The organism is Paraglaciecola hydrolytica, from assembly GCF_001565895.1.
Classification (GTDB): domain Bacteria; phylum Pseudomonadota; class Gammaproteobacteria; order Enterobacterales; family Alteromonadaceae; genus Paraglaciecola; species Paraglaciecola hydrolytica.
On the sequence record NZ_LSNE01000015.1, the window covers coordinates 27,642 to 85,312 of the forward strand.

Below are 57,671 nucleotides of genomic sequence, written 5' to 3' on the forward strand. Positions count from 1 at the left end.
GATCGGGCTAGCACTGGAAAAATGCTGCTCACTTACCCTACGGCTAGTTTGCATATACAGGGTATCAATGTCGCTAGCGCGCATAAATTTAGCGCTAAAACCGGGATAAACCGGATCGATATGTAAACGTGCAGTATTAATAAAGTGAGCGATTAACTCTTTAACGTTGTCTGTACCCATGGCCACTCGCATAGTAGTGAGATAAATACCACCTTGCTCTTGAGCTGTTTTGTCTAACTCACTGTGTGAAGTTAAAGCCGGACACAAAATAATCGTATTACTTTGACCTATGCTGACCTGATGACTAAATGCTGGCTCTAGGGCATCAAAAAACCGTACAAAGGTTTCGCGCGCTACACCTGCTCTTTGCATATCCACAGTAAACAAAGCACAGGGCCAACCGTGGCGCATTTGACTCTTACGCAGTTCAGCATTTTTATGCCCCTCTATCGCGTGACAGTTAACATTTAAGTCAGGGTGTGAGGCTAAAAACTGGCTAAATACCGTGGTATTAATAACTTTTTGCATGATGCGCATTTCGAGGGTTTTCATGCCGTTGAGTACATCAAAGGCTTTTTCAGAGTCCAAAAATGCCCCTTTAATGTAATACACATCCCAGAACATCGTTTTTGACCAATGGTAGCCGTTAACACTATCGCCTTTGCCTTGGAACATACGATAGCTTTCACCGATCACCACACCAGCGGTGGTTGCGCCGCTGCCACAAATATCTTTGGTATAACTATGCACCACATAATCTGGGCGCTCGGTTTTATCCTTTCTTTGCAAAGGTTGATGTAAAATCGGCGTAGCTAACGTGGCATCTAACATGACTAAGTGGCCATGTGCGTGAGCTAATTTACTGATACCGGCCACATCGAGCACATAACCGTGGGGATTACAGGGCGACTCAAGATACACATGTAAGGCCTTACCTTGTGACCGCTCTTGCTGGTATTTATCACGAGTGACCTCAAGAAACACAGAAAATTCATCAGCGCTGTAACCATCAAACCATTCGATTTTTACATCAAGGCGATTTTCCCGAGCAAAATAGTCGTGTAATAACTGATACACACCACCATAAACATTACGCGAGACAATGATGATATCGCCGTGGCTTAATACGTTAGATAACAGCGCGTCAATGGCTGCCATGCCTGAGTTGAAATTCCACGCTAAATAATCCGCCGCATAGGGCCCAGCTTCGAGATCTACTATGGCATTAGCCAGTGAAATATTAGTGGGATTGAGCAAACGTGAATAAATCTGATGGGTTGACTCTTTACCCTGAAAAGCATCATCCACCCATTCGGTACAGGCATAGACATAAGTCGCGGTGCGCACTACCACTGGTGTAGCCGAAAACAGCGCGGTAATATTATCGAATAAGGGGTAATGACTTTTGCTGACCTGCGAACCACTTTGTTTAGTCATGCTTTGGTAGGTCGCTCTAAAGGGGTTTTGTAAAGTATCTAGTACTTTAGCCAGCTGAAAAGACAAAAACTTTTTGGCATTAAAATAGGCTACTTTGTCTTGTTTACTCAAACCCGCCAGAGTATCCGTGGTGACCTTCCACAGTTGCTGCACGTCGGTTTGTGCATGATACAAATGCTGAGTCAGGCTACCTAAGGCTTGACCATAGTCACTTTTTGGATCGATGCCAAAGTGCTGTAACTGCTCATTTGATAGTTCTTCTATGGAACTAGCCATAGTGGTATTGCGTTTAGGGGATAACATTTTTGCATGATTAAACTTGGCGATCTCAGACATGGAATACACTTAAGTTGATTGAGTACCACCTCAGCATATACAAATTATATTTTTTGTTAACACGGCAATTACAAATTTAATTCGCAATAAACAACACAATAGGAAATATACGTTTACACATCTTCGATTGAATACCGATTTCAACAGAATTTACTATCCACGTTCACTTGCACTAAATAAAGTTAATAGCCAAGCCGTTTTGTTATTGTCAGAATAGGGCGATAGGCTACTAGGAAGCTCGCACCGCATGTACAAACTTGGAATACTCACCCGTAATGCCACTCATTACGCGACCTTGCTCGAGCAGGCTCAGCTACCCGATTTACACATCGAATTTTGTCAAGATCATGTTGATACAATGCCGGATTTAAGCCAGATTGATATTTTGTTAGCCGAGCCCAAGCTCGCTGCACAAGTGGTATTAAACTGCCCTAAACTTAAGTGGCTGCAATCCACCTGGGCGGGCAATAAACCCTTGTTTGACTTAGCCAAAAAAGACTATTTGTTAAGCGGTGTAAAAGATGTCTTTCAAGATGCCATGGCGGAATATGTGTTTGCCTATATGCTGTATTTTTCACGCAATATCGAGGGCTTTAAACAACGGCAGCAAAAGGCGCTTTGGCAAGCACCTGTCCATACAACCCTCAAAGGTAAAAACCTCGGCATTCTTGGTGTAGGCAATATTGGCAAAGGCGTGGCGCAAAAAGCCCAAGCCTTTGGCATGCAAGTCAGAGGTTTAAGTCATAGTTCACGCGACTGCATGCATGTTGATCAATATTTTACTTGGTCAGAGATTACAACATTCTGTGCCGGACTCGACTATTTGCTGTGTTTGTTACCCCACAGCCAACAAACCGAAGGAGTGATAGACGCCAAACTACTAGCCTTGTTGCCAACACATTGTGTATTAATCAACGCCGGCCGAGGTCAAACGATTAATGAACAAGATCTGCTAACAGCCCTGCAACAAAACACCCTCAAAGCCGCGGTATTGGATGTTTTTTCCCTAGAGCCTTTAATCAGTTCACACCCATTTTGGAGCATGGAAAACGTGTATATTACTCAACACACTGCAGCTGAATCGCAGCCAGAGGACATTAACAAAATATTCGTCAAAAATTATGTTTTGTTTATGCAAAATTTACCACTGCAAGGCCTGCTAGATTTTCATAGAGGCTACTGAGATAAATGGTAAACTAATCACACAGTGTACAGATTGCCCAAGCTCCATAGGGCTGCTTAGAAGAAAAATAGGCTCCTAAATACTCAGGTGTAACATGCAGGAAAAAAAACGTAGTCCCGAAGAAATAGTCATTTTAGCTATAAGTAGCGCAGCTGTTTTTTGCCTATTACCATTTTTGATTTGGCGTAGCATAGAGCAAGACTGGCTTATCGCCGGACTTGACCTGTTTGCCATCACAGTGGCCATTGTTATATTTATCCATGTTTATGTTACCCATAAAGTTTTGTATGCCCGCTGGATCTTAGGTATTTTATGCGCAATTGAATTACCCCTAACTATCGCCATGAAAGGTTCCGACCAAATTGGTTGGATTTACCCTGCAATTATCGCCATATACATGTTACTTAATCCCACTGTTGCTTTGATGATTAGCCTAACCATGATCAGCATTGTTGCCGGTGTACTTTGGTCGCAATTAAGCCCCTTAATGTATTTCCAGATGTTGTTTTCTATTCTCGCGACCGCACTTTTTATCTATGCATTTGCTGCTCACATGCTTAACCAACAACAAATTTTGCAGCAGTTATCAACCAAAGATCCTTTAACCGGTGCAGGTAATAGGCGTGCACTGGAAGACAAATTGCTCGAATTAATGAGCTATAAAAGAGCACATCGCGACAACACCTCAACCCTGATACTCATTGATTTGGATCAGTTTAAAGAGATCAATGACAATTATGGACATAACGTGGGTGACCAAATATTGGTCACCTTTGCTTCGCTGGTAAAACAAAAACTGCGTAACAATGAATCTTTATATCGTTTAGGCGGTGAAGAGTTTGTTATCACTGTTGCCGATAAAACCAGTGACAAAGCCTCTATTTTGGCCGAAGAAATCCGTGAGCTTGTTGATATGTTTTTGTTTACCAACAGTATTCATCTAACCATTTCTATTGGTATTGCCGAAAGTCAGGCTAACGAAACCAGTCTAGAATGGTTGGGCAGAGCCGATGCCGCCATGTACAAAGCCAAAGGCGCTGGGCGCAATTTATGTTGTGTTGCTGCTTAAATAATCAAGCTTAAGCTAAATACACAGATTTTTTAATCCAACAAGCTATTAGAAAAAGACTCAGCCACCATGTTGCTTTATGCTATTACTTGAAACATCCGCAGTTAAATTTCAGTAGGAAATCTTATGGCCGAAGCAATTGATTCAACTTTATTAGCCACCATCGCCCAATATACCCCCGAAGAACGTCTCAATTACCTCGTTAAAGAAGTGGTTAAACATCAGCAGGTGTGGATACTTACCGACAATGACGGTTGTGTGATGCTCAATACCGACGATGAAGACTGCGCCCCAGTATGGCCAAGCGAAGCGTTTGCCCAAGCATGGGCCACCGGCGAATGGGCTGATTGTAAAGCTATCGCCATTGAATTAAAAACCTGGCGCACCCGCTGGACCTATGGCCTAGAAGGCGACAATGTAGCTATCGCAGCCTTCCCCAGCGATGACGAAGAAGGTTTAGTAATTTCAGCTCAAGAATTTGATTATGAGTTGCAACAGTTGATTAATAAAAAGAAGGTGAATTAAACGGCAGTAGCGAGATGCTAGCATCGAGCGGCGAGCTAAAGATAAGATTATCGCTGCGCGACAGCGCATGCACTTTGTGCACAATGCATGCGCTGCGCTTATCTAACATGGCCTGCGGCCACTAAAATTATGCGCTGCGCGCACTAAAGGCGTCGCTTCGCGACACAACATGCGCTGACGCTTACGTCATCCATGACGATTTTTCAAACCACGTCCCGTGGCGCGCCTTGACTTTAAAAGGCCGTGAGCAGATGTTCCCGACATCATTCTCACTCAAAGTGCATCCTTGCACTTTGTCCTTTTAAAACCCGCTGTGCTCGGGGAGCAATGAGTCGAGAATAAAATCAAAAGCATCGGCTGCGCCGACAAAAAACAACGTGGTTGGATAAACTACTTTGGTTGATTAACTTTGCTACGACCCCAGTTATTCCAATGGAATTTATATTTTTTACCAACGGGTAATTTTTAAGCCTGAAATTGAAATCTGTCTGACTGTGCATTTTTACTTTTTTTGATATCGGCATTTTATCGACGAGCTAAGAATTTGACGTGATAAATCCCGACCTACATGAGAGAAAATAGTTCCATTCGTTGTAGGTTGGCCTTTAGGCCATGTTTATTATCGGCGAAGCCGATGCTTTTGATTTTCCTCTCGACTCCAACTTACCCGATTTAAGGCACAACTTGTCAAATGACCAGACAGGATGTCTGGGCAAGGCGTGGTGAGCGCAGGGATGCGCTCTCCACGCCGGTTTGAATAGCAAGTTGGGGCTTAAATTGGAATAGTAAGTTGGTTGGAGAGCGGCCCTTTTTGCCTACTTTTTGCGGCTGTTGGGAAAAAGTATGGTCGGGCGGTAGGCGACCACCATGGATGGTGGAAGGTAGAATAACGCAGGAGCAGTTATCGAGACGCCGTCTGAAAAACGCAATGGATTGCGGTGTGCGAAGCACATGCTTTTAAAAGTAAGCACAGCGCATGCTGTGTCGCGAAGCGATAAGTACGTTCAGCGCATGCATTAGTCTTTAACAAAAGTCTCAAACTGATTGGGTAGATATTCAATTAACTGCCCAGAGGTTGCCACATAAATCCGCAGCACTTCTGGTATAGAGCGATAAATAAGTGGCAAGGCGGTGGTGAGTTGCGCCTTATCTTTGGCTTGTTGTAAGGCAAAAGGAATATCCGCAAAGGTGCTGAATACGGATAAACAATGTTTTAGATCTTTTTGTAGTTTACCTACCTCTGCGTGTTTACTTTCCAACATGGATTGCCATGCTTTTTGCCACACTTTATCTAGTTGAGTATGGGCCAACAACACACCCTGCATCCACTGTGCTATAGGGCTGTTGTTCTGCTCGGAATAGTTTAATCCCTCTAACAGAGCTATTTTTTCATCACGCATTTGTTGCAACTGCCACTGCAAACAGGCCATAACAACGTCATGGATGCAGGGTAAATCCTTGATGTCTTGGGGTTGGGTAGAAGATTTAAATATCCACGGCAACCATACGTCGGGCAGCGGGATATCTGGCGCGGCGGCTACAGCAAAGATGGTTCCTAGAATATTATAGGGCGTTTGTAAGTGAGAACTATCTGGACCAGTCTTCACGAGCTTATATAGGTTCTGATGACAGGCCTGCGATAAATTGCTCATCTGGATTGGTTCATCTTATTTAACTCCCCAAAAAACATGGCGCTACTTTTTAAGCAGTGCCATTGCATCTTTTAACTGAGATAAAGGGCAACCAAAGTTGATCCGCACAAAACGGCTATCACCAAAGTCACTGCCTGGTGAGGGGCCTATTCCCTTGTTTTCAAAATACTTTTGCACTGAATCCACACCCAGGCCGCTGCCGTCAATCCATGCTAAAAACGTGGCTTGTGGGGCTAACAGTCGTAAGCCGTCAATTTGCGCAATTTCACTAATGAGGTAATCACGATTAATACGTAAATAACTGAGTAATTGTTGGTGCCAGTCATCACATAAAGTAAAGGCCGCTTCGGTGGCACTTAAACCCAATACATTGGCCCAAGGCACTATGCCTTGTGCAGCACCAGTGAATTGTTGCCTAAGCTTGGCATCTTCAATGATCGCAAAAGACGCGCCTAAACCCGCGATATTAAAGGTTTTACTGGCCGCCATTAAGGTAATCACTTGGCCTTTAAACTGTTCTAATTTTCCGGCCGGAATGTGTTTGGCATCTTCATCTAAAATAAGATCACAATGAATTTCGTCCGAACACAACAGTACGTGGTGTTGTAAACAAATATCAGCAACACGTTCTAATTCAGCAGCCGTTAGTACAGTGCCAACTGGGTTCATTGGATTACATAAAATGAGTAATTTACACAAAGGATCGGCGGCTTGCTTTTCTAGCTCAGTAAAATCCAACGTCCAGCGGCCATCAACTTCCACAGTATTAATATCAACTCTAGTGAGTTGATTGAGCTTAGGTGCAGCCAATAAAGGCGGATAATTGGGCGATTGAATGAGTACCTTATCACCAGGCTGACAAACGGCTTTGCAAGCCACGTTAAAAGCGGGCACCACGCCTGGCGTCCACACTATCCATTCGGGCTTAATCTGCCAGTTGTATTGTTTAGCTAACCAGTTTACTACCGCCTGATTGGCTGATTTATGGTGAGCAGGTAAGGTGTAACCCAATAAGCCGTGATCGACTCGCTGATGCAAGCTATCTAGAATAGCTTGTGGACATTTAAACTCGGTATCGGCCACCCACATGGGTAAGATATTCTGGCCTTCGTATTTATTCCATTTATAAGAATAAGTCGAACTTCTATCAATAATTTGATCAAACAACATGTTTACAGTCACTTTAATTTTGTATCGAACTAATCGATGTTAATTTCGTGGATTAACCTTTCAACTTTGTTAGTCAAGTCAGCGGTATGAAATGGCTTCAAGATAAAATCAGAAGCGCCTAAACGCATTGACTCAAGCACAAGCTCTTTGGTGGCATTGGCGGTTAACATCAAAAATGGGCATTCAGGTTTATTTTGGCGTAAGGCCGCCAGTATGTCTAAACCACTCACTTGTGGCATCATCCAGTCACAAATAACCAGTGAAATTCTGTCCATTGCATTACTTTTGACATAGGCCAACGCGGCTGTACTGTCAGAAAAACTGACTATTTCGCCAGCTATAACATCTTCTAAAATAATCCCAAGTAGTTCTAAAATAATGAGGTCATCATCTATAACCACCACGTTGCAATCGTACACTAGCCTGTCCTTATAGCGAATATAACTTACGTATCAACATGTACGTGATAAAAACCCCTAAATCGCTAGCCAGAATACTGAAAACTTTTTATAAAGCAAAAGCAAAAATAGAGTTTTAGCAATTCTTTACAATTAATGCTTAAAACTTAAGCAAGGCTGAATTTTACTAAAACAAGTCGAGCTGCCGGCTGCTGATATTGCTAAATGACAAACCGATAAAAGGCAAGATACCTTCTGCGATAGGTTTAATTTGTTTGTCGATATAATGTGCATAATCAATTGTCGAGCGCAAAAACTCCACAGGCTCTGGCCCATTAACGGTAATGATGTAAGAGATCCAACCTTTGTTTTGATAACGTGCAGACTTGCCCAGCGCCACATATTGCTCATCAGCAAGGCGCGCAGCCCGTACATGCGGGGGCACATTTTTGATATACAGATTCAATCGTCGTCTGATACGTTTGCGGTAAATCAGGTCTTTGTCTACTCGCCCTGTTAGGGTGTCGTTAATGGTGTTTTGAATAAACTGACTAACATCCTGTTTAGCAAACACCATCTGATACAAAGTGAGTTGAAAGTTTTTGGCCAAAGCAGTCCAGTCTGAGCGCACGGTTTCTAAACCTTTAAAGACTAATTCGTCACCTTTGGCGCTGCGTTTTAATCCTGCGTAACGCTTTTTACTACCCAGCTCAGAGCCACGAATTGTGGGCATTAAAAACTGCACAAAGTGAGATTCGAACTCAATCTCTAAATAATTTTCTAAGTGATATTGCTGCTCAATTAATTCCGTCCATTGTTGATTGATACTTTGCACCAACTGTTTACCAATAACCTGAGCCGCCGCGTCATCATCAATGCCATGTAAGGCCACAAAGGTCGAATCGGTATCACCGTAGATCACCTCATAACCCGCTTCTCGTATCCACTTTGCGGTAGTTTGCATGATGTCATGGCCGCGTAAGGTAATCGAACTGGCAAGGCGAGTATCATAAAAAGGACAGCCGCCTGAACCTAGTACCCCATAAAACGAATTCATCAGTATTTTAATCGCCTGACTTCGCACACTGTCTTTATCTTTTTTAGCCTGATCACGTTGCTGCCACAAGGATGTAATAATGTCGGGCAAAAAGTGTTTTTCCCGATCAAACATCGCGCCACGATAGCCTTGAATAGCAGTTTCGGGAGAGAGTAAACCTTCAACTAATCCCAAGGGGTCTATTTTGAAAGTACGAATAATGGAGGGATACAAACTCTTAAAATCCAGCAACAGTACGTGTTGATATAAACCCGGTTTAGATTCCATGACATAACCACCTGGGCTGGCCAAACCGCCATCTTCAGGGCGTTTGGGCGCAATATAACCAGCACGATGTAACTTGGGCAGATACAGATTAACAAAGGCCGCCACCGAACCGCCCATACGGTCTAACTCCAATCCGGTTAACTGGCTGCGCAAACGCAAAAAATCCAGCACTTTGGTATGGGCGAATATCTCCAGTACTAAGGCACAGTCTTGAATGTTGTACTCGGCTAATTTAACTTTATTGTGCTGAAAATCATATTCAATTTGCGCGAGGCGATTGTCTACATCTTCGGTAGCTTTACCTTTGCCCAATAAGTTTTGTGCGACGGCTTCTAAACTAAAACTATCAAACTGATAAGTGGCGGTTTTAAGTGCGTCGATACCATCCACGACCACTCGCCCTGCCATAGACACATAACCCTGATTTACTTCGTTACGAGCATCACGCCACTCTAGTGGCTGCTGATTACGCCCCAAATTAAGTTTTACCTTATGTAAGGCGGCACGTTTTAGCAGTAAGCGAAAATCAAAATTCACCACATTCCAACCGACAATAATATCCGGATCGAATGTTTGAATTTGCCTGACTAAAGACTGCAATAGTGTCTTTTCGTCAGCCTGCCAGCAAATCCAATCCTCGCTGCTTTGTGAAGAGCAAAGGTGCGGCTCACTTCTTTGTGAGGAGTAAATGTTCGGCTCACCTCTTTGTGAAGAGCAAAGGTTCGGCTCACCGATCATCAATACTTGTTTAAAATCGTCGCCCAATAAACCTATCGAAAACAGGTCGCCTTGCTCACTGCATTCAATATCCAGCGACAGTAATTTGAATGTAGGACTAAATACTCCGGGTTTGAGCCTTGCCTGCTCTATGCTTAAAAATGGCAGACTAACATCTGCATTCTCAATAACTTGCCCCACCACAGTGGCACTGCCATAGACAAATCGCTCCATTAAATAACGTTCACCTAGACGAATATCGTCTTCATAACAAACTATCTGCCCTTGTTTTAATATATCTCTGGCAACAAAAGCCTGACGTGGAGTAGTAAAATACAAAGCACCTACGGCCTGATGTTCAAAGGTAGTCAGTTTTAGTGTTTGATATTGATAAGGAATACGCGCCGCATCTAATAATGTCTGAGCGTAAGCTGCGTTATCTTGCAAGATGAAAAAAGGCACTTTTTGTGCCTCTGTAATAACTTTTAGTGGCCCTTGAGCGGTATGCAGCCACAGCTCCAGAAAACCCTTGTCTCCTCTATCCAATGGCTGGACGGTTAGAATAAAACCTGAAATTTCAGTCAACATAGAACTTAAGGTAAGGAGTCGGTGGGTACTGTGATATTTCTGTTAGCTACCACCACCTGATCACGACCATTATTTTTTGCTCTATATAAAGCGGTATCTGCTAACAACATAAAATCTTCTAAACTGTCATCTTGCTGATATTCAGCGATACCAATAGAAATAGTCACTTCAGCCTGAGGGATCTCAGCCAGTTGACTGAGCCCTACCATTTTCAACCGTAAATTATCCAGTACTTTATAGGCATCGTCGCTAGCGGTATGACTGAGGATCAACAAAAATTCTTCACCACCAATACGTCCTACCACATCAGATTCACGCAGACTCTTATTGCATAACACGGCAAACTCACGCAGTACTTTATCGCCTGCCACATGGCCATAAGAATCATTGATTTGCTTGAACCAATCGAGATCTAACATGGCTATGCACAGCCTTTTATCGTGACGCGCCGCCAGTGACATTTGCTGCTCTAACAAGGCCAATGTATGCCTGCGATTATATAAATCAGTCAATTCATCACGAGTAGCTAACTTTTCCAATCTATTTTTATGTACCTTATTGCGCATAACGATAATACCCAGCAAACCACACACCACAGTGGCGAATACAGTCAGTAAAATAAGCTGTAAATTCAGTGTTTTTTTATTGCTTAACTGCAACTGTTGTAGTGCATTTTGCTGGGATAACACTTTGTTTTCTTGCTGAGCTAATTGCAGCTCAAAACGTGAACTCAGCTCATGTAATTGCTCGGAACTTTGTGCACTTTGATATTTTTTATGATTGAGAAAGGCTTGTTTAAGCACTTCATAAGCACGTTGATAATGGCCTTGTCTGAACAACAAACCAGCATAAATTTCATCAAAACCTATGCTGTGCACTGGCATATTCTGGCGATCGAGTAAAATGTCAGCACTGTGCAAATAGGTTTCAGCCTGCGTTAAATTATCCGTTTCAAGAGCTAGCATGCCCAATGAAACCATCATATTAAAATTCATCTGCGGATTGCCTGCCTGGGCAAAAATATCCGCCGCTTTAACCAGTTTTTGTTCAGCTGCAGCATAGTCTTTTTGTAGCATGTTGATCGCGGCTAATTCTTTTAGGGCATAGGCAACACCTTGTAAATCATCGATTTTTTCAGCCAGTAGGGCAGATTCCTCTAATTGGGAAATGGCTAATTCAATATTACCAGTATTACGGTGTGCTTTTCCCAAACCAAATAAGGCGATACTTAGATCTAAATCTGCACCATGGGTTCGGTGAGCTGCCACTGCTTCTTCATAATAGGGTATGGCCACGCTATCTTCACTGCGGTATTCATAAACCTGAGCCAACATGGCAGCAACATGGGCTTTACTCAGTTCATTGGGGTTATCACTCGCTAGGGCATAGGCCTGCTGAAAGTCATCTAAAGCTGCAAGGTAATCCGCTAAACTTGTTTGAACAATGCCTCTAGAAAACAAAGCTTGTAAGTAGAGTTTTGCATCGTTTTGTTGCTTGCTCCAAGCTATTGCAGCATTTAAGCCTGCTAGGCCTTGCATCGGAGTTCCAATCAATTCAAATGCCACAGCCTCCATCACTTTAACTTGATGATAAAGCCAGGTCTGACTTTTTTCCGAGACAAAACCTAAGGCTAATTGTGCATGTTTAAGGGCTTTTTGTGGGTAAGTTAGATTGTAATAAGCCTTGGCCAACATAAGTTGATACTGAGCATGTATGATATCTGCCGCACTCGCATCAGGAGCGCTGTTTATTAAGGTATCAAGCACCTCGTGGGGGGAGTTAAGCACAGTGAGTGCATAGCCTGCGTAGGGTTCAGACAACTGTTTTAACTGTGTTGTTTGCGCATTTGCCATCACGCTACATAACAGCCAACTGCATAAAACTAAACTTCTGAGCAAACAAACTCCCTTGCTATCGAGTGACAACAGCTCAAATTAATCCAAGTTTGATGTTATCACAAGTCACAAAAAAGGCTGCATATTGCTATGCAGCCTATTTTAATGCTTTTTAATACGCAGTTTTACAAAGAGCAGCTCGCCGCACCTTCATTTGAAACCAGTTTAATTTCTTTAAACTGTAACTTTGAACCTTTGTCTGAATTGATACCAAAAGGTGTAATAATGCTGGTCAATTGCTCATTAGACAAACCAAAACAGCTCAGTTTTATCTGGCTTTGTTGCCAACCTTGCCCTGCTTTAGTTTGCAGAGACTGGCTAATATCCAACTCGCCATTACAGGTTTCACATTCTATGAACAGATTGGATTGACCTGTGGTTGCACTCAATACCTGATAATCAATCTGAATGGCCATATCACCCGTCGCCTGACGGCTCAAATCAACAGCATTGCCGCGAATATATAAACGTGCGCTATCTTGCCAGTTTGCCTCTACGGTATCTTCCTGTGCTTGATAATCCGTGGCTTTAACACTAATCGCAGCCGACGCACTCACTTGTGCATTGCCTGTCACCTGAGTATTTCCAGCTTTATCGTTTAATGCTAAGCGCCAAGGCTGTACCGCATCACCCGCAAACATATAACGACTATCATTTTGGCTAGACAAACTTGGGTCAAGTGTTTCGTCTAAGGGCGCCATATCTTGTGCATCTTGGACCGACAGACCATAACCATAAGCAAACAGAGGTTGATAGTCAGCATTACCTACATTCAGCTCAACATCAGTTGGTGTGGCAGGCCACGAGAACGACAAACGCCCAGTAAAGTCATAAGCCACTTCGCCATCAGCACTGCGGAACAAGACATCAGCCACCCCTGTACCTTCAGAGCCAGGTAACCACGCGGCGACAAAAGCATCTGAAGCGTTAAGCTCAGGATTAACCCACATAGGACGACCTGATAAAAACACACTAACCGTTGGAATACCTTGAGCTTGTAAGTCTTTTAATATTTTTAAACTGTCTTCAGGTTTAAAATCAACATCTGTCACATCACCTTGAAACTCAGCATAAGGCTGTTCGCCAAATACCACGATAGCTACATCTGGGCGGGTAGTGAATTGGCCTTGTTCATTTAACTCAACCTTACCCCCAGCAGCCGTCACCGTTGCAGCAATACCTTGGTAAATAGAAGCACCATTGGGGAAATCAGTGTTTTTATTGCCCGTACCCTGCCAAGTCAAAGTCCAACCACCAGATTGCTGACCGATATTATTTGCTGCACTACCTGCTACCAAAACCTTTGACTTGGCAGAAAGAGGCAATAACTGCTCATTATTTTTTAATAATACCAATGATTTACGTACGGCTTCGCGAGCAACTTCACGATGTGGAGCAGAGCCCAGTAATTCAAATTTTCCCGCATAGGTGCGGCTTGAAGGTAGACCCGCATCAAACAAACCAGCGCGCAATTTAACGCGCAAGATACGTGATACAGCTTGGTCTAAACGCTCCATCGTAATCTCACCCGACTTAACCTGAGCCAGAGTATTGTGATACAAGCCTTTCCAACTATCAGGTGCCATAAACATATCTAAACCCGCATTAAAAGCTTGCGCACAAGATACGTTAGTACAACCTTTCACTTGGCCATGACCATTCCAGTCACCCACTACAAAGCCATCAAAGCCCATGCGCTCAACCAAAACATCGGTCAACATAGGTTTAAAGCCATGCATTTTATTACCATGCCAGCTATTAAAAGACGCCATTACCACTAAAGCACCGCTTTGAATTGCCGGTGGATATCCTGCACCATGAATGTCGCGTAGTTCTTCTTCTGAGGATAGGGTTTCACCTTGGTCGATACCGTCTTTCGTACCACCATCACCCACAAAATGTTTAACGTTGGCTAACAAGTGGCCGTTAGTCAGAAATTCATCGGTATTAACTGTGCCCTGAACGCCTTCAACTATCTTGCCTGCATAACTGGCAACGATTTCAGGCTTTTCTGAAAAACTTTCAAAAGTACGACCCCAACGATCGTTCTGCACTACCGCAATTGTCGGTGCAAAAGTCCAATCGATACCGGTAACTAATACTTCTTTAGCGGTCACAGCACCAATTTTACGCATTAATTCAGGATCGTTTGCTGCTCCTAAACCAATGTTATGGGGGAATATCGTTGCACCGACCACGTTATTGTTGCCATGCACGGCATCTATGCCCCACAGCGCAGGAATACCCACTCCACCGTCTGACTTATCTGTCGATGCTATCCAGAATTTATCCGCAAGACTTAACCAATCTTTGGCTGGGGAGTGATTGTTATTATTAGGCGCAGAGTTACCGCCGTTTAATACCGAACCCAAATGGAATTCTTTAACCTCTTCAGGGGTAACCGAAGCGATATCTGCCTGGATCACCTGACCGACCTTTTCTTCCAAGGTCATTTTTGCCAATAAATCCGCTATCTGCTGTTCTTGCTGAGGGTCACGGGCAATGGGTGAACTTTGTTTGGGCCAGATTTCAGGATGAATAGTCGCTGGCGCTGCAGCCGCAGATTTATCGATATCGGCGGATTTAACCGCCTGCTTGTCTACAGAGCTACCATTGCAGCCTGTTAGCGCTGCAACAATAGATAAAACTAATAATTTATTTGTCATGTTGTTCCTACAAATTACCACAATGTCTCGCCAAGTTAGCTTAGCTATGTATATAAGAAACGCTCTTGCGAAGCGCCTAAACAGAAAACGTTTTCACACCTAATATAACACGGCTGACAGGGCATTCCATAGCATTGCTTTACACAACATGGAGAAATGAAAAGAATCTGCCAAGATCAATATAAATTAAATGGTATCCATGGGGACAACGAACAAGACGCCCGCTCTTTAATTGAACATAGTGCTAAACAAAGTGGCGCTAATGAGGAGTAGTTAAATACGAGACAGTGGCCAATTCAAATTGCTCATTATGTAAGTGGCACTAGCTTGCAGGTGAAAAAAAAGAGGAACGACTATGTGAGTTCCTCTTTGTGGTTAATTAAAATACTGGTGTAGCATCGCCACCGACTTGCTTAGAATTTTCAACTGTTGGTCTGGTGAGTTTTTCGACCTCACGACGCTCTCTCTCTTCTATGTGTATATCTACGCCTTTGGCGTAACCTTCACCAAATTCCTTAAATTCTTTACAAGCTTTGTAATACTGGCTGCCTTTTTTACCCCGTTCGACACCATTTTCAAAAGTGCAATATGCAATTAAGCCATCCTGAAAACCAGAATAATATTGTTCTTTGTTGGGCGTGACCCCACCTTTTTTACAGGTTTCTACATATTGATTAAATTGCAAGACATCCGTTGCAGAATTAGCATCGGCTGCACCACGCTCTTGCCAATTGGTGGTTTTGCACTCTTCAGCAGTCATAGAGGTAGAACCACAAGCAACTAAGCCCAAAATAGATATAAAAATAACGACTAATTTTTTCATGTAAATAACCCTTAGTTAAGCCCAAGTACCTTTCTTATCAGTAATACTTAGGTAAATTTTTGTTAAATTAATATGTTCAAACTGTCTATTGAAAAAGCATATTTTTCAAGTTTTGCTATTCAATAAAGTAAAAATTGTCATAGTAAAAATAAAAAACACGACGTATACCGATCTATCTTAATAAATGTCAATTACCTCACGTTAAAACAGACTACCCGGCAGGCACGTTTTTTACATGCCGGAAATAAATGAAGTGAGCGTAAAGCGCCCAGTTCGTGGATCCGTATCAAATGCATAGTCATGGCCGATATTGCCGGAATGTAAACTGGAACATCGATAAAAGACTATGCGATTAAATTTGGCATCAACGGACATGATGCGCTCATAACAAGGGGAGTCAGCATTCATATACCCCCTTGGTTGACCTTCTAACTGAAACTCTTGTTGCTGTGTTTGCAGATAACCAGACAACCTCTGTTTATTAATATATTCAAAACCGGTTTTTTTGTGACGATACAAGGAGGTTCCTCCGTGTTTTTCATCACATAAGTACAATATCGCAGCGATATCTGTCACTGCGGGTCGATCAAAATGCGGCACTGATTGAAACACAGATAGTTGCTGTACTGGTGTAGTTACCATGGAAAAATAACTTTCACAGCTTTTTAATGAGTCTGCCGACTGGCTAAAATACGGCGCGATATGAGCCCCAACAAAATCGAGTAAGATCTCATTATAACGTTGCGGCGCGGCAGAACGGATCCCCGGATAGAAGCCACGAGCCGGAGCAACTCCACCCGATTGCAAGGCATAATCGATAAGTGAATCCGCATTCTGCAAAAAATCATCCACCACTACCACAGGCTGTTTTTCATTGCCCACCAAGTGATGTAGTACTTGATTATCAGGATTAATCATCGCTAATACGTCCTGTCAAAATTCACTAGGGCTGCCCTTCAAAATAGGACTTGGCTTTGGCAAAAGCCGCATTACCTATTTTAATCCCCATTAAACGGCCTGGAATATCATCGGCCGGTGGATGAATACCGCCCCAGATCCGAGATAAACTACATTGGTCTGAAGCATCTTGGTAGGTAGCCCATTGCAGCGTCATATCAACACTGGGGCCTTTTTCAAAAACCAGAAAGTCATTCGCTTTTATTTCAAAACCACTCATACCTCCGGGGAAATAATTACTGCCGGTTAACGCTGTGAGAACTTCAGCCGCCGCCCGAGAATAAGTGGAGTGACCAGAGACATAACCAGCAAAAGGCGGTGTAACAAAAGTGGGGCGTTGGTATGGCCACCAGTTCTCTGCCAATATCCAACCTACTCCAGCATCGTATTGCACAGGATCAACAACATAATCTGGGCCACGCCATGAGAATAATTTAATTTTACCTACATGCTCATTGTTTGTTCCAGCTAGTGGGTCACCTACTGCGACCAATTCAATAAAACCTGGCTCCAAAGGAAGACCATTAACGTGATATGAAGCTGCATCAGGATCACTACTTTGACCAAAGTCTGCCATCGAACGTATCGCCGACACAGGACGTATATAGTCATACCATCCTTTGATTCCCCACGCTGTAATTGCCGCATCATGCATAGCGCCACCTAGAGTAAAATAGGCCTTAACATCCCATTCCATCGAGCCTAATTCATTCCCTTTCCCCTCATATTTGCGCTCAAATAAGGCATGATCAACAATGGAATTAAGTAATACAAACCAATGTCCTGGTGGTGTTTCAGAATTAGGGCCGTCAGCCCAAAATTCTGCCAATACACGAGTATAATCGCCACGGGGAACAATCTGCGGAGTGTAAGCCTGATTAGTCACTGGATTAATACTATAGCCAATACTGTTATCACCACCTTGTAAGCTGTCGTAAAAATCCTGATATTCGCTAAAAGACTCAGGATAGTGTTGGATATTTCCAAGACTAGCCGGTGAAATATCTATCATCACCTTGTCATCAGGACTCAGATGCGATGACCATTTTGCGACAAGTGAAAAGCCCCATTTGTAATATTCGGCGCTGTCTGTTTCTGCCAAAGGGGGGAGTCCAGGATCGTGATAAATTTGGTAATCATGGCCATCACGCTGAACTACTTTTTTATCTTCAGGCAGCAAAGCAAAGGGCTCAACATTACCCCATTCAGGACTTAAAAATTCTGAGGCGCCACCGATAACGGCATTACCCGCTTGATCGATAAACTCATTCAAAGCTAATGGCTGCCAACGATTCAGATCAATAATATCCGGATTGCCTGGCTGAGACATAATCAAGTCAGGATTCACGTGCTGATAATATACATTGGCGTAGTTTACTCTTTCGTTCGCACCGTCCTGCATGCCATATTGAACAATACAATCGGCTATATGATTACCTAAACCAATGGCAGAACCATTGGTATATAAGCGACTGGTATAGCTGGTATCTAAGCCTAAGTCTGTCATTAGTTTATCGGCTAAACTAAAAATATGATCCACACCGGGAGAGTTTTTAAAACGATGTCTGATAATACGATATACCGCAAAACTCAGGGCTTGTTCACGAGCAATTTGTGGATCGCCAACTAGGACGGAAGCATCAAAATCACACCTAAAATCACCGTGAGTTTGGCCCAATATAAAGGGCTTTGCAGTTTGAGAATAAGCCGCCCATGCGTCATACATCGCAATACTGACATGATAGAGGTTTCTTGCATGAATAGTGGGGCGGGCAAAATCATGACGGATCCCTTCTAATAGTACTTCGTTCCACATCCTTGCTACTGATACAGGTCTATCGTCGGCGACAACAGTCTGAGGGCGTTGTGGTGTTGGAGTGTTATTGCCACTCTCAGTAGAACCTGAGCCACATCCGCTTAAACTCAATATACAAAAAAAGATAAGAGCAAGGGACTGCATCATTATTTTATTCATTTCATTGCTCTCCTAAGGTTTACTGATAGTTAAACTTTGACCCGAACTCACGTTAGTGCGTAAGGTTTCTGTACCGTCTGGCCATACCACTCGAATAGAGTCCACAATATCAATGGTACCCAAACCAAAAAACTGTGTACTCGGATTTTGTGCCGTAAAATTACTGCCCAGCGTTATTTCGCGCATTTGGGTAATACCACCAGCCTTTAAATAAATCCGCGCACCTATGGCAAAACTATTTTTGTGACCTGGCATAGTTAACTTTATGCTTAGGGCATTGTTTTGCTGAATATCATTGCGAAATAAGCTTGCTGCATTGATTTCATCACGATGCAATTGCAATACATCAATATCACCGTCGTTATCAAAATCAGCGCAAACGACGGTTCGGCTACTATGGGTATCATTCAAACCTAAATCTGCAGATTTTTCTTCAAAGGTGGCATCCCCTAAGCCCATAAAAACCCGGGTTGTATCAAGGTTAAAATCGAAAGAAATATTGTTGTCAGAAAAAGAGTAAGGAAATCCATTGGTCATGTAGATATCTAAATTACCATCACTGTCAAAATCAGCGGCGCACGAACCCCATCCCCAACTCGATTTTTGTTGCGAGGTGCCAGTATTAATGTTGATAGCAGCTAAGACACTCCCATTGGAAAACTGGCCATCCGTATTAAGGTAAAAACGATTGCCGATGGGCCATAATGGCCCTGTAATAGCGGACACAAACCAATCTAAATCACCATCGTTATCAAAATCGGCGACGGCTGCCCCCATTCCACTGTCATCTATAATGACTTTTTCATCAGTGGCATTACTAAAAGATCCATTGCGATTATTTGTCAGCACTCTACTGGTGCTAAAGTCGCCAGTTACTAATAGGTCAAGCCAGCCATCGTTATTAATGTCGGCAAAATTTGGCGTAAAACTATAGTCATGGTTATCACCTAAAGCGCTACCTGCTTTTGGCTGAATTAAAAGGGCAGCAGTGACACCAGTGATTTTACTGACATCGGTAAATTTAATATTTCCATCAACTGAATCATTGCGCCATAAATGTCCTGTATCGCCGGGAGCTTCAATATCAACGGGATTACCCCAATGAGTTAAAAACATATCGAGATCACCGTCGCCGTCATAATCACCAAAGGCGGATGATAAGGTAAACTGGGTCGATAGAAGATCAATGCCTGAACCTGAGGTGACATTAGTAAAAGTACCGTCACCGTTGTTGCTATAAATAAAAGCAGGGTCAAATTCGATTCCACCAATAAATAAATCTAAGTCGCCATCGCCATCCATATCGGCGAAAGTAGGCCCAGAGTGGCGGTAATTTTGACTTGCACTTTTTGTATAGGCTAAGCCCGCTTGCAAGGCCACATCAACAAAGTGACCTGTGCCGTCATTTTGATAGAGTAAGTTAGGCCCTATATCGCCACGCACAATGAATACGTCGATATCCCCATCGTTATCATAATCACCTGCTGCAGCTCCTCCCGCAAAGTCCTCAGGGTGTTGCTGGGATGAATTACCCTCAGCGACTGACTTTGGAAATAAATAACCCTGTTTATAATTAATACCGCTGCTACTGATTTCAGTGAAGCCATCGCCATAACCAACAACAACTTTAGGTTCTGGTGGGGGTGGGGGTGGAGTGACAGGAGGAAGCGGTGTGGTAACGACAGGAGGAGATGCAGGCGCAGTGTCACTGCCTCCACATGCCCACAACATAAAACTTAATGCACAACATACGGCGATTTTACTATAGGATTTTTTTATGATTATCTTCATCTTTTTGCCAATTAAAAACGTGAGGGCTTACATGTTCAGAGGTTTAGGCGCTAAACAATAGTGTTGAATAAATTCCTGTTGCGACGGCATCGCTTCCACGGATTTATCAATCACATTTTTAATAAATGCCATGCGTCGCTTTAACTCATCGTCTGCGACTAAATCCACCAACGGGTGATAACTTTTTGGATGCATACCTTGGCCATGAAATACTTCTAACCAACTCGTATCGTTAAATAATTCCATATTAGTGCGATGGATCTGACCGTTTTCCATAAACTGATCGATCTTTTGTTTCAATGAATCCGGAATAGACATAGTGCGGCAATAATTCCAAAACTCAGAATCACTGCGTTCAGTGGCCTTGTAGTGCAAAATAATAAAGTCTCGAATGCGCTCATATTCAAAATCAGTTTGCTGATTAAATAAATCGATGTCGTGCTGATTAAAATCCCTATTCGGGAATAAGCTCATTAGTCTTGCAATACCACTTTGTACGAGATGAATACTGGTTGATTCTAAGGGTTCAATAAAACCGCCAGACAAGCCAAAAGCGACACAATTTTTATTCCATGCTTTGAGGCGTTTTCCGGTGCTAAATTTCAATAATCTGGGTTCAGCTAAGGCTTTACCCGAAAGGTTTGCCATGAGTATCTCTCGTGCTTCGTCCTCGCCCATAAATTTGCTAGAAAACACATGACCATTGCCAGTACGATGCTGCAAGGGAATTCGCCACTGCCAGCCCGCACTGTGGGCTGTTGAACGAGTGTAAGGTAACAAGGGTTCAGTTCTCTCACAGGGCACAGCCCAAGCCCTGTCACAAGGCAACCAATGACTCCAATCTTCGAAGCCAGTATTAAGGGCCTTTTCAATCAATAAACCCTGAAACCCGGAGCAATCAATGAACAGATCGCCTTGCACGATTTCACCGTTATCTAACACCACAGATTCAATAAAGCCATCACTCGCACGCAAACGTGTTTCTACGATCTTAGCGAGGGTTCTGCTTACCCCACGAGCTCCGGCATACTCGCGTAGGAATTGTGCGTATAGTCCTGCATCAAATTGGTATGCATAGACAATCTTTGATAAGGGAGAGTTGCCTGCATCCACTGAACGCATAAATTTACCTAAGGGCGCAGCCACCGCATTTAACGAATAAGCTCCGATATCGTCCGCATGTCCCTGTTGGCGCATTTTCCACCAATAGTGATAAAACTGTAATGAATCCATGTCATTACCGACATCACCAAAGGCATGAATATAGCTATCTCCTACCTTGCCCCAATTGACAAACTCAATGCCAAGTTTAAAGGTGCCTTGGGTGCGTTTAATAAACTCGTTTTCATCTATCCCCAGAGTGCGGTTAAACACTTGAATTTGTGGGATGGTTGCCTCACCCACTCCCACCGTAGGAATGTCTTCAGCTTCAATTAATCTAACTTTACAAAAGCTATCTTTTAAAAAACGCCCTAAAGTTGCAGCGGCCATCCAGCCAGCCGTACCACCGCCAACAATAACGATATTTCTTAGATTTTTATCAGACACTCTTTTTCCTCACTGAGAACAAAAGGCTTTCAAGTAAGCAGCATGGTGTGGCGCCGTTTGGGCGGCATGCTGAATAGCTTGTTCAATCTTTTGCTGAATATTTTGTAATTGGCCTATGGGGACTTGTTGCACCATAAGATCTAATTGTTTTGGTGTATGCGCCAAGCCCATGAGTAGTGACATTTGCTCGTTTACAGAGATGACTTCTTCATCAAACAAAGCCAGTTTGCCACGACTTTGGTACAACTTAATTTTATGCACAAGATCAGCAGACAGCTCAGATTGGCCAACTTGTTGCCACAACAGCCCTTGATGACCATCAGCAAGATGCAAATGTAAACACGTGACATCTTTAAGTCGTTGATAACGTTGCTGAACTAAACGATTGTATTCTCGTATTAATTGCTTAGCTAAGGGAAACCTCGGGCATTGATCAATAAGTTGACGAATTCCCAGCCAACTTACATCGACTTCACTGACACAAAAGCCAGGTAATGTTAACGCGGCATTTCCGATTGCGATGCAATTGGCGACCCAGGGTTCAAGCATGCATCCATAATGTTGTTGACGAATGACTATATTTTTACTGTCTTGAGTAATGGTTGGGTCGATCGCAGTTGCTCCCGCAAAATAATACTGGCGACAACGCTTTTGTTGAGTAGTAATGTCTATCAACCAGCCATCTTGCTTAGCACTAATGGTAGTCAACGGAGCATCTGGCCCAGTAAATGGCAACTCCATAGTTGCAACATTACAACTGGGGATTTGTTGTTGCCAACTATGAGGCTTTTGCTCTAAGGCTTGCATTAACAAGCCCTTTTCAGTGCAATCAATATAGAGGTCGGCGGTAAGTATTTGCTTACTTTTCAGTGCTACATTTTTTATCGATAGCTCGCTTGTTGTTAGTTCAAGCTCCTCTAAAGCGTCTTCAATCACCTCAAGACCACGACTTATACAAAAGTGTTTAAGCGAATCACGATAAGCATCGGCATCAATATTCCAACCATAAGACAGGCTAGATAATACTGATGTGGGATCAGGCTTTGGATGGCAAAACTTTGCTGATTTTGCCATTTGCGCACCTAAGCTGTAGGTATCTACGGCCTGTGAAACGCCTATTTGTTGTAAGCGAGCATGTGCCTGTGAAAATTGCACATTAGCCATGCCTGTGCCGAACTCGCCAAACGCATGGTAAAACTCGTCAGTTTCGCTATTCCAATGTCGAAAATAATTAGCCAGTTTGAATGTAGCCTGACTAGAGCGCATAAACTCAGGTTCTGGCATGCCAATCAAGCGCAAAAAGTCCATAAACTCTGGCCGAACTGACATATTGCCTAAAGCGGTGGCGGGCTCATCCAAAACACAATGACTCACCTTTACACCATATTTGCCAACGCTGGCCAGCAGTGCCGCTGAAGAAATCCAAGCGCTTATGGAATTTCCCATTACCACAATATTGTTTGGCAGGTGGCTCATTCTTAACGCCTCCCGTATAAATTGAGACTGGCGGAATGAGAATGGGCTTGTCCTTTAAGTAAGGCATTTAGGGCATTTTTATGCGTAGGTATTGCATCAACACTTTGTTGCAAGTAGTGGCGCATGTTTTGTAATTGCTTGCTGACAGCATCAAAATTTAAGGTTTCAACACGGGGATCGATATTATCAGGAAAATATCCCTGCCCAATAAACACTGACAACCAACTGGGTGTTAAAAATAAACCCGCAGAATATTCCGAAAAATAGCCAGTTTCTTTAAATAAAGCCATACGTTGCTCAAGTGAGTCCGGTATTGGCATGTCATGACAATAACGCCAAAACGGACTTTTATTAGGGTCACTTAACTTATAGTGAAGGATCAAAAAGTCTCTGACTTTCAGATATTCATCTTTAACCACTCGATTAAACTCATCTTCATCAACCGAACTAAAATGCATATCCGGTAACAGCTCCATTAACTTGTAGATACCAAGCTGAATGAGATAAATACTGGTCGATTCTAAAGGCTCTAAAAAACCACTGGATAATCCAATAGCGACACAGTTTTTGCTCCAACTTTTTTCATGCATGCCAGTTTTAAAATGTAACTGTTTGGGCTCAGCCATAGGTGCAGCAGGTAAGTTGTTTAATAAAATATCTTGGGCCTGTTCTTTAGTCATAAATTCAGAACAAAATACATGACCATTACCAATGCGATGTTGCAAAGGAATTTGCCACTGCCAACCGGCATCATGGGCGATAGATTGGGTATATGCCAATGGCTCACCTTCCGTTTCGCAGGGTACTGCGATAGCACTGTTGCAAGGTAGCCAATGACTCCAATCTTCAAAGCTAACATTAAGGGCTTTATTGATCAGTAATGAACGAAAACCTGAACAATCTATAAACAGATCACCCTTTATCTGCTGCCCATCGTTTAAAATGACAGAAGTAACAAATCCATCAGTGGCATTTTTAGCCACTTCTGCAATTAAGCCAGTGACACGCTTAACTCCTCTTTGCTCACTGTAAGTTCGCAAATATTGTGCATATAAATTGGCATCTAAGTGATAGGCATAAGAAAAACTGGAATAAATCGAGTTAGAACTTTCATCGGGAAAACAAAACTTATTATTTTTTGCCGCTGTGATAGAAAACGAATAATCATCTAAGGCACTGGTGTCACCCTGATTACGCGCATGTAACCAGTACTGGTGAAAAGGTAGTTTATCAATTTCAAAGCCGTGAGCACCAAAGGGATGAAAATAATCTTGGCCTTGGTCACCCCAACCACAAAATTTAATACCAAGTTTAAAGGTCGCTTGAGTCTGGGTTAAAAAATCTTTTTCATCTATTCCAAGCATTTGATTAAATACTCGAATATGCGGAATTGTGGCTTCACCAACACCTACAGTACCGATTTGCTCTGACTCTACTAAGGTAATTTGACAATGTTTAGGGTCAATAAAATTTGATAAGGCCGCTGCTGTCATCCATCCAGCAGTACCTCCACCTACGATCACAATCTGTCGAATTGATTTTTGTTGCATCACCAATACACCTTCAAACTACACATATGTAAAATGGTTTTTCCGTCGAGAATACTTAAAAATCAGGCTATTGAATAGGAGCAACTACTCTTAGAAATTTAGCTTATTTTTGCCACATTTTGATTTGACCAATTCATGTGGTCGATTGACTATATAATTTATTACCTAAAAAAACTAAAAAGCGCACCACAAGTGGGTGCGCTTGAATAGCTATAACATTTAAACGCTTAGAAGTTAGCTCTAACTGCTAGCGAGTAACGTCTGTCACTTACGTTCCAAGAACGTGGTAACTGATTTGTACCATCCACTAACTGATAGGTTTCAACTTGCGTATTGAGTAAGTTAACACCTTGCAATACTAATTGAACATTGTCAGTAAGGTTATAACTCACAGAGGCATCCATATACCCTGCTGCTTTATTGAAAATGGGCAAATAAGTGATTACGTCACGAGTAGTAACCAAAAACTCTGAACGCCAGTTGTAGGCTATACGTCCAGACCAATCGCCTTTTTCATACATAGCAACAAAGTTAGCTGTGTGATCCGATTGGCGCTCTAAAGGTAGTCCATCACCAAATAAAAACTCTTGTGTGCCACCTTCATTGGCAACATCGCCAGCATCAAGGTTAGATGAAGGTACTCCACGTGCTTTTATGTAGGAATAGTTGGCTTGTATACCAAAACCATCAAACGGGGCTGGCAACATATCAAAGAATTGTTGATAGCTAATCTCAACGCCTTTCATGGTTCCGTCACCACCATTTAATGGGCCTGCTACATTCACGGTTTGTGTCACACCAGATGTAGGATTAGTGAATTCTCTCTCATAAGCTCCGTTAATAAAGAAATTTTTCAAATCTTTATAAAAAACCGAAACTACAAATGAGCCTACATCAGCAAAATACCATTCTAATGACGCATCATATTGAATAGATTCCATTGGTTTCAAGTAGGGGTTACCTGCACTCGCCTTCCAACCATAAAGCTGTATGGATGAAGCATCAATTTGTCTGTTTTCTTTTAAAGGCTCGCCATTGGCATCAAGTCTTGGCTGGCCATTTTCATCCAGTGGAACATAATCTTGCGGAAAATGAGGTGCAAGGAAATCACGTTCAATGGAATCAGACACGGTACTAATTGAAGTATAGTTACGCATATTACCTAAGTCAGGCAATGCTATGGCTTTAGATACGGCGAAACGTGCCAATAACTCATCAGTCACATTCACTTTAACATTAAAGCTGGGCAGTACTTTTGTATATGACTGCTCAGCAAAGTTTTCTGTACTTGCATCATTTGCAAACGCAACAACTTCGGCAGGTAAATAGTTATTTACATCTGATAAGAATTTAGTGCTCGGACCAAACAGATCATAGTCATCTGGATTCCAGTTATTGGGATCGAATCCAGCAGGGAATGGATCAGCTGGACGTAAATCTGGATACACTGTATTACCGGTGGTCTCAGTACTTATGTTAACTACACGTATACCAAAGTTACCGGCAATACGATGATCAGCAAAACCATCATAATCAAAATCTAATCTGATATAAGCTGATTTATTTTCTTCAGTCGTATTACTTATTTCATTTGGTCTAAAATAACCGTCTAACTCGTATGGCTCACACGTCACATCATCTATGCGTTTGTCTGCTGGTAACCAATCGCCACAGCTATCCACAAAACCAGCAAAGGTCGTACCCCAGTTTGCATAATCATCTAATACCGCTGATGAAGGATGCAGCATTTGATTGCCACCTTGAACATCAACAGCACCGCCACGGAAAAGGTTACTCCAATCCACAACATCATATTGACCTTCTAATCCGGCATTAGTCACCATAGGGCTAGTTAGCCACGCAGCTTCATTATATAAAGGAGCTAGAGCTCCCCAGTTGTACTGTGAGTTTTTAATGTTTTGTTTGCGTTTTGCATAACGAGCACCAAACATAACTTGAGAAATCACATCATGCTCAGTGTAGTAAGTTGCATCAATTCTTACAGCGTCTGACTCACCTTTACTGCGCTCATAGTGATCCATCGCATGGTTATACAAATAATTTTGTGGCTGGGTAAAATAATCAGGGGTCGCAAAATCTGAACCATCTTCAGCATATATTGCTCGAACATCTTCAGGCACAAATTCCCATGGGCTGATAAAGGATATTTTGGCATGTTCACCTGAGGTATCGTAATACTGATTAGCCCATGTATTTAAACCCAAGGTTAAATCATCACTCGTAGTTTTAGCGCTGATGTGTTGTACGTCAGCAACAATTTTTAACGAGTCAGTGGCTTTCCACTCTAAATTTAAAGTTAAGTCATCAACTAACGAGCTACTCACACTTTTACGTGTTTCTGAGCCCATTTGCTGACCAAAGTTTACCACTTGCGCTCCACCCCAACCATTTGAAGCATGCAGGTTATGTGGGACATGATTACCATCACCGCGCCAACCATCGGGCACATCTGTTAAATAACCACTGGTAAATACGCCATTGGAATCGAATTCATATTCTTCACCGGGTATACCCCAAACGCGGTTTTCGTTATTTACACCAACACCGCCAACACCGGTAGAATACTCTTTCCAAGAAAGCTTTGAATCAGAGCGTAAAAATTGCAGAGTTGCTGTAAAGGTTTCTTCTGGATTTTCCCATTGTAACGCAGCTGCATAGCCTTTACGTTTGCGGTCATCCGTTTTCATGGTGATAGCAGCGCCTTGAGGTGTAAGTACACCTTGGTCACCAACTTCCGTGCCTGCTGGGGGATAAGCTAGCGACCCATCATATACATAAGGGTTTTCTGCATATTCAAATCCTGGCCAACTATAGTTATTAGTCGTGCGGGGGGCTAATGCACGAAATGCATAAGTCGAAGAACGCATTTGGTGATTGCTTGCTTTAAGTGTTGAATCAGCGATATTGAACAATACGCCAAATTTACCCGCATCCGTTTTCCAATTATTGCTATACAAGGCAGAAACAGTAGGAGTGGCTTCTTTAACTAAATCCCCCCAAGTCATATCTGCAGAAACAGAAAACTTCTGACCCTCACTATCAAAAGGCTTACGAGTACGTAAACTCACTGTACCTGCAATACCACCTTCAATCATATCGGCTGTTTGGTTTTTATAAACGTCTACCCCCGCCATTAACTCTGGCGATACGTCTTGGAACGATAAACCACGACTAGAGTTAGCGGTAAAAGAATCACGGCCGTTAAATTCAGAACGTGTTTGGGTCATCCCCCGCACAACCGCTCCTGAACCTTCCACACCAAAATGGTCTGGGTCATTTTTAGCAGCATAACGGTCAATAGATACACCGGGCAAGCGTTGCATTGCTTCCAAAACGCTTCTATCCGGCAATGCACCAATATCTTCGGAGGTAATCGCATCAACAAAAGTATTTGCATCTCGTTTTAAGGCTTGGGCACTGAATAAACTTGCGCGCATACCTTTTACTTCAATTGTTTCAACGTCTGCTTCTTCTGTCGCACTTTGCTCTGCTTCTTGGCTGTATGCAGTTACGCATACACCCATCATAGCCAGCGCTAATAATGATTTTCTAAAAATAGGCACTTGTGATCTCATTTTTTTTGTAGCCATTACGACTTACCTCTTTTTGTGTGATTTAAACCGCTTGCACCCCCTGATATTGGTACAAGTGACTTTTCCAGCCAACAATCTCAAAAACTACAAATGATGAGAGAGTTGAAAACGTTTTCAACGATTATGCCTTCAGCAATTACCTCAGTCAATTATTCAACATTTTATTAACAAATAATTTTTGTTTGGCATAATCAAATTACAGTTATGAATTTTATTTACTTTTTATTACACTTTATTAAGTCGACTATGGTTTTTTACCCCAAAACAGTCAATGGAACTGGCAGATATCTGAAGAATGAAACGATATTTCGCAACATTAACTTAACAAAAAACGTTAGATAGTTGAAAACACCTGTTTTAAAAGGAAATTTTTTACTCCGAATGGTGTTTTAGCGGTTTTACTCCCGCTAATTACGTGTGATTGGAAAAACGTAAACTGCAGCATAAAAACGAAATGTTAGTCATGCTTTTACTGGCACATCCAAATGATTTTAAGGTAATTTTCTACTTGGTGGCGGCGCTAAGTAACTGGATTTTAGTTCACTTGTAGCAATTACAAGTTTCTGCACAGTTAAACCTGATTCTAATAGGTAAAGTCTTAACTTCTTTGCGCCAGCTTGAGTTAAATCATGGTGACTGATCACCGCTCTTACCCCATCCTTGACTGATTCTTCCCAACTCACTGCGTTATTTTCAGCTAATACATCAATAATCTGCGGTTTTTCATCGTCAAAACCGATAGCAAAACGGATACCTCTGCCTGGTACAAAATTAAGACTGGGCGCTACTATGGTGTGTATTTCAAACTTACCTTCAGTAAAAAAGTGCAGAGGATATTCTAAATAAGGGGCTTGAGAAGGCTTATCAACAAAGCTCAACTCAGGCTTGATTAAACCCGTCATAGACGACAAAGTACGGCCATGATTAGGAATTTCCTGCCAGTAGGCATCCTTAGCTTGCTGCTGAACAGTTCCACTGCCTGCGTCTAATGAAATATAACCATCAGCTTCAACAAAGCCATGAATATTGTTATCTGCAGGTTTAAAGGCATTTATCTTGACCTTGGCAGAGCCCCAACCTGTACCTTTAATATCAATGGTGCCTGCGGCATGCTCGGTTGACAATTGAGACCAATCTATACTGACCCACAAACGTTGCTCAGTGGCGATCTGCGCAGGTCTTGTTGCCAGTTTTATCCAAGGCTCTGATACCCTAATGTTTACATCAAAGGGTACATTACCTTTATTAAATACATCAATGTAACGCTGTTGTTGGCCGTAGAAATCAAACTTGAGTGGTAAGTTGCCATTCACTGGCCAAGCCGCAGCACTGCCTTCTACCGCCACGCCCATATCAGCGGCATTAATCGGCTCGTTTAACACAATGTTTGGCATTATATTGGCAGGCGGATTATTCCAAGTGGTGTAACCAATATGCGGCTGACTCATAAAGTGGTTCCAGCGACCTTTACCTAGTTGATGATATTGCTGTTCAAGTGCTTTATCCGCAGCAAACCAGTATTTAACTTGTGCTGCATAGTCGTTGCTACTTGCTCTGCCCTGCTCGGCATATAAACGGTTAAGCGCAGCATTATGATTGAGTTCAAAGATAATTCGGGTGGCTTTTACTGGATGTAAAACCAATTGGAAAAAGGCATCTTTATATTGCTCTGGCATTTTCTCATGGAGGGTTTCTGCTTGTTCAACGTAGCTTTGCAATTCTGTTGAGATCCGCGACGCCTCATTGTAATTCAGCACACTGTAAGTATCAGGTTCCATTAATTCAGGTTTACGTCGCCCATTGTGGCGAGTATAGCCCGTCATTAATTTTTCGATTTGCACTGCATGCTCTGCACCAAACTGCTGGGTGGCCCATTGTTGGCCATATGTTACGAGATTGTCGGCAGAATAATTTTCTGGGTTCCACGCCATGCGTAGGAAAAAGTCGATGGGGTATTCCATGGGTTTTAAGTCACCCACATTGGTAAGCCAAATTCGGTTAGCTTGATAGTCATAGGCCAGGTTCATTTGTTCCCAAATTTTGGTAATAGGAACAGTATTGATCCAACGATAAGAACGCGGCCCACCTACATAATCAAAATGATAGTACACACCAGCCCCACCGCTACGTTTGCGCTCATCAGGTGTAGGTAAACGGCGTAAATTACCCCAGTTATCATCTGACCATAATAAGGTCACGTCATCAGGCACCCGCATACCATTTTCATAATAACTCTGTACTTCTTTATACAAGGCCCAAACTTGAGGGACTTGGCTTAATTTGTCTTTACCAAAAGTATCACTAAGAATTTGCCGTTGAGCAGCGACGATTTTTTCTAATAATGCAATGTTCTCATTTTCGCCCATGGGTTCGTCCGCTTGGCCACGCATACCAAGGGTGTAAACGCTTTCATAATCACGATGTCGCTGCGCACCTTCTTGCCAGAATTTATAAAGCTTTTTTGGGTTAACCGCATAATCCCATTTGCCATCACGTTCAGCATGCCATTCTTTATCCGCCCGCATCATGGGTTCGTGGTGAGAGGTGCTCATCACTATGCCCATGGTATTGGCTAATTGTGGGTTAGCGATATCATCAACATTAAACGAATTATTCCACATGGCTGGCCACAAAAAGTTAGCTTTTAAACGCAGTAGTAGCTCAAACACATGTTGATAAAACGCACTGTTGTAATTGCCATATTTTTCATGCACCCAACTGGATAAAGCTGGCGCTTCGTCATTCAGAAAGATGCCGCGATAACGAACTTTGGGTTGTTGCTGAACTAGGGTATTGGCTTTTACAAACAAGGATTTAGCTTGTTTTACAGGTACGTCAGCCCACCAATACCAAGGTGATACACCGATTTTTTCACTTAGGTCATACACACCAAAAATAGCACCACGCATATCACTACCCGCGACAACCAAGGCTTGTTCAACACCCGCCATAGGCTGATTGATAAGCTGTATTAACATGCCTTCCCATTGGCCATCAATGGCAGAGACATCCAATTTACCTGCGGCGACCAGTTGTTGTAATACTACACTGTGTTGCAAGGTACCCACTATAACTATGGATTTTTGTTTGGTTATGGCGGATACCAGCTCACTAGTTGCACCGCTGACTTTTTGCATATCATTTTGCAAGTTTGTTACTGCTAATTTAAGCCCTTGCGGTTCAGCTTTATCGAGGTAGATAGCTACTGCGTTACCATTGTGAACTAAGGGAAAGTCACCTTTTTTACCGGCTAGGCTTACATAATCAGACGCTTGTGCACTAAGCAAAAAACAGCTCACCAACAACACACACCACGTTTTAACGTACATCACTCGTAACAACAAATTTGCATAGACGCTTATTTCTCTCACCTAGTCCACCTGCTTATTGTTGCTAGAGGGTTCATTTCGAACATGTAAACCAAGCATGGCGCCAACAAATCCTCCAGCACGTTCAGTACTCAGCAGGGTGGCGTCAGCATTTGACACGACCTCAACTTGCTCACCATCAGCCAATTTATAAGAGAAACTGATGTGCCCCTTGTCGCCATTGACCAGCAAGGTAAGCTCTTGACCGGCCTGAGCTTTGATTACAGTTTCAGCCAATAAGGACAGCTGACCATTATTTACCTGTTGCACAAACAATCGATAGTTATCTTGTTGTTTTTGCACAGCAAAATAATAGTAAAAAGCTGAATTTTGCAAGGCAGTTAAACCGCCAGAAATGCCTTGCTGAGCCGGTAAGTTTAACGAGGTACTTAGGCTAAAACGGCCATGTTGCTGCCTATGCCCCATAAAGCTAGTTTGTTGTAGTGAACTCAAATCAAACTCGCTGGCTTGCATATCAAGCTTATCGTTTGCTACCTGCAACCAACTACGTTCAAAACCCCGTAAAAAATTCCAACGAGGATCTATGTTTTGCTGGTTAAATTCGTCACGCCATATAAAGTTTCCTGTTAAAGCATCAGTAGCACTTAACTGAGTCAACTCAACATTAATCTCAGGTTTAATCTGGCGATAAGGCACTTCTTGCCCCTTAGGTAAAATCACTGGCCATTCGTCTTGCCAAGTAATAGGCAATAAGTAGGTTTCACGGCCGGTATTGTAAAAATTATCGCCATAAGGACGAGTGGCTAGAAATACCGACCACCAATCTCCCTCGGCAGTTTGAATAAAATCAGCATGACCAGTACTGGTTACAGGGTTAAGACGTGTTGGATCTAAGTCTCGTTGGCTTAAAATAGGATTATTAGCATAAGGCACAAAAGGCTCGCTTAAATTCTTCGTGCGAAATACCACTTGCGAGTGATTGACACTGGTACCACCTTCGGCGCAGGTTAAATAATACCAGCTATTGATTTTGTAGATATGGGGCCCTTCTATCCACACGGGTTTATCCGCAATATTTACCCCGCCGTTTACAATAACACGGCCACTGCCTTCACTGGTCACTACGGTGTTAGTGGCCAAATCAAATTCCCACAATCGGATAACACGGTGCCCTTCATACAATGGTTCCCCGTCTGGCGCGTCATTATGGGCAATATAGACTTTTCCATCATCATCAAAAAAAATATCGGGATCGATACCGCCAATTTCAGGCAGCCATAGTGGTTCAGACCAAGGGCCAGCGGGATCAGTGGCAGTGACTAAAAAATTTCCGCCCGAATCTACCGCTGTGGTGATCATATAAAATAACCCGTCGTGATAACGCAGAGTCGGGGCAAATATGCCTCGAGATACGCCTAGGCCATCTAACTTAAGTTGTGTTGGTTGGGTCAGAATATGGCCGACTAACTGCCAATTGACTAAATCTCGACTATGCAAAATAGGCACACCAGGCGCATAAGAAAAGGAAGAATGCACCATGTAATAATCTTCACCTTTACGCGTGATACTGGGATCAGGATAAAAACCCGCCACGATGGGATTTTGATATTGTCCCTGAGCTAAAGGCTGAGCAAAAATCTCATCATTACCTTGATACTCAAACCAATTAAAACTCACACTAGCGGGTGTTTTTGGGTTCTTATCGAGCTCAGCTGAATTTGGCTGACAAGCTAGTAGTAAGGGAAAACTAGCGGCTAGCAAACAGGTGCGAAAAAACAAAGATGTCATATTTTACTACTCATAAAAAAAGGAATATAAAACCTGCAAACTAGTAAGCTTGCAGGCCTGCTAATACATAAACCAATGGCGCATTCCAATTAATGGCGATTTCGTTGGTTGAATAACTACAATAGTCATCCACATAAGACGCGGCTGGATATTTTGATGGGTATACACACTTGTCCTGCCAACCATTTTGCGCGCCACCAGCCACAAAACCCGGTACCGGCTCTACCACACCATCAGCTTCAGAAGGCCGATGATGGATATGCTGGGGCGATTTGCTACCAAAACCAGTTACATAGGCATAACCCGTGGGGTTTCGCCCTAATACATAGTCTGTTAAGGCCACAGCGGCATCACGAAATTCTTGTTGTGGTTTAAGTTGGTTAGCAATTAACAGCAACATGGCTTTGTTCATTGCCACTGCATTACTGCCCCAAACAAAATCACTTTCTATTAACGGTAATAGATAGGCCGATTGGACTTGTTGCTCAAGCATTAACAGAGCTTGCTCTACCAATTGTTGACTGTACTTTTCATACAAAGTGGGCGCTAATTGCGATTTACCCAAGCTAAGTAAGCTGTAATATCCCAGCGCCGCAGTACTGGCCCAATTAGGTACAGTTAAAGGCTGAGCCAAAGTATTAAATTCGTCCAAATAGCTTTGGTCTTTTGTTAACAGAAATAATTGCGCGGCCGCAAAGGCAAACTCATCGGCTAGGTGTTTATCGCCATATGCACCAGTCTTAACATCTTGTGGTTGTTGATAAATTTGTTCTGGATTGGCTTTGGCCCATCGCCATGCGCTCAGAGCGGCTTGTTGATATTCTGCACTTTTGCCTGGATAGACAGTTTCAAAATCAGCGTATATTTGACTAGCAAAAGCCATGACGGCAGCAAAATTTAGCGCCGCTGCTGTGCTTTTTTGTACCACATAACGTTGCTCGTGGGTTTTATCAGGCATCACATTGCCAGTAAACTTGAGGGTAGTAAGCTTGTGATAAACCCCACCATCATTAGGATCCTGCATGGCTTGTAACCAATCTAAATTCCACATAATTTCGTTAAGAATATCGGGGACTTGATCATTTGACTCTGGAATGTGACCTGAACGAGCTTGGTAAAAATCCTTATGCTGACGGTAAGCCAACAACAGGGTGTAGGTAGAAATGCCTGAATTCACCACGTACTTGCCATAGTCACCGGCGTCATACCAACCTTTAGGCGCAGAAATTACTGTCCCCTCTGGACGATCCTTGGATGCGGCTGAACTGTGCACCATGACTTGCTCGTCGGGATGCCCTGCAGCTCGAGCCCACTGTCCAGCATATTGTTCAGGCAAGTCGGTGCTGGCGCGATTAAAATAATAGGCTTTCAGGCTCGCATCATGTATTTGACTATATACGTTCTGATTAATGGCAAATGGTACAGATTGGCTACCATCCTCTAATTCGAGTCGATACTTGCCTGTTTGTTTGTGCGAGCTAAAGTCCGCCAAACTGACATTTTCACCAGACAATGGCCAATCGCCTTTGGCACTCAGTGAGCCTTTGAATACAACTTGCTGAGTGTCTTCAGATAGCAAATTAAAACTACCTTGCTGGCGGTTAGCCACCACTGCAATTTTATGGTCCTGAGGTAAAAATCCCAATTGGTTGATATGTATTTCAGGACTAATTTTCGAGGTAGTGACAAGCGGAAGCTCAGTACTTGCAACATCCTTGCTGCCACCACCACAGGAAATAAGCATAGTACTTGTGGCACAAGCAACCAGTATCAATAAGTAAACTTGCTGTTGCATATTGCGACTCAATCTCGATTTATGCGGCACAAGTCGGTGCCCCTTCAGGTAATAATTCCAATCTTATATTGGCAACTTCTATTTCTAAAATCCCATCAGAGGCCAAAATAATAGGGCTATTAATTTTACTGAGATCAGCGCCATTTATGGAAAAACAATTAATGGGAATGGGAAATAAAACCCATTCATCGGTTTCCATACCTCTTAACATTTTATGAATACTTAATTCTCCACGACAGGGATATCCACAATCCATACCTATGGTCACACCCGTTTTGGGCTTTTTAAGAATTTTGATTTCCATGGTCAGTGCAGCCCTATTTTCTAATTTACTTAAATCCACTGGTGCACCATAAATAGCAAACTGCCCTTTACCTTTGTTACGTGACCATTTAAGACGCAAAGCATCACCCTTTTGTTTATGGTCTGAACGAGAAACTTCTATTTGTTTATTAGCCGATTTTGCTTCATCAGTTGTTATGGGCATCACCCAGTTACCTTCATCACCCAACGTCAACCCCCAACCACCAACGGGCTTACCATCAAAAAAATAAAAGTAATTGGCATTAAGTGCTTTTTCTTGTGCGACTACCCCACCAGTTAACAATAACAAACTGGCGAAAATGCCTATTAATCCGCGACTTAAAACAGATTTAATCCCTACACTAGTATTAAAGTATTGGTTTTTATGGCATTGACTTGAATTTTGCATTTTTTCCATCCTTATTTGTACTGATAAGCTATTTTGGGGGACATTTTTCAAATTAACTTAAGATGAGATATACCATCTGTAACATATTCATTGTAAATGTAATGTTACAAAAATGCGGGCTTCTCAGGGCATTACATTATGTAGTTATGTAATTACGTTAATAAATTTAACAGTATGGCAACAGACACTTTTAGGCAAAAATAAGGCACGCTGTCTATTAACACCCCAATGTGATGCTCAAATTATTTAAAGCCACTTATCTTTACTGGAGTTATATATGAAAATCCGTGCTGTTCGAGTAATAGTAACTTGCCCGAGTCGCAATTTTGTCACCCTTAAAATTGAAACTGAATGCGGACTTTATGGTGTGGGTGATGCCACCCTAAATGGTCGTGAATTGGCCGTTGCGTCTTACTTACAAGACCATCTCATTCCCTGTTTGATTGGCCGCGATGCTTCACAGATTGAAGATATTTGGCAGTATTTTTACAAAGGTGCCTATTGGCGCCGTGGCCCGGTCACCATGACAGCCATTGCCGCTATCGATGTGGCTTTGTGGGACATCAAAGCCAAAGCGGCCAATATGCCTTTATATCAATTACTCGGTGGTAAAAGTCGCCACGGCGTATTGGTGTATAGTCATGCTAATGGTCGTGACTTGGAAGAAACCGTCGATGAAGTGGGTCGCCATATCGATATGGGTTATAAAGCCATACGTGCTCAATCAGGGATACCCGGACTTGATGGCACTTATGGGGTATCAAAAATAAAGGGGTTTTATGAACCAGCCGATGCAGACTTACCCTCAGAAAGTGTTTGGTCTACCAGCAAGTACCTGAATTTTTTACCCTCTTTGTTTGAAAAACTTCGTGCTACTTACGGTTACGAACATCACTTATTACACGATGTGCACCACAGGCTGACGCCCATTGAAGCAGCTCGATTGGGAAAAGACTTAGAGCCTTATCGGCTGTTTTGGATGGAAGATGCCGTGCCCGCTGAATTGCAAGAAGGATTCAGGTTGATTAGACAACATACCACCACCCCCATTGCGGTGGGTGAGGTGTTTTCGTCTATTTACGATTGCCAACAATTGATTACCGAACAACTGATTGACTATATTCGCACCACCATAGTCCATGCTGGCGGAGTTACTCATTTGAAAAAAATCGCCGCCTTAGCTGATCTTTATCATGTCAAAACCGGCTTCCATGGTGCTACCGATTTATCGCCCATCACTATGGGTTGTGCCTTACATTTTGATAGCTGGGTACCTAATTTTGGCATTCAAGAACATATGCACCATAGCGAATTGACTAACGAAGTATTTCCCCATGATTACCATTTTGAGCAAGGTTATATGTACCTTGGCGATAAAGTAGGTCATGGTTCTGACATCGACGAAAAACTCGCTGCCAAATATCCCTATCAACGTGCCTATTTACCAGTTAACCGACTGGAAGATGGCTCTATGTTTAACTGGTAAAATAAAAAGGAAAAACAATGAAACTATCGAAAAAACTAAGCTGCCTGGGACTATTATTAGTCTCCCTATGTCAAACGGCCATTGCTGAACAATTTAATGTATTGGTATTCAGTAAAACCGCTGGCTGGCATCATAAATCCATCAATGCTGGTGTCACCGCCTTAGAAAAAATGGCGCAAAACCACCATTTCAGTATGGATTGGCAAGAAGATGCTAATCTGATTAACAGTAAAAATCTGGCGAAATTTGATGTGGTACTGTTTTTACAAACCACTGGGGATGCACTTAACGACGAGCAACAAAAAGCCTTAGAAGCATTTATCCAATCAGGTAAAGGATTTGTAGGCGTACACAGTGCCAGTGATACCGAATATGACTGGCCTTGGTATGGTAAATTAGTGGGTCGCCAATTTAAAATTCATCCGCAAATTCAAACCGCACGTTTAACCGTATTAGACAGAAAGTTTCCGGGTTTAGAATACCTACCTGACTCTAGTTTATGGACCGAAGAATGGTATGAATTTGGTGCGGAGTTAAGCCCTAACTTGAATTATATCTTGAGTGTCGATGAAAGTACTTATGATCCCAAAGTCAGCTGGGGCGACAACCATGGTAAAGGCATGGGTAAATTTCACCCAATTGCTTGGTATCAAAATTATGATGGTGGCCGTTCATTTTATACTGGCTTAGGCCACATGGGTGTTTCGTACGAAAACAAAGCCTTTATCGAACATTTATACGGCGGTATTTATTGGGCTGCGACTGGTAAAGGTATGACAAAATAAACAAAAAAAATGGCCTCAAGTGAGGCCATTTTTCTTTGTCAGCTTTTTTTGAATGCTTCTATTTCAGCGACCTTCTGACTAAATTCCGCCAATTCAACTTCTAGGTATTCATCACCTTGCCAATCAACACCGATCATCACATTGTCTTCGGCTAAATCTTCAACCCAAAACTCTAACCAATCTGCCACGCTGATCTTGACCGGCGCATAGCCTTGCCATTCATCCGTACAATGGCTTTTAGCCAGTTCTTCACTCGACCATAGCGGCATGACATCGGTATCTTCAAAATTAATTGAATCTAAAATCACCCACCCATCACTGGCTTTGTCATGCAACGCCCAAAGTTGTTGAGTTAATTTTACCGTCGCGATAAAAGTGTCGAAGTGTGTCGTATTGTTGTCCATGATTAACCCAAAATAGTCTGTAATAATGCCACCTATCATACGGAGTTAGATAAGGCGGAACAATGCTAAATTTGTTTCAGCAAAAAGCTGCTCAAACTACTATCCCTGCCCACGTAAGTTATCCATGCCCTACTGGATCCTGTATGCTGTTACTCAACTATTGATGATTAACTTGAAGCCTAAGTGAAAGAGTGTACTCAATGTGGAAAATGCTGTACTAAGTACAGCGACGGTGGGTTGTCCGTTACAGACAGTGAAATTGATATGTGGCAATTATTTCGCCCTGACATTGCCGACTATGTCAAAAATGGTTTGATATGGTTCAACCCTCAAAATGGTCAAGCCCTGTCCTTGTGTCCCTTTTTACGTAAAGTGCCAGAGCAAGAAATTTACACCTGCGATATTTATTATGACAGGCCAGATGATTGCAAATCTTATCCGGTGACCATTCAGCAAATGCTGCAAGACGAGTGTGAAATGCTCGAAGACGCTGATCTTAAACATCCCGACCAAGCGCAACAAAACTTAGACAGCCTCATGGCCGATAGTCGCCCGCCCTTTAGCAGCAAATATCATGGCTAAACCCAAAATCATTGGAATTGCACAGCGGTGGCAAATGAATGACAAATTGGTATGGAACCAATTTGAACAGCCGGAGGCTGGCCTTTAGGTGAAAACCATGGAGGGTTTTCCTAATCCCCATGAGCTTAGTGTACTAAGTGCTAATACCAACTCACGGCGAATGAGCACAGCCAACAAACGTGCAGTTTCAAAGATGAAGGATAAACAATCAATTAGTAAACTGTTCTGCCCGCGTAAATACCAACTGTTGAGCCTTACTGCGTGCTGCATCAAAGCGGTAGCCCGCCACATCAAAATCTTCTAATTGTTTAAGCTCGCTTAAACGATTTTGTATGATGTAACGAGCCATCAAACCACGGGCTCTTTTTGCATAAAAGCTAATGACTTTATATTGACCGTTTTTACAATCCAGAAAAGTCGGCGTGATGATCTGAGCTTTCAAAACTTTAGGTTTAACTGCTTTAAAGTATTCGTTAGAAGCAAGGTTAATCAATACATTATCACCCTGCTCGACCAATACCTCATTAAGTTTAGTGGTGATACGTTCACCCCAAAATTGATAGAGATCCTTACCTCGTTTGGTATCCAATTTGGTTCCCATTTCGAGGCGATAAGCCTGCATCAAATCCAAGGGTTTTAATAAGCCATACAAACCAGACAATATGCGTAAATGCTGCTGAGCATATTCGCTGTCAGCCGAACTAAAACTCGTAGCATCCAATCCGCTATACACGTCGCCGTTAAAGGCTAACATGGCTTGTTTGGCGTTGTCGGCAGAAAAAGGAGTTTGCCAAGCGGCATAACGATCAGCGTTTAAACCCGCCAGTTTGTCAGAGATTTTCATCAAGGATGAGATATTGGCCGGACTGAGTTTGCGACACCGATTAATCAACTGCTCTGAATGTTCCAACATATCAGGCTGAGTAAACTGAGAAAACCTAGCGGGAGTCTCAAAATCCAGGTTTTTAGCGGGGGAAATAACAACTAACATACAATAACTAACCATTTAAAATTTGTGTTGATATGTGGCACAAGTTGCTAATTGCAAGGGTAGTTTCTGTTCTTTTGTTACTGTTTCCGATAACAGTTCAAGACCAAGCCTACTATTATGACTCCTCACAATAGCGTTATTTTAGTTGTGCTTTATTAGAGTAAAAGTAGCAACATTGGGATATCAACGATACTCTGTATCAATCAATTAATTTTATTTGTATGACAAATACGTTTATACTTTATTTGAATCGGCTAATATTACATATAGTATTCATCTTAATTCTTTGAAAGCCTTATATTTATTGCCAAAATAGACACTAGCAAGAGCGAACACCAACGAGGATACCATGTCTAATCAGTTACAAGCATTACGTGCCATTACTACCGTTGTAGCCGACACCGGCGACATCGAAGCAATTAAAAAATACCAGCCTGTCGATGCGACGACTAACCCTTCTTTATTACTGAAAGCGGCAGAAATGCCCCAGTATAAGTCCCATATTGAACAGTCGGTTGCTTGGGCTAAACAACAATCTAATGATCCTGAACAACAAATCATTGATGCTGGCGATAAACTTTCTGTTTTGATTGGTACCGATATTGTGAATATTGTGCCCGGTCGTATATCCACAGAAGTGGATGCACGATTATCTTTTGATACCGCGGCCAGTGTCGAAAAAGCCCATAAGCTGATTGCTTTGTATCAAGAAGCAGGCATCGGCAAAGAGCGCATTTTGATCAAATTGGCTTCTACTTGGGAAGGCATCTGTGCAGCGGAACAATTAGAAAAAGAAGGTATCAACTGTAACCTGACATTATTGTTCGGTTTTGCTCAAGCTCAAGCCTGTGCCGAAGCTGGTGCCTATCTAATTTCTCCTTTTGTTGGCCGTATACTGGATTGGTACAAAGCCAAAACCGGCAAAGCCAGTTACGAACCATCTGAAGATCCAGGTGTGAGATCAGTCACTAAAATCTATAACTTCTATAAAGAGCACGGTTATAAAACGGTCGTAATGGGCGCGAGCTTCAGAAATACCGACGAAATTACCGAATTAGCCGGCTGTGATCGTTTAACAATTGGCCCTGGTTTGTTAGAAGAATTGTCCCAGACTGATGCACCTTTACCGCTTAAACTAAAAGATACTGGTGCAACTTCAACGCCGGGTCCGCGTTTAACTGAAGCGCAATTCCGTTGGGAAATGAACCAAGATGCCATGGCCACAGAAAAATTATCTGAAGGCATCCGTAATTTTGCAATCGACCAAGTTAAACTTGAAACCTTGCTAAGAAGCTACTTCTAAACATACAGTGACATAAAACAAAGCGTCTGAATTAGGCGCTTTTTTATTTTTTACCGTTCAAACTGACAATACACGAGGCCTTTAACATGACAGCACTCACTTCCTCCACTTCTTGGCAACAATTAACTGCCCTTGCTGAACAGGTTAAAACTCAGCATATGCGTGATTGGTTTGCGGCAGACCCAAAACGTGCTCAAAAATACACAGTCGCGGCCTGTGGAATTGAACTGGATTATTCCAAAAACTTAATTACTGACGAGGTGCTAGCTGCCTTACAAAGTTTGGCCAATGAGTCCCAAGTGGCTGAGAAACGTGATGGCATGTTCGCTGGCGACATCATCAACCACACCGAAAAACGTGCGGTATTGCACACTGCTTTGCGTAACTACTCAGGCAAACCTGTATTAGTCGATGGTCAAGACGTGATGCCTGAAGTGCAAGCCTGTCAGCAAAAGATCAAAGACTTTGTAGCCAGTGTGCATAAAGGCGAACGTAAAGGACTAAGTGGCAAACCTTTAACTCAAATCGTAGCCATTGGCATAGGCGGCTCCTTCCTTGGTCCCAAAATCATGTCTGAAACCCTTAAACCTTATTGGTTTAAAGGCGTGAAAGTACACTATGTGGCCAACGTTGATGGTTGCCATATTCAGGATGTGTTAGCTGGTTTAGACCATGAAGAAACCTTAGTAGTCATGTCTTCCAAGTCATTTACTACCCAAGAAACCTTGCAAAATACTTTAACGGCTAAAGCTTGGTTCTTAAAAGCCGGTGGTACTCAGCAAGATATCGCTAAACACTTCATCGCCGTGTCTTCTAACATTAAAGCCGCCACTGACTTTGGTATGGCTGAAGATAATATCTTCCCCATGTGGGATTGGGTGGGAGGTCGTTATTCGTTGTGGTCAGCTATAGGTTTACCTATCGCACTGACGATTGGCTATGAGCACTATGAGGCCCTATTAAAAGGCGCTTATGCCATGGATGAGCATTTCCAAACGGCTCCCGCTGAGCAAAACTTACCCATGATTTTGGCTTTATTAGGTGTGTGGTATATCAACTTTTTTGGCGCCCAAAGCCATGTATTGTTGCCTTATTATCATTATATGCGTGGCTTTCCAGCTTATGTACAACAGTTGGATATGGAAAGTAACGGCAAACGTATTGCAGGTGACAGTACGGTTACTGACTACGCTACTGGCCCCATTATTTGGGGTAGCGAAGGTACTAACGGTCAACATTCATTCCACCAGCTTATCCACCAAGGTACGGTATTAGTGCCAGCTGATTTTATGTTGCCCTTGAATGTCCCTAATCAGGATAAAACCCATCATGCCATGTTGGCCTCTAACTGTTTTGGTCAAACTCAGGCTTTGATGCAAGGTAAAACCTTAGCAGAGTGTAAAGCCGATTTAGCCGCTAAAGGATTGGATGCAGCTACGTTAGAATCACTAGCTACCCATAAAACCATGCCGGGTAATAAACCCAGCAATACCTTGTTATTCGATCAGGTTGATCCTGCTACTTTAGGCGCCTTAGTGGCACTGTATGAACATAAAGTATTTGTCCAAGGTGCCATTTGGGGAGTAAATTCCTTTGATCAATGGGGTGTTGAATTAGGCAAAGAGCTGGGTAATCAAGTATTAGACAAACTTGTGAATACTCAAGCTGAGCTAAGTTTTGACAGTTCAACCAATCAGTTGATTAACAAGTTTAGACAAGCTAACGCTTAATCAATCTGTTTATTAATACTGCCAACATCAAGGTGTTGGCAGCGATTTTTTTAAACATCGTGTTTGAATCGTACTATTTTTCTCCACTATCCTAACACCCTGTCATCAAGCTAGTTCCCACAGCATAATCAGTGGACTTGAGCCGCTACAATGCTTATTCTACTTATACTTTAAAATCTCAGAACAGAGAAATTAAGCACATTTTTGTTATAAGATTGTAAATATTTTCACCTAGGGCACTGTTATGGATTCTATTCTGCCGATCATTTTTATCTCACTGGCTATTGCCAGTGTACTTAACATCATTCTTAAAAAATTCTCTGTTTCGCACATTATTGGTTACATCATAACCGGCACTATTATCAGCAACTTGTTTGATTTTAATGGCAGTGAAAATTTAGCCTCGCTGGACTTAATTGGTGAGTTTGGCATTGTGTTTTTGATGTTCACCATTGGCCTCGAAATATCCTTTGCCAAGTTAAAAAAGATGCGCGACATCGTATTTATCAACGGTATTAGCCAAGTCCTCATTAGTGCTTTGATTATCTATCCAGTGGCCCATTATATTTTTGAACTTGATGCAACGTCGTCGATTATTATTGCGCTAGCCTTTAGTTTGTCATCCACCGCCATCGTGCTGACTTACTTGAAAAAATCTAAAGATATTATTACGCCTTATGGTGAAAAAACCGTGGCCATCCTGATCTTTCAAGACTTAGCGGTGATCCCCATTTTGTTACTCATCAGCTTTTTAGCCAACAATGAATTATCGATGCAAGAGGTGTTAGTTAAAACCTTGCTGTCGGCCTTTGCGGTTATTCTTTTTATGTTTACCTTGGGTAAAAAACTGATTGAATGGCTGTTACATTTTTCTACTAATGCCAAGCTCGAAGAACTGTTTTTAGGCTCGGTATTAACCATAGTGATAGGTGCGTCCCTACTCGCCCATCAAATGGGTTTTACATACTCTTTAGGGGCTTTTATTGCCGGCATGATCATTGCCGAAACCACTTATCACGTAAAAGTAGAGTCAGATATTGCCTCTTATAAAGATATCTTATTAGGTGCCTTCTTTTTCTCCATCGGCACTAAAATCGACGTAAACTATTTTTATCACGAGTTTTGGTTAGTTTGTGCGGTTTTACTGCTGACCATGTTAGTCAAAGCCTTGATTATCTTTGGCCTACTCAAACGTAAGGCCAACAAAAGTGATGCGATTAAATCCGCTATCGCCTTGTGTCAAATTGGTGAGTTTTCCTTTGCGATATTTTCCTTAGCGACTAGCCAACATGTTATTTCTGATGAACTGGGTGGATTTTTGATCTTGGTTACTGTGCTCTCCATGATAGTCACACCTTTCATGGTCAATAATATCTACAAACTCGCCTCCTATTTTGTCGTCGAGTTTTTTGAATCAGATAAGATTACCCCTATCACTGCCACCAACCACACCATCATCTGTGGTTTTGCCATAGTCGGGCGTATTGTCGCCACTGAATTGACCAAAAAAAGCATGCGTTTTGTGATTATTTCCGACAACTTACAGCACGTCCTACTTGCTCGTGAAAGGGGCTACATGGCTTATTTTGGTCACTTAGAAAAACGCCCCGTACTCGAATCACTCAAAGTGGAAGAAGCCGCCAGTATCATCATGACCATGGACAACTTACTGACTAAAAAGATTATTTGTCAGGCCATACTCGACTATCACCCTGCGGCCAATATCGTGGTTAAAATCAACAGCAAAGAAGAGCAAAGCGCATTAAGCGGCATTGCTATCCATTCTTTTGTGCATGCGCGCCACGAAGCCGCCTTATTGCTGGTTAAAAAGAGCATGACCATCGCATCCGACCATAACAACTTGCCAGAATAAACTGGCTTTGCTTATGGCTTTTTAGCTAACTCAAGTAAAACTGCGTCAAGTATTTTGGGGCTCGTTAGCGAGCCACCTCCAAAAGTCCAGGTGTTGGCGTTTTCGGCAAGTTCACGATAATTACCTTCGCCACTTTTGTCCCAGGTTGTCACATAAATACTTACACCAGCCCAATCTTCAATACCTAGTTCTGCGCCGTCATAAGTAAATTCTATGCTGTTGTTTTGGTAGTCTATTGCCATAGGCGGGGCAATTCCGGCCTTTTCACCTTCATGCAAAGCCGTCGCTTGAGTCGGCCAATAGACATAGTTTGCCCAACCATAGGCTACGTGGGCCAAATCCCAAGCGGCCCCATCAGGAAACTGTCCACCAATCACAGGTAACTCAGACATGCCCGTTCTGGTTGGTAAATCAAAAAACAGCGTAAAGGCCACATGGTCAAAACCATTAGGCGGCGCCCAGATGTGACTAAGTTCACACATCTTTAAACTCAGCTTTAATATCTTGCCGCCCGTCTGGGCAGTTGCACCAATAATATCCATTTGGCAAGCTACAGTAGGATCTAAAGGTTTAGTGTAATTCCTCTCTAATCCATGGTCGTCATTCAGAGGATCACTGACTTGTACTTGAGCACTCACTTGGTCGGATTGAGTCTGATAATAGTAAACAGCAGAGGCCACTTTGGCCGTGGGCGAATAGATTTCGAGTTGATGCTGGTGAGTACCAAGATCATTCACTGCCAACTCAGTTTGCCACTGTCCTGTAGCATTAGTGTGAATGGTTTTAGCATCAGTCAGTTTGCCATCGATCACCACCAATAAGTCACTGTGTGGATAATCACTTGTCCCTTTTATACTGGCGTAAACTTGGTTTTGGTAAAGGCTTTGTAAGTTTTTAGGCTCAATGCTTCTAGCTATGTCAAGTTGTGGCTGATTACCCTCACGTTCATCCCCAAGCAATACCACCACAGCTTGCGCGGGTAATACTGTGGTCAACAAACCTTGAACATCAAAACGCAAGGTTTCTTGCAGGTTTTCGTTAATGAGGACCAGAGGTTTATTGTTTTCGACAAAGTCGGTTTGTAAGGCATTTAACAGCACCTCATGTTTGGCCGTATTAAATATCACATAAGCCACTTTACCCTGATAATTACGTTTATACGCCAAGATGCCCGCACCCGCTGCGTTGTCTTGCAGTATCTCAATACTGCCCCGACTAAAAATCAGATTTTTTTTGCGTAACTCGGTCAATTGCTGAATAAAAAGATACATGGGAGAGTGCTGATTAAATTGATCAAACTGACTTAAATAACCCCCAGCAAACATAGCTCGTCTGCTGCTTTTAAAGGCTTGTTCATCACCTTGATAAATGGTGGGAATACCCGGCACTGTCATCATCAGGGTATAGGCCTGTTTAAAACCCGCGATATTGCCAGCAGCTAAAAAGCGCTCAACATCATGATTATCAATAAAATTAACTACTTTAAAAGGCTCATTAAACAAGCGCATTTGGGCTTCTAAACGATAACTAAGATATTGGGTGGGCATGCCACCGGCAAAGACCCGGCTGATCTCTTTGTATAAAGGAAACCCGATAGGCGCATCAATACGCTGATGTTGCGAGTCTGACACATATTGTTTGAGTTTTTGCTCACCGTTATCCGCCATGGGTAAAGAGGTTTCATAGATTTCGCCAAAACTGAAAAAATCGTCCCGTCCGGTGCTTTGAGCAGCGGCTTTTAGGCCGTCTGGGGCATGTAAAAAATCACTGAAAAAGTCACTTTCCACATACTTTGCGGTATCAATTCTGATGGCATCTACCCCAGCCTGCTCAATCCAATATGCAAAGGAATCTTTTAAGGCACTACGCACCACAGGATTTGAAGTATTTAAGTCATCTAAATCAGCGGTTTGATAGGTGGTTTCTTGTTTTGGGTCGGCAAAATTGACTATGCTGGGGGTCCAGTTATAAATAGCTGCTTTACGGTGCTCGGCATTATTGGCGTCGTTTAAGGTAAAGGGATACTGACTTGGAGCACTGCCCGGTGTAGCGGAGTGGTTAAGTACAAAATTATCTGTCACTTTGTGCTCATCATAGTCGCCCTGATAAGTAAAAAAATTGCCGGTATGGTTGACTACTACATCTTGAATTAAATACATACCACGCTGATGTAAACCACTCGACAATGCCTGATAGTCGGCCAGTGTGCCAAAATGCTCATCCACCGCTTTAAAGTCTCGTGCCCAGTAACCGTGATAACCCCCATAGTTGGATAGAGGATCCCACCACAAATTGGCCACTTGAGGAGTAGTCCATAAGGCTGTTGCGCCTAGCTTTCGGATATAATCTAGATGCTGAACTAAGCCTACTAAGTCGCCCCCACTGTAATGGCTCTCCTTAGTTGGATCATATTCATTTTGGGCTTGGCTATTGTTAGTAGGGTCGCCGTCAGCAAAACGATCAATCATCGCTAGGTAAATAATCTGATCTTGCCATTGGGGAGAAGGTACATGTAACAGTAGCTCAGCAGTGTTGCCAACTGTTGACTCTAACTCGGGCGGTTCACTAGGCGCATTAACAGGGCTACAAGCCACACTCAGGATAGTGACCAGCGCCAAACCACTTATTTTTTTACACAATTGCATACTAACTATTACCCAGCATTAACAAGTGGTAAGCACGTTAGCGATATTTAATTTTTAAAACAATGTACTACATACGTATTCATCCCCTGACTATATTTTGTCCAGACTTTTTATACGTGCGTCATTAAACTTTCATCAATTGTTAATAAAAAGTACAAGAATCTATTCTATTTTAGGGTGCAGTATGGTAAAAGAGCGTTGAACTTGTTGCACTAGCTTGTGTAAAAAGTTTATCGATTTCAATATAAAGCAGTGACTATTGCGCTAAAAATAATAATGGGGATCCCAAATGGATAAGTCCGATTTATTTTCAATGATAGATACAGAAAGCCGCTCCGCTAAAACTAAATCCGTTAAACGAAAATGGCGAGAAATCGAAGCCATTCATGACCGTCAACGCCTACGACAAGAATTGAGTGAATTAGGCCTAACCGCCGAAGATGAATTAGAATTTTTATAACCTTACTTACAAAACTTCGCTCCGGCGAAGTTTTTTTTAGCCTAAAAACGTTCACTGCAATTGCACCTTATGGCCAATTTCAGACCGTGCATCAGCCAAGCTGATGATCAGCTTCTATCAAAATCTGCAATCAGGCCAAACCCTTAGCAATGCACTGAGAAAAAGCCAACTATTCATGTTTAACAATCCTCGTTTTATCCCCCTATTATTGGGCTGCGTATAATTTGTATTCAGCCAATACTAACCAAGTTGTTTTCAACAAAATATTTTTATAATTCATATAGATAAATACAATATTCAAATTTTATTGATTTTCTAACTTGAACTACGAAAGTATTCGTATATATTTAATACGAATTGAATCGTAGAAGGAATTGAATATGATTGCCCCGACCCCCTCGGAACTTGAAATCCTCAATATACTATGGAAATCTGGCGAAGCCACCACACAAATCGTCAATGATCAGCTCAACTTAACCCGTCCTGTCGGTTATACCACTACGCTAAAAACCATGCAGTTGATGACCGAAAAAGGCTTGTTGGATAGACGCAAAGAAGGCAAGAGTCACGTCTATTTTGCTTTAAGTGATGAATCAAAGACCAAATCACACTTGCTCGACAAAATAATTCAAACCACCTTTGGAGGCTCAACTAGCGGTTTGTTGATGCAACTGTTTGGCAATAAAGCAGTTAGCCAAGACGAAATTGTACAAATCAGAGCCTTTTTAGACGGCATGGAGGATAAAAATCATGGATAATTTAAGCAGCATTTTGGATCCACATTTAATTTATGCCTTGGGTTGGACATTAGTGCATTCACTCTGGCAGTCCTTACTGGTATTTGTACTACTGAGTAGTGGCCTTAAAATGACTAATTCACTTAGGCCTGCTTTACGTTATCGATTATGTATAAGTGCCTTATGTTGCTGTGTGATACTCAGTGGGCTCACTTTTTATCAAAACTACACTCAATCGGTGCAAACCAGTCTGTATCTAGGCGACATCCAAACTCATATTGCATTGGTTTATGAAGGCAGTTTTTGGTCATCAATTTACCAAAATATCAACCCTTGGCTGAGCTCGGTAGTACTTGTTTGGTTTGTTGGTTTTGGCTTGCAATTTGTACGCTACTTATATGATGTGCTCCAAGGTCTGCAACTAAAAACCCAGAACACTTTTACTGTGAGCCCTGAATGGCAAAAGCGTCTGGCTCGTTTGCTTAATGTGTTACAGATTAAGCACTCAGTTGAATTTAAATTATCCAGCAAAATTAGCGTTCCTTGCATAGTTGGGCACTTTAAACCTGTGGTACTACTGCCTCTGGGGCTGTTTACGCAACTGCCTATGGAGCAAGTTGAAGCCATTGTATTACATGAACTTGCACACATTAAACGTAACGATTATCTGCTCAATTTAGTGCAATACCTCGTCAAAATTGTGTTTTTCTTCAACCCTTTTGTATTGCTCATTTGCCATAAAATAGATTTTGAACGCGAAGCGGCCTGTGACGATATTGCGGCTAAGGCCTGTGGTAATGCGCTAATATTCGCTAAGAGTTTGAGTCGTTTTGCAGAATTCAGCCAGCAGCGTCAATCTGTATTGGCTGCACATAAACAATCGTTTTTCTTACTTGATAGAGTAAAGCGCATTTTTACACGGACTTTACCTCTTTCTGCTGCGGCTGAACGTTTGGTATTACTCATGGGGATTGCCGTTTTTGGCTTAACCCTCAATGTGAATGCGAGTGACCAGATAACAGGATTAGTGGCAAATTCACCCACTATAAATCTAGCGACAATGACATCTCAAAACGATCAAAATACATCCGTTGATATTGATGTTTTAGGTGCTGCAACTACAAGCCAAACAAACGTTCAACAGTCCATTGATGAACAACTAGCACCACAACCTATTGAACTCATTGAAAATATCGATACCAAACTGGAAAATGTGGCTCTTTCTACTCAGAGTACTCAGCCCAATAATATTAAGCCATTTGAAAATAACACTATCTTGTTAGCTAGCGCAGCACGTGATTTTGCCCTTGGAAATAATCCAACAGACACTATTCTTCCTGTAACACCGACCTCATTTACCGAGCCAAACCAACAGCAGCAAGCTGTAAGTAATACCCAAAGTGAAACAACAAGCTTAGTTAAATTTGAAAAGCCACTGGCTGACTTATCGTTAGTTAAAATCAATAACAGTGGCTTTGATCTGGCATTGTTTGAACCTCAATTTGTAGATAAGCAATATAGAGGCATCAAACTATTACCGATTAACGTTGATAAAACCATTGTCGAGTCCAATTTTAAACGCTGGGAAGTCATTACTTATCAAGGATTAAAAGATTCGCTCAACGGTATTAATCAACTCATCACGCAACATAATGCCAGCTTAGGTGCTATTCCTGACAAAGACTTACTGGTTGCTCGTATTGAGATTAAAAAAGTGGTGCATATGAAATTGTGGGCTGGCTTGGTAAATGACGGTAATCGCCGTTCTACTCATAGTAACAGTGTTGAATACCTAGCCGGGGCACAACTACAGATTGTTCTTAATGAGGCGCTTAGTAAGGATAAAATAGGCATTATCTGGGCGGGATTTGATGTTGATGGTGAATCGCTATCAGGCAAAAACTTCAAGTTTTGGAACAGCGAAACACAACAAAACTACTGGCATGAAATTATGCATTCCACTTTAGCCAAATTAGATAATACATTGGAGCAAATTCAAGGGCGCAACTTTGTTGAATTTAATCCCAAACTGAATAACCAATACTAATCTGGCAAAAAAAAGCCCTGTTTAACTTCTGTTAAACAGGGCTTTTTTTATTAATCAAAATTAAGCTGTTGCTGGTTCTTTTGCTGTTTCTTCCAATTTCAATTGTAAAGACTGAATTGGTGTAGCAGTAGCAGCAGATAATTGCACTAGGCGGTTTAATTGACCTAAAGACATCATCACAGCGTAGATAGCGCCTAAGAAGCCGGCTTTATGCAATTCTAGGATTTTAGCATCGTCTAGAGCATGTAAACGTTTTTCGCTGATACATTTCATACCATTGATATTACGTTGTTGACCATTCGCATATTGCACACGTAAGGTAATCGCGTCGAGAAGGTCCAATTCAATTAACTTAGCCACAAAACGCTGAGTGGCCATTTCACTGTTAGCCAGATCAGACAATAATTGCTGACGATTTTGCAAATAAGGGCTAGGCTCACCGGCTTCAGTAAATAACAACTCACCTTCTTTAGTACCAACTAACTCGCTATTTTCATCAATAAAGACCCCTAATTTGTCGCCATCAGGACGAACATCAAAAGGATAACGCTGAATATTTAAAGGTACAGTATGGGCGTTCCATTTGCCGTCAGTCATAAACATATTGACACCTTGTTCGGTACCTAACATGGCAATACTGTGGGTCGCGTTAGTTTTTGGATCTTGTACAAAAACAATCGGCATGGTGCTAGCTAACTGTGCATATTCACGTAGTGATGCGGCGGCCAAATGTGCGTCTTTAGTGTGGCTAAAATCGTGTTTTAAGTTAACACGTAGGTCTTTATGTTTATCTTTGTCTAGCGGGATGTAGTTAGTTGTCATTGGATACTTCTCTTTTTAATTTTTAAACAAATTGGGATTTAACTTAGATGCTGACGAAATAATTTATTTCAAGTGCTACTAACGGAAAACGAAGATGTTAGATCGGATCACTGTGGCGTATCGTGCTGCTTTGAATAAACTTAGCAGCACCAATATTTCAATCTGCAGGTGGCTAAACCTAGCAAAAACGGCCAAAAGTATCTTATATTTGCCATACTTTGTCACCCCATCGTTACAGCTTATTTACATCTTTCTGCCTGCTAAAATGTTCTAATCTAGATTAAGCAATAAAAACAAAAAGATAGCCTTCCCTATTATGGCTTTTTTAAATTGTGCAATATTTACCCAAAGTGAAAATATTCTACAATTTTGTTGCTTACCTCAGCACAGCAGCTTTGCAAACTCAGCGGGTATTAAATAAGTCAAAACCGTTAGCACATTTATATAGGACTCAAGGTCTACTCGCGAAATCTACTAGATAAAATCCCTCAAACTTGTAAGCCGGATATCTCTGAAACTATTCTAAACAGATATTAAATCCATTAAATTACAAATAGTTATGTTAACTAAATATTCAAAAATAGAAACTCGCGGCACACAACCATCAGCAAAAGCTCAAACCACCACACCTATAAAACCATTCATCCACTTTGTATATTCACTCTCTTCAGTGCGCCTTTATAAATAGTAGCGCCACTGCGGCATCTAACTTGCAGCCCTACTCATTTATGGAAATGAAAATGTTTTATGTAATTTATCCTTAACATGGGAGGAAAAAGCAATGAACCCTAACGTGATTGACGAACAATACCCAGGCAAAGTGGTAGGTGTGTACAACAGAGAAGCCAGCGCAAAAAAGATGGCTGAACAACTAATCAGCGAAGGTGGTTTTTTAACTGAGCAGCTAAGTGTAGTGCGGCCTGATGATGGAAATTTTGCAGGTAAATTAGAACCCGACAGCAAGGGTATCGGCCGGACTTTACTTAAATCCCATCTCATTCTAGGGAGTGCAGGTTTAGTGGTCGGTTTGTTGGTAGCAAGCCTGTTAATTATTATTGGTTCCCCTTTTGCGGCCTCAAGTCCGGTGATGATGTTATCGGCTGCAGCTATATTAGGCACTTTTTTAGGCTTGTTGGTTGCAGGCGCGATATCTTTGCGTCCGGACCATGATGGGCCGATCAATAGTGCCCGCCACGCCAGCCATCATCATCAATGGTCGGTTGTAGTACAAACCAAAGATCATGAACAAATAGAGCAGGCTAGAAAATTAATGCAGCCTTCAGCGGTAAAACTGTCTGAATCCTTGTAACAATTCAATCTATCCACGTAGAGCAGTTAGTTCGCCTACTCTACGTCTCAGCTATCTCTTGAAATCAGTTTATTTAAGCGCTAATTCGCTTAATAACGGAAAGTGATCTGAACCAATGTCTGGCAAACGTTTTAAGCTAACTAACTCAAAATCATCACTGTGAAAAATATGATCCAAGGGCCAGCGCGCAAAAGCATACTGAGCATGAAAAGTATTGTAGGCGCCACGCCCTTTGCGCGGATCCAGCAATCCGCTGACCCGTAAAAAGGCGCGAGTGGTTGGTGACCAGGCTACGTCATTTAAATCACCACTCACCAATACTGACTTTGAGTGATGAGATTTTTTCGCGGCTATTTCTCTAGCCAAACTCAGTAACTCTACATCCCGCTCAGTTGCTTCGGAATTTTCCGTGGGACTTGGTGGTGCAGGATGCAAAAAATGGCAATTGATCTGCTCACCACTGGGTAAAATGGCCGTGCAGTGAATCGACGGCACACCTTTTTCAACTCGTTCTGCGCTAGTGATGTTTGTCAGCGGTAGACGACTAAACACATGCATACCGTATAAATTTTCAAGTGGGTAATTTACCCTGTAAGGATAGGAATCATGCAGTGGTGCAAGGGCATCTTGCCACCATTGATTAGTTTCAAGGGTTACCAAAATGTGCGGTTGCTCTTGATTAACCAAAGCAATCAATTTGTGTGCATCACGATTGCTCATCAATACGTTGGCATTCATCACCCTGACTCTGCGTTTTAAGTCAGGCGAGCGTGCTGTCTTGACGGTTTTTTTCATTAATGGCGTATAGGGTAAAATCCAATAGAGTTGATAAGCTAACGCGGCTAAGTTAATAGCAAGTAGCGCAAATTTATAAACAATATTTTGATGGTAAAAAATACCCAGCACCACGGTATTGAGCAACAATAAAAACGCAATTTGCAAACGCGGAAATTCCCATACACGCACTACCCAATGATCACTAGGTAATAGTGGAGCTAGGGTCAGCAGCATTAACACAATACTAGTTATAACAAAGGTTGTTAACATGGTTTTTGACCCATTTTTAAATTAAATAGAGCGCTAAGATGTGGGTTTATTTCCCCCTCAAATACCTCACACTGAGTGGCATCGATCTTTACAATATCATCAATCTTAATTTCTAATGCCTTAAAAAATGCGTTTTTAATGATGCCGAAAATTGCTGGCCAAAGTGGCGTTTTGAGTTCATCTATGGTGCCCTCAAGAGGAACTTTAGTGCCAAGTAGATCGCTTTGACCATTTTCAAACAATTCAGCCACACCACCAGTTAATGCTTCGAACAATAGCTGAAAGGGATTGTCGCCGTCTTTAACCACATCTTCTTGCCAATCAAATACCGATAAGTCATACACCCCGCCTTTTACGTAACCTTCAACCACACCTTGGTTAGCAGCAAACTCCATGACAAAATCAACCTCCCCGGCTTCAACATCAAAGGGGGTATAAAAGCTAATCAGATGATCAATCTTTTTCACCGGCAAACGCTGCATTTCCACATCAAAATTAAAGCTTGGTTTGTCTGCATAAGGATCATAAGAGCCCGATAACACGATAGGCGAGACGTTTTCAATGACCGCGTCTAAACGCATATTGGTCACTAACGAACCGGAATGTTTTTTACTGTTAGTTAAATTGGTGATGTGCCCGTTAATCTCCTGAATTTCAGTAATGTTAGTTTGTTCATTATTGATAACCGCAAATAACAAACGGCCAGCAACAATATCAATTCTATCGATAGAAAATGGCACTAAGCGATTTGCCAACGTGATCCAGGTTTGTTCGTTTTGCACATCTTCATTGATATGCTCTTCACGTTCCGCCTTATCAGCATAATAAAATTGTGGCTGCAAAAAGGTCATTTTGGACACAATACTGCCGTGAAATAAGGCTGACCATAAAACCGAGATATCCAACTGTTGAATTTTTATGAGTGGTTTTTGTAACTCACCATCAACTAAATAGAGTTCGATATCTTCAATTTGATAGGCGCCTCGATATAGTGCGATGTCAATATCTCCCACTTTTCCACTCAACCCAGGGGTAGTATCAATAGCGTAGTTAACCCCTTTTTTTACTGCGTAGGGTGCTGCCACACGCAACAAAACCAACAACAAGATGATGAAAAATAAGGTCAATGCACTTTTACGGTAAAATAACTGCATAGATTATCTCCCTTAAAACTAAAGCCTTTGTTTTAGGCTCATTCGTTTTCCGACGTTTGTTAGAAATGATGAAAGCTAAATAACAAGCATATATTTCACAGCCATTTGTAAAATATCCTACTCCCAATTAGGCGCCCCTCTTAAATAAGGTTAACGTTTTTACCTCACTTAATACTCAAAATTTTGAATTAAATAATATGTTAAATCCCACTGACACTGGCGTTTTATCCGCTTTGTTATCGATTTTATGTAACTCTTTTTTAGTTAATAAAATCATTCATGTTGTTATATGAATTTGCGCCATTCTAGTTTAAGTAGGGTTTTTATAACTTAGTCAGTAGCTAGCTATGCCATTTTTATGCCGCCTACTTTCAGCGGATAGAAACAACTCACTGATGCGCAAATAATCTCGACTCATGTATCAAATCGACAAAAAATAACTGATTAGCTTTATAAACGCTTATCTCCTCGCTATTTTGGTCGATAAAACTTTTACATCATCGCTCCAATTTACCGCGTATTTTGCTGTGCCCATGTCACACACAGTAAACGCCATTAAAAAGAGCAATTAAATGTGTATTTATTTGAATTAAATACTATTTTTGTAGAACGCCTTAGGTAGCGGCTTAATTACATCACTCACAGGGTATTTGAATGTTAAATTCCACATCAGTTAAAACCAGATTAGGCGTTATGGCGATACTCCCTGGCGTATTTTTTGCGGTAATGGCCATTTTAGTAAACTCCATAATGAAAACCCAAAACCAAGGCATCGAAAGCTTGTATGCTGACAGAGTGGTGCCACTGAAACAAATCAAACTGGTGTCTGATAATTACGCGGTTAGCATTGTGGACTTATTGCATAAATACCGGGCAGGCATGCTCAGTGACTCACAAGTGCTGAATCGTATTAAGCAGTCAGAAAACATCGCCGATGAACAATGGGATGCCTACATTAATACCAAATTAACTGAGCGCGAAAGTGACTTAGTTAATAAAACCAAACGCAACTTACCCGCCGTGCAAAAACTGATCGAAAAATACAAAAAGATGATCAACGAGGGCACGCTGGTTTCTTATCCTGCCAATACTTTTAATGCCGAACTTTACGAGGTCTTTGATCAACTGAGTCAAAGTTATGAAGCCCTGATCGACTTGCAACAGGATGAGTCTTTATCGTTTCGTGATGCATCTCATGAAAAATTTGTAAGTACTGAAAGAGCACTCATTATTGCTTCAATTCTGGTTTTGATACTGATGTTCTCCATTGCATTTTTGATTTATCGCTCTATTCAAAGGCCATTAAATAAACTGCAAAACACGATTACTGACATTGCTGAAAAAGCGAATCTAACCTTGCGTGCAGAAGTCGAAGGTGATGATGAATTTGCCAAAACCGCTGAGAGTTTTAATCTTATGCTGGATCGTATTCATACCCTTGTAATGAACGTATCCGAAGCAACCTTAACCTTGGCCTCGGCCGCAGAAGAAATGCAGACTATCAGTACTCAGGTTGCCACCACGGCGAATGAGCAAGAATTGCAAAACACCATGATAGCCACCGCGATTACCGAAATGAGTTCAGCCATTCAAGAGGTGGCTAATAGCGCGCTAAAAACCTCAACCCGCGCCACCGATGCTGACAAACAAGCCGTGCTCGGTCAGGCGAAAGTGAAACAAAATATCCAATCTATTACTGATTTATCCAAAACGGTTGATAGCACCACAGAAGTCATTCAAAAATTACATGATCAAGCCAACGAAATTAACCAAGTGGTACAGTTAATTAAGGGCGTAGCAGAACAAACCAATTTATTAGCATTGAATGCGGCTATTGAGGCTGCTCGCGCAGGAGATTCTGGCCGAGGGTTTGCGGTTGTGGCGGATGAAGTAAGGCAATTGGCGCACAATACCCAAAAAGCCACTGAATCCATCAGTGAAATGATCGGAAGATTGCAAAACTCGGCTAAACAATCGG

At 42.1% G+C, this 57,671-nt stretch carries 40 protein-coding genes (1 of these 40 only partly in view); 15 read left to right on the plus strand and 25 right to left on the minus strand.

All coding sequences use genetic code 11. The features are described from left to right. Positions 1-1,773 (minus strand): trans-sulfuration enzyme family protein (locus AX660_RS20220; RefSeq protein WP_068381308.1); only part of this gene is annotated, 1,773 nt, incomplete at its 3' end. A 247-nt stretch (positions 1,774-2,020) separates the two neighbouring features. Here AX660_RS20220 and AX660_RS20225 point away from each other — a divergent pair. From AX660_RS20225 to AX660_RS20235, 3 genes are all read left to right on the plus strand, one after another. Continuing rightward, on the plus strand, positions 2,021-2,956 hold the full coding sequence (locus AX660_RS20225; protein WP_068381311.1) for a D-2-hydroxyacid dehydrogenase: 936 nt from the start codon (positions 2,021-2,023) through the stop codon (positions 2,954-2,956). Between the two features lie 94 nt (positions 2,957-3,050). Beyond that, on the plus strand, positions 3,051-4,025 hold the full coding sequence (locus AX660_RS20230; protein WP_068381313.1) for a GGDEF domain-containing protein: 975 nt from the start codon (positions 3,051-3,053) through the stop codon (positions 4,023-4,025). Positions 4,026-4,151: 126 nt separating this feature from the next. Further along, the gene (locus tag AX660_RS20235) at positions 4,152-4,550 is read left to right on the plus strand and encodes a DUF2750 domain-containing protein (protein WP_068381316.1); all 399 of its coding nucleotides are present in this window, start codon (positions 4,152-4,154) and stop codon (positions 4,548-4,550) included. A gap of 1,016 nt (positions 4,551-5,566) precedes the next feature. Here AX660_RS20235 and AX660_RS20240 read toward each other — a convergent pair. The 18 genes from AX660_RS20240 to AX660_RS20325 form a co-directional block, all read right to left on the minus strand. Beyond that, positions 5,567-6,202 carry a UPF0149 family protein gene (locus AX660_RS20240; RefSeq protein WP_068381319.1) on the minus strand — a complete coding sequence of 212 codons (636 nt, stop codon included), beginning with the start codon at positions 6,200-6,202 and terminating at the stop codon, positions 5,567-5,569. 42 nt (positions 6,203-6,244) lie between these two features. Then, on the minus strand, positions 6,245-7,372 hold the full coding sequence (locus AX660_RS20245; RefSeq protein ID WP_068381322.1) for a MalY/PatB family protein: 1,128 nt from the start codon (positions 7,370-7,372) through the stop codon (positions 6,245-6,247). 29 nt (positions 7,373-7,401) lie between these two features. Next, positions 7,402-7,791: a response regulator gene (locus AX660_RS20250; protein ID WP_068381324.1), complete on the minus strand. Its 390-nt coding sequence runs from the start codon at positions 7,789-7,791 to the stop codon at positions 7,402-7,404. Between the two features lie 166 nt (positions 7,792-7,957). Continuing rightward, the gene (locus AX660_RS20255) at positions 7,958-10,399 is read right to left on the minus strand and encodes a DNA polymerase II (RefSeq protein ID WP_068381327.1); all 2,442 of its coding nucleotides are present in this window, start codon (positions 10,397-10,399) and stop codon (positions 7,958-7,960) included. Positions 10,400-10,404: 5 nt separating this feature from the next. Then, positions 10,405-12,297, minus strand: coding sequence for a GGDEF domain-containing protein (locus AX660_RS20260; protein ID WP_068381330.1), 1,893 nt, complete (start codon positions 12,295-12,297; stop codon positions 10,405-10,407). 122 nt (positions 12,298-12,419) lie between these two features. Further along, positions 12,420-14,960 (minus strand): glycoside hydrolase family 3 protein, encoded by a 2,541-nt coding sequence (locus tag AX660_RS20265; RefSeq protein WP_068381333.1) that lies wholly within the window; start codon positions 14,958-14,960, stop codon positions 12,420-12,422. A 379-nt stretch (positions 14,961-15,339) separates the two neighbouring features. Next, positions 15,340-15,783, minus strand: a complete 444-nt coding sequence (locus tag AX660_RS20270; RefSeq protein WP_068381336.1) for a DUF2799 domain-containing protein — start codon at positions 15,781-15,783, stop codon at positions 15,340-15,342. 231 nt (positions 15,784-16,014) lie between these two features. Further along, positions 16,015-16,701 (minus strand): DUF6445 family protein, encoded by a 687-nt coding sequence (locus AX660_RS20275; RefSeq protein ID WP_068381339.1) that lies wholly within the window; start codon positions 16,699-16,701, stop codon positions 16,015-16,017. Positions 16,702-16,726: 25 nt separating this feature from the next. Beyond that, positions 16,727-18,715 carry a vanadium-dependent haloperoxidase gene (locus tag AX660_RS20280; protein WP_068381342.1) on the minus strand — a complete coding sequence of 663 codons (1,989 nt, stop codon included), beginning with the start codon at positions 18,713-18,715 and terminating at the stop codon, positions 16,727-16,729. Between the two features lie 12 nt (positions 18,716-18,727). Further along, the gene (locus tag AX660_RS20285) at positions 18,728-20,506 is read right to left on the minus strand and encodes a CRTAC1 family protein (RefSeq protein ID WP_068381345.1); all 1,779 of its coding nucleotides are present in this window, start codon (positions 20,504-20,506) and stop codon (positions 18,728-18,730) included. Between the two features lie 27 nt (positions 20,507-20,533). Then, positions 20,534-22,054: a tryptophan halogenase family protein gene (locus AX660_RS20290; RefSeq protein WP_068381348.1), complete on the minus strand. Its 1,521-nt coding sequence runs from the start codon at positions 22,052-22,054 to the stop codon at positions 20,534-20,536. Between the two features lie 9 nt (positions 22,055-22,063). Then, on the minus strand, positions 22,064-23,530 hold the full coding sequence (locus tag AX660_RS20295; RefSeq protein ID WP_068381351.1) for a tryptophan 7-halogenase: 1,467 nt from the start codon (positions 23,528-23,530) through the stop codon (positions 22,064-22,066). 2 nt (positions 23,531-23,532) lie between these two features. Continuing rightward, entirely contained in the window at positions 23,533-25,080 is a 1,548-nt protein-coding gene (locus tag AX660_RS20300) for a tryptophan halogenase family protein (protein ID WP_068381354.1), read from the minus strand. A gap of 227 nt (positions 25,081-25,307) precedes the next feature. Then, complete coding sequence (locus tag AX660_RS20305; protein ID WP_082769043.1) at positions 25,308-28,691, minus strand: TonB-dependent receptor; 3,384 nt, start codon at positions 28,689-28,691, stop codon at positions 25,308-25,310. 494 nt (positions 28,692-29,185) lie between these two features. Next, complete coding sequence (locus AX660_RS20310; protein ID WP_201027484.1) at positions 29,186-32,065, minus strand: glycosyl hydrolase 115 family protein; 2,880 nt, start codon at positions 32,063-32,065, stop codon at positions 29,186-29,188. Beyond that, a complete protein-coding gene (locus tag AX660_RS20315; protein WP_068381357.1) occupies positions 32,066-33,811 on the minus strand; it encodes a glycoside hydrolase family 43 protein in 1,746 nt (581 codons plus the stop codon). A 40-nt stretch (positions 33,812-33,851) separates the two neighbouring features. Further along, a complete protein-coding gene (locus AX660_RS20320; protein WP_068381360.1) occupies positions 33,852-35,606 on the minus strand; it encodes a glycoside hydrolase family 9 protein in 1,755 nt (584 codons plus the stop codon). Positions 35,607-35,625: 19 nt separating this feature from the next. Continuing rightward, positions 35,626-36,318, minus strand: coding sequence for a putative glycoside hydrolase (locus AX660_RS20325; protein WP_082769044.1), 693 nt, complete (start codon positions 36,316-36,318; stop codon positions 35,626-35,628). Between the two features lie 277 nt (positions 36,319-36,595). Here AX660_RS20325 and manD point away from each other — a divergent pair, with 277 nt between their 5' ends. Beyond that, on the plus strand, positions 36,596-37,804 hold the full coding sequence (gene manD / locus AX660_RS20330; RefSeq protein ID WP_068381364.1) for a D-mannonate dehydratase ManD: 1,209 nt from the start codon (positions 36,596-36,598) through the stop codon (positions 37,802-37,804). Positions 37,805-37,821: 17 nt separating this feature from the next. Beyond that, positions 37,822-38,589 (plus strand): ThuA domain-containing protein, encoded by a 768-nt coding sequence (locus tag AX660_RS20335; RefSeq protein WP_068381367.1) that lies wholly within the window; start codon positions 37,822-37,824, stop codon positions 38,587-38,589. 38 nt (positions 38,590-38,627) lie between these two features. On the opposite strand, the gene AX660_RS20340 is transcribed toward AX660_RS20335, so the two are convergent. Then, positions 38,628-38,993: a DUF2750 domain-containing protein gene (locus tag AX660_RS20340; protein ID WP_068381702.1), complete on the minus strand. Its 366-nt coding sequence runs from the start codon at positions 38,991-38,993 to the stop codon at positions 38,628-38,630. A gap of 183 nt (positions 38,994-39,176) precedes the next feature. On the opposite strand from AX660_RS20340, the gene AX660_RS20345 reads away from it, so the two are divergent. Then, positions 39,177-39,575: a YkgJ family cysteine cluster protein gene (locus AX660_RS20345; RefSeq protein WP_068381370.1), complete on the plus strand. Its 399-nt coding sequence runs from the start codon at positions 39,177-39,179 to the stop codon at positions 39,573-39,575. A gap of 208 nt (positions 39,576-39,783) precedes the next feature. Here the strand turns inward: AX660_RS20345 and yaaA are convergent, their stop codons facing one another. Next, positions 39,784-40,566: a peroxide stress protein YaaA gene (gene yaaA, locus AX660_RS20350; protein WP_068381373.1), complete on the minus strand. Its 783-nt coding sequence runs from the start codon at positions 40,564-40,566 to the stop codon at positions 39,784-39,786. Positions 40,567-40,915: 349 nt separating this feature from the next. On the opposite strand from yaaA, the gene tal reads away from it, so the two are divergent. The 3 genes from tal (at position 40,916) to AX660_RS20365 (ending at position 45,472) form a co-directional block, all read left to right on the plus strand. Next, positions 40,916-41,869 carry a transaldolase gene (gene tal / locus AX660_RS20355; RefSeq protein WP_068381376.1) on the plus strand — a complete coding sequence of 318 codons (954 nt, stop codon included), beginning with the start codon at positions 40,916-40,918 and terminating at the stop codon, positions 41,867-41,869. A gap of 86 nt (positions 41,870-41,955) precedes the next feature. After that, positions 41,956-43,599 (plus strand): glucose-6-phosphate isomerase, encoded by a 1,644-nt coding sequence (gene pgi, locus AX660_RS20360; RefSeq protein WP_068381379.1) that lies wholly within the window; start codon positions 41,956-41,958, stop codon positions 43,597-43,599. A gap of 244 nt (positions 43,600-43,843) precedes the next feature. Beyond that, positions 43,844-45,472: a cation:proton antiporter domain-containing protein gene (locus AX660_RS20365; RefSeq protein ID WP_068381382.1), complete on the plus strand. Its 1,629-nt coding sequence runs from the start codon at positions 43,844-43,846 to the stop codon at positions 45,470-45,472. Positions 45,473-45,483: 11 nt separating this feature from the next. Here AX660_RS20365 and AX660_RS20370 read toward each other — a convergent pair whose 3' ends face one another. Continuing rightward, positions 45,484-48,117 carry an alpha-amylase family glycosyl hydrolase gene (locus AX660_RS20370; RefSeq protein WP_068381385.1) on the minus strand — a complete coding sequence of 878 codons (2,634 nt, stop codon included), beginning with the start codon at positions 48,115-48,117 and terminating at the stop codon, positions 45,484-45,486. Between the two features lie 289 nt (positions 48,118-48,406). Between AX660_RS20370 and AX660_RS22920 the strand changes: the two genes are divergently transcribed. The 4 genes from AX660_RS22920 to AX660_RS20380 all read left to right on the plus strand — a co-directional run bounded on the left by AX660_RS22920 (position 48,407) and on the right by AX660_RS20380 (position 51,361). Then, a complete protein-coding gene (locus AX660_RS22920; protein ID WP_082769045.1) occupies positions 48,407-48,577 on the plus strand; it encodes a DUF3545 family protein in 171 nt (56 codons plus the stop codon). Positions 48,578-48,653: 76 nt separating this feature from the next. Further along, positions 48,654-48,800, plus strand: a complete 147-nt coding sequence (locus tag AX660_RS23730) for a CHAT domain-containing protein (protein WP_407669417.1) — start codon at positions 48,654-48,656, stop codon at positions 48,798-48,800. Between the two features lie 157 nt (positions 48,801-48,957). Beyond that, positions 48,958-49,335 carry a BlaI/MecI/CopY family transcriptional regulator gene (locus AX660_RS20375; RefSeq protein ID WP_068381388.1) on the plus strand — a complete coding sequence of 126 codons (378 nt, stop codon included), beginning with the start codon at positions 48,958-48,960 and terminating at the stop codon, positions 49,333-49,335. Continuing rightward, complete coding sequence (locus AX660_RS20380) at positions 49,328-51,361, plus strand: M56 family metallopeptidase (RefSeq protein WP_068381391.1); 2,034 nt, start codon at positions 49,328-49,330, stop codon at positions 51,359-51,361. The genes AX660_RS20375 and AX660_RS20380 overlap by 8 nt, the downstream gene beginning before the upstream one ends. Before the next feature lie 60 nt (positions 51,362-51,421). Here the strand turns inward: AX660_RS20380 and AX660_RS20385 are convergent, their stop codons facing one another. Next, positions 51,422-52,183 (minus strand): SapC family protein, encoded by a 762-nt coding sequence (locus tag AX660_RS20385; RefSeq protein WP_068381394.1) that lies wholly within the window; start codon positions 52,181-52,183, stop codon positions 51,422-51,424. Between the two features lie 781 nt (positions 52,184-52,964). Between AX660_RS20385 and AX660_RS20390 the strand changes: the two genes are divergently transcribed. Continuing rightward, positions 52,965-53,492, plus strand: a complete 528-nt coding sequence (locus tag AX660_RS20390; RefSeq protein WP_068381397.1) for a hypothetical protein — start codon at positions 52,965-52,967, stop codon at positions 53,490-53,492. 69 nt (positions 53,493-53,561) lie between these two features. Here the strand turns inward: AX660_RS20390 and AX660_RS20395 are convergent, their stop codons facing one another. After that, positions 53,562-54,539, minus strand: a complete 978-nt coding sequence (locus AX660_RS20395; RefSeq protein ID WP_068381400.1) for an endonuclease/exonuclease/phosphatase family protein — start codon at positions 54,537-54,539, stop codon at positions 53,562-53,564. Further along, complete coding sequence (locus AX660_RS20400; RefSeq protein ID WP_082769047.1) at positions 54,533-55,693, minus strand: DUF748 domain-containing protein; 1,161 nt, start codon at positions 55,691-55,693, stop codon at positions 54,533-54,535. Before AX660_RS20400 ends, AX660_RS20395 begins: the two co-directional genes overlap by 7 nt. 654 nt (positions 55,694-56,347) lie before the next feature. Between AX660_RS20400 and AX660_RS20405 the strand changes: the two genes are divergently transcribed. Further along, positions 56,348-57,671 carry the 5' portion of a methyl-accepting chemotaxis protein gene (locus AX660_RS20405; RefSeq protein WP_068381403.1) on the plus strand. Its footprint extends 314 nt past the window's final position, so only the first 1,324 of its 1,638 coding nucleotides appear in the window; it begins with the start codon at positions 56,348-56,350; the stop codon falls past the right edge of the window.

Bases quoted from the DNA above. Each gene is read 5' to 3' on its own strand.
- AX660_RS20395 (WP_068381400.1), bottom strand. From the start codon at position 54,539: ATGTTAACAACCTTTGTTATAACTAGTATTGTGTTAATGCTGCTGACC.
- tal (WP_068381376.1), top strand. From the start codon at position 40,916: ATGTCTAATCAGTTACAAGCATTACGTGCCATTACTACCGTTGTAGCC.
- AX660_RS20380 (WP_068381391.1), top strand. From the start codon at position 49,328: ATGGATAATTTAAGCAGCATTTTGGATCCACATTTAATTTATGCCTTG.
- AX660_RS20235 (WP_068381316.1), top strand. From the start codon at position 4,152: ATGGCCGAAGCAATTGATTCAACTTTATTAGCCACCATCGCCCAATAT.
- AX660_RS20365 (WP_068381382.1), top strand. From the start codon at position 43,844: ATGGATTCTATTCTGCCGATCATTTTTATCTCACTGGCTATTGCCAGT.
- AX660_RS20315 (WP_068381357.1), bottom strand. From the start codon at position 33,811: ATGACATCTTTGTTTTTTCGCACCTGTTTGCTAGCCGCTAGTTTTCCC.
- AX660_RS20255 (WP_068381327.1), bottom strand. From the start codon at position 10,399: ATGTTGACTGAAATTTCAGGTTTTATTCTAACCGTCCAGCCATTGGAT.
- AX660_RS20285 (WP_068381345.1), bottom strand. From the start codon at position 20,506: ATGAAGATAATCATAAAAAAATCCTATAGTAAAATCGCCGTATGTTGT.
- AX660_RS20390 (WP_068381397.1), top strand. From the start codon at position 52,965: ATGAACCCTAACGTGATTGACGAACAATACCCAGGCAAAGTGGTAGGT.
- AX660_RS20375 (WP_068381388.1), top strand. From the start codon at position 48,958: ATGATTGCCCCGACCCCCTCGGAACTTGAAATCCTCAATATACTATGG.
- AX660_RS20295 (WP_068381351.1), bottom strand. From the start codon at position 23,530: ATGAGCCACCTGCCAAACAATATTGTGGTAATGGGAAATTCCATAAGC.
- pgi (WP_068381379.1), top strand. From the start codon at position 41,956: ATGACAGCACTCACTTCCTCCACTTCTTGGCAACAATTAACTGCCCTT.
- AX660_RS20400 (WP_082769047.1), bottom strand. From the start codon at position 55,693: ATGCAGTTATTTTACCGTAAAAGTGCATTGACCTTATTTTTCATCATC.
- AX660_RS20385 (WP_068381394.1), bottom strand. From the start codon at position 52,183: ATGACAACTAACTACATCCCGCTAGACAAAGATAAACATAAAGACCTA.
- AX660_RS20320 (WP_068381360.1), bottom strand. From the start codon at position 35,606: ATGCAACAGCAAGTTTACTTATTGATACTGGTTGCTTGTGCCACAAGT.
- AX660_RS20280 (WP_068381342.1), bottom strand. From the start codon at position 18,715: ATGAATAAAATAATGATGCAGTCCCTTGCTCTTATCTTTTTTTGTATA.
- AX660_RS20275 (WP_068381339.1), bottom strand. From the start codon at position 16,701: ATGATTAATCCTGATAATCAAGTACTACATCACTTGGTGGGCAATGAA.
- AX660_RS20240 (WP_068381319.1), bottom strand. From the start codon at position 6,202: ATGAGCAATTTATCGCAGGCCTGTCATCAGAACCTATATAAGCTCGTG.
- AX660_RS20305 (WP_082769043.1), bottom strand. From the start codon at position 28,691: ATGGCTACAAAAAAAATGAGATCACAAGTGCCTATTTTTAGAAAATCA.
- yaaA (WP_068381373.1), bottom strand. From the start codon at position 40,566: ATGTTAGTTGTTATTTCCCCCGCTAAAAACCTGGATTTTGAGACTCCC.
- AX660_RS20270 (WP_068381336.1), bottom strand. From the start codon at position 15,783: ATGAAAAAATTAGTCGTTATTTTTATATCTATTTTGGGCTTAGTTGCT.
- AX660_RS22920 (WP_082769045.1), top strand. From the start codon at position 48,407: ATGGATAAGTCCGATTTATTTTCAATGATAGATACAGAAAGCCGCTCC.
- manD (WP_068381364.1), top strand. From the start codon at position 36,596: ATGAAAATCCGTGCTGTTCGAGTAATAGTAACTTGCCCGAGTCGCAAT.
- AX660_RS20265 (WP_068381333.1), bottom strand. From the start codon at position 14,960: ATGACAAATAAATTATTAGTTTTATCTATTGTTGCAGCGCTAACAGGC.
- AX660_RS20300 (WP_068381354.1), bottom strand. From the start codon at position 25,080: ATGCAACAAAAATCAATTCGACAGATTGTGATCGTAGGTGGAGGTACT.
- AX660_RS20370 (WP_068381385.1), bottom strand. From the start codon at position 48,117: ATGCAATTGTGTAAAAAAATAAGTGGTTTGGCGCTGGTCACTATCCTG.
- AX660_RS20335 (WP_068381367.1), top strand. From the start codon at position 37,822: ATGAAACTATCGAAAAAACTAAGCTGCCTGGGACTATTATTAGTCTCC.
- AX660_RS20245 (WP_068381322.1), bottom strand. From the start codon at position 7,372: ATGTTGTTTGATCAAATTATTGATAGAAGTTCGACTTATTCTTATAAA.
- AX660_RS20230 (WP_068381313.1), top strand. From the start codon at position 3,051: ATGCAGGAAAAAAAACGTAGTCCCGAAGAAATAGTCATTTTAGCTATA.
- AX660_RS20340 (WP_068381702.1), bottom strand. From the start codon at position 38,993: ATGGACAACAATACGACACACTTCGACACTTTTATCGCGACGGTAAAA.
- AX660_RS20325 (WP_082769044.1), bottom strand. From the start codon at position 36,318: ATGCAAAATTCAAGTCAATGCCATAAAAACCAATACTTTAATACTAGT.
- AX660_RS20225 (WP_068381311.1), top strand. From the start codon at position 2,021: ATGTACAAACTTGGAATACTCACCCGTAATGCCACTCATTACGCGACC.